Source organism: Trueperella sp. HMSC08B05, assembly GCF_001808405.1.
GTDB lineage: Bacteria > Actinomycetota > Actinomycetes > Actinomycetales > Actinomycetaceae > Trueperella > Trueperella bernardiae.
In genome coordinates, this window is record NZ_KV793230.1 from 1 (window position 1) to 56,604 (window position 56,604).

The 56,604-nt window shown below is 66.5% G+C and carries 53 protein-coding genes and 1 other RNA gene (1 of these 54 only partly in view); 14 read left to right on the forward strand and 40 right to left on the reverse strand.

All coding sequences use genetic code 11. The annotated features are described in order from the left end of the window. Positions 1–3,519: glycosyl hydrolase family 95 catalytic domain-containing protein (locus HMPREF3167_RS00720; protein ID WP_210382954.1), on the reverse strand; the 3,519-nt coding region annotated here is incomplete at its 3' end. Positions 3,520–3,678: 159 nt separating this feature from the next. Then, the gene (locus HMPREF3167_RS00725; protein WP_062613953.1) at positions 3,679–3,978 is read right to left on the reverse strand and encodes a MarR family winged helix-turn-helix transcriptional regulator; all 300 of its coding nucleotides are present in this window, start codon (positions 3,976–3,978) and stop codon (positions 3,679–3,681) included. Here HMPREF3167_RS00725 and HMPREF3167_RS09325 point away from each other — a divergent pair. Together HMPREF3167_RS09325 and HMPREF3167_RS09750 are read left to right on the forward strand one after the other, a co-directional pair. After that, on the forward strand, positions 3,968–4,228 hold the full coding sequence (locus HMPREF3167_RS09325) for an NAD(P)H-dependent oxidoreductase (protein WP_160326883.1): 261 nt from the start codon (positions 3,968–3,970) through the stop codon (positions 4,226–4,228). The two genes, HMPREF3167_RS00725 and HMPREF3167_RS09325, sit on opposite strands and share 11 nt — an antisense overlap. Continuing rightward, the gene (locus tag HMPREF3167_RS09750; protein ID WP_160326882.1) at positions 4,212–4,364 is read left to right on the forward strand and encodes a hypothetical protein; all 153 of its coding nucleotides are present in this window, start codon (positions 4,212–4,214) and stop codon (positions 4,362–4,364) included. Before HMPREF3167_RS09325 ends, HMPREF3167_RS09750 begins: the two co-directional genes overlap by 17 nt. A 158-nt stretch (positions 4,365–4,522) precedes the next feature. Here the strand turns inward: HMPREF3167_RS09750 and HMPREF3167_RS00730 are convergent, their stop codons facing one another. Beyond that, positions 4,523–4,894 (reverse strand): DUF3592 domain-containing protein, encoded by a 372-nt coding sequence (locus tag HMPREF3167_RS00730; RefSeq protein ID WP_062613952.1) that lies wholly within the window; start codon positions 4,892–4,894, stop codon positions 4,523–4,525. 216 nt (positions 4,895–5,110) lie between these two features. Between HMPREF3167_RS00730 and HMPREF3167_RS09565 the strand changes: the two genes are divergently transcribed. Then, positions 5,111–5,308, forward strand: a complete 198-nt coding sequence (locus tag HMPREF3167_RS09565) for a hypothetical protein (RefSeq protein WP_148132132.1) — start codon at positions 5,111–5,113, stop codon at positions 5,306–5,308. 166 nt (positions 5,309–5,474) lie between these two features. Here the strand turns inward: HMPREF3167_RS09565 and ssrA are convergent. Continuing rightward, positions 5,475–5,852, reverse strand: a transfer-messenger RNA (tmRNA) gene (gene ssrA / locus HMPREF3167_RS00735). A gap of 142 nt (positions 5,853–5,994) precedes the next feature. Here ssrA and HMPREF3167_RS00740 point away from each other — a divergent pair. Then, complete coding sequence (locus tag HMPREF3167_RS00740) at positions 5,995–7,068, forward strand: S66 family peptidase (protein WP_070444909.1); 1,074 nt, start codon at positions 5,995–5,997, stop codon at positions 7,066–7,068. Positions 7,069–7,136: 68 nt separating this feature from the next. Here HMPREF3167_RS00740 and HMPREF3167_RS00745 read toward each other — a convergent pair whose 3' ends face one another. The 13 genes from HMPREF3167_RS00745 to HMPREF3167_RS00805 form a co-directional block, all read right to left on the reverse strand. Beyond that, a complete protein-coding gene (locus HMPREF3167_RS00745) occupies positions 7,137–7,898 on the reverse strand; it encodes an HAD-IIA family hydrolase (RefSeq protein ID WP_062613950.1) in 762 nt (253 codons plus the stop codon). Between the two features lie 161 nt (positions 7,899–8,059). Next, the gene (gene smpB / locus HMPREF3167_RS00750) at positions 8,060–8,593 is read right to left on the reverse strand and encodes an SsrA-binding protein SmpB (RefSeq protein WP_062613949.1); all 534 of its coding nucleotides are present in this window, start codon (positions 8,591–8,593) and stop codon (positions 8,060–8,062) included. 61 nt (positions 8,594–8,654) lie between these two features. Then, positions 8,655–10,001, reverse strand: a complete 1,347-nt coding sequence (locus tag HMPREF3167_RS00755) for a murein hydrolase activator EnvC family protein (protein WP_070444912.1) — start codon at positions 9,999–10,001, stop codon at positions 8,655–8,657. A gap of 9 nt (positions 10,002–10,010) precedes the next feature. Continuing rightward, positions 10,011–10,919 carry a permease-like cell division protein FtsX gene (gene ftsX, locus HMPREF3167_RS00760; protein WP_062613947.1) on the reverse strand — a complete coding sequence of 303 codons (909 nt, stop codon included), beginning with the start codon at positions 10,917–10,919 and terminating at the stop codon, positions 10,011–10,013. Then, positions 10,916–11,608 (reverse strand): cell division ATP-binding protein FtsE, encoded by a 693-nt coding sequence (gene ftsE, locus HMPREF3167_RS00765; RefSeq protein ID WP_062613946.1) that lies wholly within the window; start codon positions 11,606–11,608, stop codon positions 10,916–10,918. The genes ftsX and ftsE overlap by 4 nt, the downstream gene beginning before the upstream one ends. A gap of 89 nt (positions 11,609–11,697) precedes the next feature. Next, positions 11,698–12,822 carry a peptide chain release factor 2 gene (gene prfB, locus HMPREF3167_RS00770; RefSeq protein ID WP_062613945.1) on the reverse strand — a complete coding sequence of 375 codons (1,125 nt, stop codon included), beginning with the start codon at positions 12,820–12,822 and terminating at the stop codon, positions 11,698–11,700. Positions 12,823–12,832: 10 nt separating this feature from the next. Beyond that, positions 12,833–13,261 (reverse strand): hypothetical protein, encoded by a 429-nt coding sequence (locus HMPREF3167_RS00775; RefSeq protein ID WP_062613944.1) that lies wholly within the window; start codon positions 13,259–13,261, stop codon positions 12,833–12,835. Further along, complete coding sequence (locus tag HMPREF3167_RS00780; RefSeq protein ID WP_062613943.1) at positions 13,258–13,677, reverse strand: hypothetical protein; 420 nt, start codon at positions 13,675–13,677, stop codon at positions 13,258–13,260. Before HMPREF3167_RS00780 ends, HMPREF3167_RS00775 begins: the two co-directional genes overlap by 4 nt. Then, positions 13,661–14,029, reverse strand: coding sequence for a TadE/TadG family type IV pilus assembly protein (locus HMPREF3167_RS00785; protein ID WP_068538462.1), 369 nt, complete (start codon positions 14,027–14,029; stop codon positions 13,661–13,663). The genes HMPREF3167_RS00780 and HMPREF3167_RS00785 overlap by 17 nt, the downstream gene beginning before the upstream one ends. After that, positions 14,001–14,189: a hypothetical protein gene (locus HMPREF3167_RS00790; RefSeq protein WP_062613941.1), complete on the reverse strand. Its 189-nt coding sequence runs from the start codon at positions 14,187–14,189 to the stop codon at positions 14,001–14,003. The genes HMPREF3167_RS00785 and HMPREF3167_RS00790 overlap by 29 nt, the downstream gene beginning before the upstream one ends. Positions 14,190–14,215: 26 nt before the next feature. Next, positions 14,216–15,073 carry a type II secretion system F family protein gene (locus tag HMPREF3167_RS00795; protein ID WP_068538463.1) on the reverse strand — a complete coding sequence of 286 codons (858 nt, stop codon included), beginning with the start codon at positions 15,071–15,073 and terminating at the stop codon, positions 14,216–14,218. Then, positions 15,066–15,857: a type II secretion system F family protein gene (locus tag HMPREF3167_RS00800; protein ID WP_168160812.1), complete on the reverse strand. Its 792-nt coding sequence runs from the start codon at positions 15,855–15,857 to the stop codon at positions 15,066–15,068. The genes HMPREF3167_RS00795 and HMPREF3167_RS00800 overlap by 8 nt, the downstream gene beginning before the upstream one ends. Positions 15,858–15,865: 8 nt before the next feature. Further along, positions 15,866–17,065, reverse strand: coding sequence for a TadA family conjugal transfer-associated ATPase (locus HMPREF3167_RS00805; RefSeq protein WP_070445021.1), 1,200 nt, complete (start codon positions 17,063–17,065; stop codon positions 15,866–15,868). 222 nt (positions 17,066–17,287) lie between these two features. Here HMPREF3167_RS00805 and HMPREF3167_RS00810 point away from each other — a divergent pair, with 222 nt between their 5' ends. After that, positions 17,288–18,295, forward strand: a complete 1,008-nt coding sequence (locus HMPREF3167_RS00810; RefSeq protein ID WP_062613938.1) for a phosphotransferase — start codon at positions 17,288–17,290, stop codon at positions 18,293–18,295. Here HMPREF3167_RS00810 and HMPREF3167_RS00815 read toward each other — a convergent pair. After that, positions 18,292–21,705 carry a UvrD-helicase domain-containing protein gene (locus HMPREF3167_RS00815; protein ID WP_070444920.1) on the reverse strand — a complete coding sequence of 1,138 codons (3,414 nt, stop codon included), beginning with the start codon at positions 21,703–21,705 and terminating at the stop codon, positions 18,292–18,294. The two genes, HMPREF3167_RS00810 and HMPREF3167_RS00815, sit on opposite strands and share 4 nt — an antisense overlap. Then, positions 21,702–24,776 carry a UrvD/REP family ATP-dependent DNA helicase gene (locus tag HMPREF3167_RS00820; protein ID WP_168160813.1) on the reverse strand — a complete coding sequence of 1,025 codons (3,075 nt, stop codon included), beginning with the start codon at positions 24,774–24,776 and terminating at the stop codon, positions 21,702–21,704. The genes HMPREF3167_RS00815 and HMPREF3167_RS00820 overlap by 4 nt, the downstream gene beginning before the upstream one ends. 121 nt (positions 24,777–24,897) lie before the next feature. On the opposite strand from HMPREF3167_RS00820, the gene HMPREF3167_RS00825 reads away from it, so the two are divergent. Continuing rightward, on the forward strand, positions 24,898–25,119 hold the full coding sequence (locus HMPREF3167_RS00825; RefSeq protein ID WP_062613935.1) for a DUF3107 domain-containing protein: 222 nt from the start codon (positions 24,898–24,900) through the stop codon (positions 25,117–25,119). A gap of 127 nt (positions 25,120–25,246) precedes the next feature. Next, a complete protein-coding gene (locus tag HMPREF3167_RS00830; RefSeq protein ID WP_070445024.1) occupies positions 25,247–26,845 on the forward strand; it encodes a DEAD/DEAH box helicase in 1,599 nt (532 codons plus the stop codon). Between the two features lie 77 nt (positions 26,846–26,922). On the opposite strand, the gene HMPREF3167_RS00835 is transcribed toward HMPREF3167_RS00830, so the two are convergent. Next, entirely contained in the window at positions 26,923–27,543 is a 621-nt protein-coding gene (locus tag HMPREF3167_RS00835) for a MarC family protein (protein ID WP_062613933.1), read from the reverse strand. Beyond that, positions 27,540–28,391, reverse strand: a complete 852-nt coding sequence (locus HMPREF3167_RS00840; protein WP_062613932.1) for a PHP domain-containing protein — start codon at positions 28,389–28,391, stop codon at positions 27,540–27,542. The genes HMPREF3167_RS00835 and HMPREF3167_RS00840 overlap by 4 nt, the downstream gene beginning before the upstream one ends. Before the next feature lie 77 nt (positions 28,392–28,468). On the opposite strand from HMPREF3167_RS00840, the gene HMPREF3167_RS00845 reads away from it, so the two are divergent. The 5 genes from HMPREF3167_RS00845 (at position 28,469) to HMPREF3167_RS00865 (ending at position 33,695) form a co-directional block, all read left to right on the forward strand. Continuing rightward, positions 28,469–29,947 carry an aminopeptidase P family protein gene (locus HMPREF3167_RS00845; protein WP_070444925.1) on the forward strand — a complete coding sequence of 493 codons (1,479 nt, stop codon included), beginning with the start codon at positions 28,469–28,471 and terminating at the stop codon, positions 29,945–29,947. 29 nt (positions 29,948–29,976) lie between these two features. Continuing rightward, entirely contained in the window at positions 29,977–31,284 is a 1,308-nt protein-coding gene (locus HMPREF3167_RS00850; protein ID WP_062613930.1) for a magnesium transporter MgtE N-terminal domain-containing protein, read from the forward strand. After that, positions 31,277–31,840 carry a DUF1003 domain-containing protein gene (locus HMPREF3167_RS00855; protein ID WP_062613929.1) on the forward strand — a complete coding sequence of 188 codons (564 nt, stop codon included), beginning with the start codon at positions 31,277–31,279 and terminating at the stop codon, positions 31,838–31,840. The genes HMPREF3167_RS00850 and HMPREF3167_RS00855 overlap by 8 nt, the downstream gene beginning before the upstream one ends. 9 nt (positions 31,841–31,849) lie before the next feature. Continuing rightward, positions 31,850–32,983: an Mrp/NBP35 family ATP-binding protein gene (locus HMPREF3167_RS00860; protein ID WP_068538470.1), complete on the forward strand. Its 1,134-nt coding sequence runs from the start codon at positions 31,850–31,852 to the stop codon at positions 32,981–32,983. Between the two features lie 91 nt (positions 32,984–33,074). Continuing rightward, complete coding sequence (locus HMPREF3167_RS00865) at positions 33,075–33,695, forward strand: O-methyltransferase (RefSeq protein ID WP_068538471.1); 621 nt, start codon at positions 33,075–33,077, stop codon at positions 33,693–33,695. Here HMPREF3167_RS00865 and HMPREF3167_RS00870 read toward each other — a convergent pair. Continuing rightward, on the reverse strand, positions 33,692–33,862 hold the full coding sequence (locus tag HMPREF3167_RS00870; RefSeq protein WP_068538472.1) for a DUF3117 domain-containing protein: 171 nt from the start codon (positions 33,860–33,862) through the stop codon (positions 33,692–33,694). The genes HMPREF3167_RS00865 and HMPREF3167_RS00870 overlap by 4 nt on opposite strands. 113 nt (positions 33,863–33,975) lie before the next feature. Then, the gene (locus tag HMPREF3167_RS00875) at positions 33,976–34,737 is read right to left on the reverse strand and encodes an LOG family protein (RefSeq protein ID WP_062613959.1); all 762 of its coding nucleotides are present in this window, start codon (positions 34,735–34,737) and stop codon (positions 33,976–33,978) included. A gap of 157 nt (positions 34,738–34,894) precedes the next feature. Between HMPREF3167_RS00875 and HMPREF3167_RS00880 the strand changes: the two genes are divergently transcribed. Together HMPREF3167_RS00880 and HMPREF3167_RS00885 are read left to right on the forward strand one after the other, a co-directional pair. Continuing rightward, on the forward strand, positions 34,895–35,701 hold the full coding sequence (locus HMPREF3167_RS00880; RefSeq protein ID WP_148132362.1) for a purine-nucleoside phosphorylase: 807 nt from the start codon (positions 34,895–34,897) through the stop codon (positions 35,699–35,701). Then, positions 35,701–37,383, forward strand: a complete 1,683-nt coding sequence (locus tag HMPREF3167_RS00885; protein ID WP_062613925.1) for a phospho-sugar mutase — start codon at positions 35,701–35,703, stop codon at positions 37,381–37,383. Before HMPREF3167_RS00880 ends, HMPREF3167_RS00885 begins: the two co-directional genes overlap by 1 nt. Positions 37,384–37,515: 132 nt before the next feature. Here HMPREF3167_RS00885 and deoC read toward each other — a convergent pair whose 3' ends face one another. From deoC to HMPREF3167_RS00970, 17 genes are all read right to left on the reverse strand, one after another. Beyond that, on the reverse strand, positions 37,516–38,169 hold the full coding sequence (gene deoC, locus HMPREF3167_RS00890; RefSeq protein ID WP_068538474.1) for a deoxyribose-phosphate aldolase: 654 nt from the start codon (positions 38,167–38,169) through the stop codon (positions 37,516–37,518). Between the two features lie 2 nt (positions 38,170–38,171). After that, positions 38,172–38,879, reverse strand: a complete 708-nt coding sequence (locus tag HMPREF3167_RS00895; protein WP_070444931.1) for a hypothetical protein — start codon at positions 38,877–38,879, stop codon at positions 38,172–38,174. After that, on the reverse strand, positions 38,876–40,162 hold the full coding sequence (locus HMPREF3167_RS00900) for a thymidine phosphorylase (protein WP_062613922.1): 1,287 nt from the start codon (positions 40,160–40,162) through the stop codon (positions 38,876–38,878). Before HMPREF3167_RS00900 ends, HMPREF3167_RS00895 begins: the two co-directional genes overlap by 4 nt. Before the next feature lies 1 nt (position 40,163). Then, positions 40,164–40,604 carry a cytidine deaminase gene (locus HMPREF3167_RS00905; protein WP_062613921.1) on the reverse strand — a complete coding sequence of 147 codons (441 nt, stop codon included), beginning with the start codon at positions 40,602–40,604 and terminating at the stop codon, positions 40,164–40,166. Next, positions 40,601–41,911, reverse strand: a complete 1,311-nt coding sequence (locus tag HMPREF3167_RS00910; RefSeq protein WP_068538475.1) for an ABC transporter permease — start codon at positions 41,909–41,911, stop codon at positions 40,601–40,603. The genes HMPREF3167_RS00905 and HMPREF3167_RS00910 overlap by 4 nt, the downstream gene beginning before the upstream one ends. Further along, positions 41,908–43,218, reverse strand: coding sequence for an ABC transporter permease (locus HMPREF3167_RS00915; RefSeq protein WP_083281005.1), 1,311 nt, complete (start codon positions 43,216–43,218; stop codon positions 41,908–41,910). The genes HMPREF3167_RS00910 and HMPREF3167_RS00915 overlap by 4 nt, the downstream gene beginning before the upstream one ends. Further along, a complete protein-coding gene (locus tag HMPREF3167_RS00920) occupies positions 43,219–44,760 on the reverse strand; it encodes an ABC transporter ATP-binding protein (protein WP_070444934.1) in 1,542 nt (513 codons plus the stop codon). A 78-nt stretch (positions 44,761–44,838) separates the two neighbouring features. Further along, a complete protein-coding gene (locus HMPREF3167_RS00925; protein WP_062613918.1) occupies positions 44,839–45,921 on the reverse strand; it encodes a BMP family lipoprotein in 1,083 nt (360 codons plus the stop codon). A gap of 174 nt (positions 45,922–46,095) precedes the next feature. Then, a complete protein-coding gene (locus HMPREF3167_RS00930) occupies positions 46,096–47,172 on the reverse strand; it encodes a mannose-1-phosphate guanylyltransferase (RefSeq protein WP_070444937.1) in 1,077 nt (358 codons plus the stop codon). Continuing rightward, entirely contained in the window at positions 47,169–48,434 is a 1,266-nt protein-coding gene (locus HMPREF3167_RS00935) for a YihY/virulence factor BrkB family protein (RefSeq protein WP_062613916.1), read from the reverse strand. Before HMPREF3167_RS00935 ends, HMPREF3167_RS00930 begins: the two co-directional genes overlap by 4 nt. Before the next feature lie 8 nt (positions 48,435–48,442). After that, a complete protein-coding gene (locus HMPREF3167_RS00940; protein WP_062613915.1) occupies positions 48,443–49,276 on the reverse strand; it encodes an exodeoxyribonuclease III in 834 nt (277 codons plus the stop codon). 105 nt (positions 49,277–49,381) lie between these two features. Then, positions 49,382–50,266, reverse strand: a complete 885-nt coding sequence (locus tag HMPREF3167_RS00945) for a tetrahydrofolate dehydrogenase/cyclohydrolase catalytic domain-containing protein (protein ID WP_068538479.1) — start codon at positions 50,264–50,266, stop codon at positions 49,382–49,384. After that, a complete protein-coding gene (glyA, locus tag HMPREF3167_RS00950; protein WP_068538480.1) occupies positions 50,263–51,549 on the reverse strand; it encodes a serine hydroxymethyltransferase in 1,287 nt (428 codons plus the stop codon). Before glyA ends, HMPREF3167_RS00945 begins: the two co-directional genes overlap by 4 nt. A 264-nt stretch (positions 51,550–51,813) precedes the next feature. Beyond that, positions 51,814–52,659 (reverse strand): formyltetrahydrofolate deformylase, encoded by an 846-nt coding sequence (purU, locus tag HMPREF3167_RS00955; protein ID WP_062613912.1) that lies wholly within the window; start codon positions 52,657–52,659, stop codon positions 51,814–51,816. Positions 52,660–52,730: 71 nt separating this feature from the next. Continuing rightward, the gene (locus tag HMPREF3167_RS00960; protein WP_062613911.1) at positions 52,731–53,318 is read right to left on the reverse strand and encodes a biotin transporter BioY; all 588 of its coding nucleotides are present in this window, start codon (positions 53,316–53,318) and stop codon (positions 52,731–52,733) included. Continuing rightward, positions 53,315–53,737 (reverse strand): holo-ACP synthase AcpS, encoded by a 423-nt coding sequence (locus tag HMPREF3167_RS00965; protein ID WP_068538482.1) that lies wholly within the window; start codon positions 53,735–53,737, stop codon positions 53,315–53,317. Before HMPREF3167_RS00965 ends, HMPREF3167_RS00960 begins: the two co-directional genes overlap by 4 nt. After that, positions 53,730–56,604: the 3' portion of a type I polyketide synthase gene (locus tag HMPREF3167_RS00970; RefSeq protein WP_070444947.1), read on the reverse strand. The gene runs 6,155 nt beyond the window's last position; only the last 2,875 of its 9,030 coding nucleotides appear in the window; its start codon lies beyond the right edge, outside the window — the gene reads right to left on this strand; the stop codon is at positions 53,730–53,732. Before HMPREF3167_RS00970 ends, HMPREF3167_RS00965 begins: the two co-directional genes overlap by 8 nt.

Consider the following 56,604-nt stretch of genomic DNA (forward strand, 5'->3'; position numbering starts at 1 on the left):
GTCAGGCCCCGGCTCGGGGTCAGGCCCCGGATCGGTGACGCCCTGCGTAGAGAGCGCGTACATGTGGCCCGCCTCGGTAGGGAAGGAGACGTGGTTGGCGTCGATCTTGGTCAGCGCCAGCCGCTCCCCCGAACCCGAATGCCCGTCAATCACCACGGAGTTGAACTGGTCCGCCCCGTCGAAGAACAGCACGGCATCGCCACCGTTGTTGGAGGTCACCGTCGCGGTTGTCACCTTGCCCCCGGTCCAGGAGAAGTCGAGGTCGAAGTTGCCGCGAGCCTTCAGGCCCGACACGCTACCTTCGGCCCACGCCTTCGGCAGCGCCGGCAGCAGGTGGATGTAGTTGTGGTAGGCCACCCCATCCGCCTCGAAGGTCGAGTTCGACTGAGCGAGCATCTCGTTGATACCCGAAGTGTTGCCGAAGTTACCGTCAATCTGGAACGGCGGGTGCGCGTCGAACAGGTTGGGATACATCGCGCCCTTAAGCTGCTTGGTAATGAGCAGGTAGGCGCGGTCACCATCGCCGGTGCGCGCCCAAGAGTTGATGCGCTGGCCCACGCCCCAGCCGGTCGCGTCGTCGCCGCGCTGGTTGAGCGAGGTCTTCGCCGCGTCCATGAAGGTGGCGTTATCGACCGTGATGAGGTCGCCCGGGAACAGCCCGAGCATGTGGGACAGGTGGCGATGGCCCGCCTGGTAGCCCGCGATCGCGTTGCCGGCCTTGTCCTTGCCGAGGCCGCCCTCGAAGAACCACTCCTTGATCTGCCCGTCGTCGCCCACCTCAATCGGCTTGAGTAGGCTCTGCGCACACGACCACGAGCGGTTGGCGTCCGCCACAAACGCGCCGGAATCGTCCTTGCGCCAGTTGTCCACCGAGCACTGGCCGTCCGCACTCGCCAGGTCAGAGTCGACGCCGAGCACCGCCGCGGACTCCTGGGCGTCCTGCAACAGCTGCCACACCAGCGAGCTTTCGTAGGTGTTGCCATCGGTGCCAAGCGGTCCGTGCTCCGGCGAGTAGGCCACGCCAGTGGTCAGGCGGGCTTCGCCGTCGGCGGCGTCAGTGTTGCCTTTCTTGAGCATGTAGTTGACGTAGAAGTTGGCCTCTTCCTTCAGCAGTGGATAGATGCGCTCGGCGAGGATCGCCTCATCGCCCGTGTACTCGTAGTACTCGTAGACGTTTTGCAGGATCCACGGCACCGCCGCCGGGCTCCAGCCCCAGGAGAACGCCGCACCCGGAGTGGTCCAGCCATAGGCCGTGTTCTCGGTATGGGCCATAAAGCCGGCACCCTCGCCGATCTTTGTTCCGGCCTGCGTCTGAGCGCCCGCGTACACGTGCGCCGTCACGCGGCCCGGTTCCACCAGGCCCTCCACGTAGTCAATGAGCGGCAGGGCTGATTGCTCCAGGCTGGAGGAGTATGTGGGCCAATAGTTCATTTGCAGGTTGACGTTGAGGTGGAAGTCGGCGCCCCAGGGGGTGCGGCCGTGGGCGTTGTCATCGGCTGTGGAGGACCAGATGCCCTGCAGGTTGGAGGGCAACTGGCTGTCCTCGCGCGACGAGGCCACCGTGAGGTAACGCCCGTAGTTGTAGACCAGGGTCTCGAGCGTACGCTGGTCGGCCTCGCTCGCCGTGCCCTGCTTGTAGGCGTTGAGGAGCTCGTCGGTAGGCTTGGCGCCCTCGCCGAAGGTGGCCGCCTGGCCGAGGTTCAGCTTGACCTTCCCGTAGAGCGCCTCGTGGTCAGCGACGTGAGCCGCCCGGACGGCGTCGTAACCCTTGGCGGCGGCCGCGTTCACGACGTCGGCCAGGCGCGTGTCGAGCTGCTGTGCGGTCTCGCCGGTGCGGTACGCGGGGTAGCTCGCCTGGTAGTCGGTGCCGGCAGCCAAGTACAGCGTGACCTCGCTGGCGTTGGCAATGGTCAGCGCGTCGCCTGCATCGGACGCCGCGACCGTGGCACCCTCGCCCTCAACAACGGCCCGGATCTTCGCGTTGTAGAGTAGCCCGTTGTTGCCGAGAGCGCCCGAGGAGGTAAGAGTGTCGCCGTCGATCACGACCTGCGCGCCCGACTTGCTCCAGCCGCTATTGAGCGGGAGGGCCACGTCGAAATTAAGCGCATCCTTGCCCACAGACGTCAAGTGGGCGACCATCACGTCATCAGGGTTGGAGACGAAGTAGTCGCGCATGTAGTCGGTGCCGTCGTAGTGGAAGTGGACGTTTGCCACACCAGTCGTCAGGTCGAGGGAGCGTTGGAAGAGGAAGACCGGGGCGTCCTCGGGGCTGTCCGAGGTGATCGTGAGGTCGCCCCAGTTCTGGAAGGACCCCTGCAGGGCGGCGTCGAATCCGCCGATCAGGCTGTTGGTGTTGGCCACAGTTGCCGCACCGCCGTCGAGCTCACGGTTGAGTTCGCGTAGCGCCGCGCCGTAGCGTCCGCGGCTGACCTCGTTGCCGCCCGTGTAGGTGTGCCCCTCGGCGGGGCCACCCGTCCACAGGGTCTCCTCGTTGAAGGTGATCCTTTCGGTGCCGACCTCGCCCCAGACCGTTCCGCCGACCTTACCGTTGCCGATCGGGAGGGTGGTGCGTTGCCAGCGGTCGTCCTTGCCGCCCGCCCGGAGCGGGTTGCCCGTGCCGACCGAGCCCATCGGGGTTGCCGACGCGGGCTGGCTGTACCACAGGACGTCGTCACCGGCCATCGCCGCCACCTGCTCATCCCAGGCGCGCGGGCCCTCGGGCGCCTGAGGCTCGGGTGCCTCCGGCTCGAACTCCGAAGTGACACTCAGGGTCGGCGCGTCCGCCGCCGTCAGCCCACCCAGCGCGCTGACGCCTTCGGTGGAAGCGAAGCGCATCTCCATGCCCTTCGTCTCCCCCAGCACGAAGGTCAGCTGACGATCGCCGGCCTCATAAGCCGCGCGCACCATCGCCGTGACGTCGATCGTCACCGCCCTGCGCTTGTCCGCCGCGATCGTCATACTGTCCGAGGTGTAGCGGTCGGCTGCGGCGACCGGGAAGTCGGCGGCGAAGGCGACGTCGTCGGTGGTGAGAGTGAAATCCGGGCGGGTTGCCCACGTCGACACGCCGGTGTCGCAACTGGCGGCGCCGTTGGTGCAGGTGTCGGTGTCAACCAGCGCGACGCCGACCTGCGCCTGCTCCGTACCCTGCAGGTTGTTCACGACGTGCCCAATGTACGTCAGCTGGAGCGTCGCCTCCTCCGGTGCCGCGGTGAGAGAGCTCAGGTCGAAGGAGATCATGCCCATCTTCGCGTCGGTGTAGTCCGAGGTGTCGGCGGAGACGAAGCCCTCACCGAACAGGCCGTAGGGCTGGTCGGGACTGGATATTCCCCCGCTGGTCGGGTGCAACGTGCCGATGTAAGGCTTGCCGACGTTCGACTGCGTCTTCTCCGACGCCCACGCTTGCAACGTGGTGTCCGCGCTCGCCGGGAGATCCTTCTGGGAGGTGTCAGCGAGGGCGGGTATGCTCCCAGCACTCAGCGTTAAGGCGAGAACAGCCGCTGCGGCAATACGATTTTTCATACGCATAAGGCGTCCAAAGCTCCTTTGCTTAGATCTTGCCTAGTATGTGTACACGCCCACACTAGTGAAACCGTGTGTTTCCTGCCACCATTTTTCACAGTCTGCCAGGGGTACTGGTCCGTGCTCACACCCCTTCCGTCAGGGCGTTAGGCTCGGATACTACTGCCGTAACACTTCAAGTAGCCGGGTGAGCGCAGTGTCTAGCTTCTCCTGCTCCTCGGCAGTGAATGTGGACGAGAGGACCTGGTGGACGACGTCGTCGACGATCTGACGCGCCTCATCGTGAGCCCGGCGCCCCCGGTCGGTGACTGACAAGACGTTGACGCGCCGGTCGGCGCTACCCGGCACTCGCTCCACGTAACCTTTCGTGACGAGCTTGTCGATGACCTTGCTGATCCCGCCGGTGGTGATGTCGAGCGCGGAGGCAACCCACCGCGCAGGGCATGAGGTGGAAGTCATTGATCTGGCGTCCGAAGAGTTCGATCCGGCGCTTCGTTTCGGTTACCGACAACGCATGCATGAAGAAGCCTGCACTAAGACGCGGCAGGAGCTCCTGCAAAGGTGCGATCAAGCGGCACTCGCATTTCCCGTCTGGTGGGCGGGCGAACCCTCACTGCTCAAAGGCTGGTTCGATCGAGTTCTGACACCAGGCAATGCCTACCGCTATCTTTCGGGAAACTCGTTCACAATGGTTGCTCACCGGGCGTAGCACAACGCTGATCGCCACCAGCCACGCGCCCGCCTGGTATGCGCGCCTCCACCCGGCGAACCCGATCTCCCGCATCGCGCGGCACATCCTCGGCAACTGTGGCATCAAGGTCACGCAGCGCCTCACCTTCGGCTGAATGGACGGCAAGAACGCTACCCCTGACAACCTCCGAAGGTTCATCGCACGGGTGGAGAAGCCCGCCCACGAACTCTAGGAAATCGCCCTCGATGGGCTTGCCCGCACGTTGTTGACGCCTCGGCAGGGTGGCGCGCCTAAATCACCAACCGAATCATCCTAGATCAGGAACGCCAGCACACCTACGACCGCGGCGACGATCAAGAAAACCAGCGCAGCAACACCATAACCGCCGACGCTTGCCGCGGAGACTTTCGTCGGGTTTGCCGGGTTGTAACGTAACGCCACCTCGTCGCCGACTTCGATCTTCGGCCGTCGTCGGAAATCCGCGTTGGCGACGTGTGCCTTGTCGTCGTCGACAATGCGGAAAACAGGCCGCCACACCTTCTGACCGTCGCTAGAGACCTCTTCGATGTTGCGGATCACCGGGAGGACTACCTGCTTCCACCTGCGCGCACGTAGAAAGAGCCCGGCGAAGATCAGGCCGAAGGCAGCGAAAATGACTGCCGATACGATCAATACCCAGAACAAGGCACCCCCTTCGTTGGCCATTTTAGAGGAGGCCGCGGGAGTCGATGGGAGATAATCGCGCCCTGCGACAGGAATTCACCCGAGGTTCGCCTTCGCCGCTTAGCTTGAACGCAACAGAACGCGCGAAGCGATCCACAGCGGGTCGGAACAAGGAAGTGAACTGTAGCGAATGCGGATCCTGACACACGACAACTCAATTCAGCCACCAGGAGAGACATGGGCCTTTTCGGACGACGTAAGAAAAAGCAAGAACAGCAAGAGCCGCAAAAGTCAGCAGCCTATCTTGCACGACAAGCAGAGATTCAGAACCTCATCGCTGCAGAACCCGAAGCGATCGCTGTCGACGGGATTGAGCTGGCAAAGCCGTCCGCGCCATCGACCCGACGCGGTTTTCTGGATTGTACCAAAGATTGATCTAGCCACATCTGCACCCTTGCTGTGTTGGAGAGAGTAACCCTATCTGCACCCTAGGGGGCCAAAAAACACCATACCAGACCAAAAAAGACCACAAAACAAAACGGGCACTTTTCCGCACCACAGCAACGAAAACCCCGCCAGATCAACGATCCGGCGGGGTGCCATGTGGAGATGGGGAGAATTGAACTCCCGTCCGACGATGCAAAACCCAAGACTTCTCCGGGTGCAGTCTGCTTTGCGTTGTTTTCAGCTCCAGCACTCACGCAGACAAGTTGCTGACGAGCATAGTTACCTAGTGTCGGCCAGCACCCGGTAACCCAGTGCCGACCCAGTGGCTTTCAAAAACGACGCCAGAATTCTCACGTGAAAGCACCGTGAGGCTGACGGACTTCCTTAAGTGCGCTCGCGCTTAGGCAGCGAGGGCGAAGTCGGACTTCTGCTTGTTGGCAGTTATTGTTTGCAGAGAGTCGTTAAAGAGATGACTCTGCATCCTCTACCCGCTTCCCTTCGGCAGTCATCGCCGTCGAAACCGATCATCCCCTTATTCAGTTGTCAACCAACTACGCCCGAAGGCGTTCGCCCATTCTACAACGACGCCGACGCCGCGTCTACCCCTGTCCCTCCCGGCTCAACCACCTCGGCTCACACCCCGCCGCACCCAGCCGGACCACTAGACTGTCACCATGACGATTACCACGCCCACCACGATCGAACCCGGCGACAGGGTCGCCCTGCTCTCCCCCGCCTGGGCGGCGCCGGCCTACTTCCCGGACATTCACGCGCAGGCAGTTGCGCGCGTGGAGCGGCTGCTCGACGTCGTCGTCGTGGAGTACCCCACCACGCGGAAAATGGGGGCGACGCCGGAGGAGCGCGCCGCGGACGTCAATGCCGCGTTCGCCGACCCCGACATCCGCGCGATCCTCACCACCGTGGGCGGCAATGACGAGATCCGCGTCATCCGCCACCTCGACCCGGCGCTCGCCCAGGCCGACCCCAAGCCGTTCTTCGGCTACTCGGACAACACGAACATCCTTAACTGGCTATGGTCGCACGGCGTGGGCGGCTATTACGGCGGCGCCACCCAGGTGCACTTCGGGCCAGGCACGCTGGTCGACGCCGAGCACCTCATCACCCTGCGCGCCGCGCTTTTCGGCCGCGGTGACACCGTCCTGCCCACCACCACCGATTCCCAGGACCACGGCTACGACTGGTCCAGCCCCGAGACCCTCATCGAGGATTCCCCGCGCGGCCCGGCCCGCCGGATCGAGTTCATCGGTAGCGACGACGCCGTGCGCGGGCACACGTGGGGCGGGTGCCTGGAGGTCATTGACGAGCTCGGGCTCGCCGGCCGCCTGCCAGAGGTGGACGATCTCGAAGGCGCGATCCTCATCTTCGAAAACTCCGAGCGGGTGACGCCCGCGGATATCGTGGGCGACTGGATCCGCGCACTCGGCGAGCGCGGCTACCTCGAGGCTGCGGCGGGCCTCATGTTCGCCCGGCCCGTGGTCGACGACCGGGACGCGCCCACCACCCCCGACGTGCTGGAGGCGCGCCACGACGCTTACGTCGAATATCTCCTGACACAGGTGGGCCGTTACCGCAAGGACCTGCTCGTGTGCCTCAACGTCCCGTTCGGGCACACGCGCCCGCAGCTCATCGTGCCCTACGGCGGCGAGGTCACACTCGACCCGGCGGCCGAGCAGGTCACAGCCCACTTCCCGCTCGCCGAGCGCTACCGGGTCGGCGGGGCAAGCTAGGCGGCGCCTGCGCCCGCCGTCGCCCCGGCGCTGCCTGGAGCAGTGCCCATCACCCGGCTCGGCGCGCCCTAAATGTAGTCGATGACATCCTTGATCGACGCGTGAACGTGGTTGGGACGATAGGGGAACTTGATGATGTCCTCCCGCTTGGTGGAGCCGGTGAGCACAAGGTGCGTGCACAGCCCCGTCTCCACGCCCGCCTGAATGTCGGTGTCCATCCGGTCGCCCACGATCGACGTCTCCTCTGAGTGCGCCCCGATCTTGTTCAGGCCGTTGCGCAGCATGATCGGGTTCGGTTTGCCCACGAAGAACGCGCTGCGCCCGGTTGCCTTCTCGATCATCGCGGCAACGGCGCCGGTGGCGGGCAGGTCGCCGTCGGCGGAGGGGCCCGTGGGGTCGGGGTTCGTGGCGATGAAGCGCACGCCCCTTTGGATGAGCCGGATCGCGGTGGTGATCATCTCGAACGAGTACGTGCGGGTCTCCCCCAGCACTACGAACTCCGGGTCCACCGACGTCATGACGAAGCCCTCTTCGTACAGCGCCGTGGTCAGCCCCGCCTCGCCCACCACGAACGCGCGCCGATTATCGGTCTGATTCGCCAGGAACTTCGCGGTGGCCAGGGCCGAGGTCCAGATCCGTTCCGGGGGCACCTGCAGGCCCGACGTCGCCAACCGCGCCGACAGGTCACGCGGGGTGAAAATCGAATTGTTCGTCAAGATCAGGTGCGGGATGTCCCGCTCCTCGAGCCGGTTCAGGAACTCTTTCGCGCCGTCCAGCGCGATCCCCTCATGAACAAGGACGCCGTCCATATCAATCAGCCATGCACTCATGCCCTAAGACAATCATGGATCACCGGCCGCCGACTACCGCAAAGCCAACCTGCACGTTTGTGCCACGCCTTGCCGAAAGGTGACCCAACGACGTCGTTCGCGGGCGTGCGCCATCAGCGCCAGTTCCTCGGGCACTCACGACGCCGTTCCCGGGCTCACGCCTAACGCGCCCGCTTGCGCGCCTCCGACACGGCCCGCTCGGCCTCACGCTGATCTTGCTTGCGGCGCAGCGTCTCACGCTTGTCCCACTCCTGCTTACCGCGGGCGAGGCCGATCTCCACCTTCGCGCGGCCACGGATGAAGTACAGCTCGAGCGGCACCACCGTGGTGCCCTTTTCCTTGACCTTAACGGCGAGCGCACGCAGCTCGTCCTTGTGCAGGAGGAGCTTGCGCTTCTGGGTGGGCGCATGGTTGGTCCAACCGCCCGTCGACCACGCGGGGATATTTGCCCCGACCAGCCAGGCCTCGCCGCGCCGATCGAAGTCGATCCACGCTTCCATGAGGGAGGCTCGCCCGGCGCGCAACGCCTTGACCTCCGTGCCCGCGAGCACAAGCCCGGCTTCGTAGGTCTTGTCAATGAAATAGTCGTGGTGGGCCTTCTTGTTGCGCGCCACCACCTGCTTCGCGTCCGCGGCCTCCTTCGCCTTTTGGGCAGGGGTCAGCTTGCCGCTGTCCTTCTTCCAGGCCTTTGGCATCGCTCATCCCTCCCTTGACGTGACCATATAGCTTAACGCCGAGAAACGGGCGTTCGCAAGATTAGGCCCAGCGGCGGGTAAAGGATGCGAAGTTCATCGGGTCAACAACCGTACCGTTCTTCCACACCTCGAAGTGAACGTGGCACGCGGTGACCAGGCCGGTCTGACCCGTCCACCCGATCACGTCGCCCTGGTTCACGCTCTGCCCCACCCGGACGTTGAACGCCGAGAGGTGGTTGGTGACCGTCACGTAGGAGTTGCCTCCCACCACGCCGTGGTTGATGTAGATCTGGTTGCCGTGCGTGCCGTTACCGGCAGCCGGGATGACAGCCGAGACGACGCCGTCGGCGGGCGCGGTCTGTGCCTCGCCACACCGGGAACGCAGGTCCACGCCGTTGTGCATCCACGTGCCACCGAACGGGTAGACGCGCATGCCGAACGGCGAGGTGACGTAGACGGGGGCGGGAACCGGTGGCTTGATCCAGCTACCCGAAGTCTGTCCGGAGTTATTCGGGGCGGACGGCGCCTGCTGCGAGGAACCGTTCCCCTGAGCCTGGGCCTGCGCCTTGGCGCGCTCTTCTTCAAGCTTACGCTTATTCTCCGCGTCGATCTGCGCGATGCGCTGGGCGGTCTGCTCGCTCTGGGTCTCGAGCGTGGCGAGCGAGGCCTGGTAGTTGGACTTCTTCTCCTCATAGTCAGCCGACTGAGCCACCAGGCTCGACTCCAGGTCCACGAGCTCGGCCTTGCGCGCATCAGCTTCGACCTTCTTCGAGGTCTGCGTATCAACCAGCTCCTCGGACTTGGCCTTCAGCTCCTCGATCTGGTCCTCCACCGCGTTCTGGCGGGACTCACGATTCTTTTCCTGCGCGGCCTTCTGCTGGAACTGCGCGAGCGACGCCGTCTGGGAGCGGCTCACGGCTGACTGCGCGCGGTACGCATTGGCGAAATCCTCGGCGGTGGCAGAGCCGACGAGCATCTCCATCGTGGAGGGCATCGTGTCGCCACGATAGGTAGCGCGGGCTAGCTCCCCCAGCGACTTGCGCGTGGCCTCCGCGTTCGCCTCGTTTTCCTTGATCTGGTCCTTGATCTGCGCAAGCTCCCCCTGGGCGGCATCCAGTAGCGCGGAGTTCGCTTCCAGCTCGCGCACGGCGGCGGCGAGCTCGGCCTCGGCGGTTTGCACGGCCTCCTCCGCGGCCGGGATCTTCCCGCGGGTCTCCTCCAGCTTGAGGTAGGCCTCCTGAAGGTTGACGTCGATGCCCTCCAGCTCGGACTGCAGGCGCTCCTTTTCGGCCTTCTGCTCCTGCTGCTGGTCCACCAGGTCGCTGCGCTCGTCGCCGAACGCGGGCACGACCAGCAGGGCTGACGCGGTCAGCGCGGCGGCGGCCACAGCTGAGGCGAGTTTACGCATGTTTCCTCCCTAGACCCGAGTGTAGCGGCGCAGAGCCAAGAACGAGGCGAAACCGGAGACCACGATCGCGCCGAGGATGAGCCACGGGGCGATGAGTAGCACATCGTGGCCCGTGATGATCCGTAGCCACGAGCCGGCGAACCAATCCTGAATGAAGTACTCCACTGCCGCCCACAGCGCCGCCACCGCGGCAAGCGAGCCCACGAGCGAGGCCAGCATGCCCTCGAGCACGAAGGGCGCCTGGATGAAACTGTTCGAGGCGCCAACGAATCGCATAATCTCGGTTTCGTTGCGGCGGAACATGGCCGACAGGCGGATAGTGGACGGGATGAGAAGCAACGCGGTGACGATCATGACGCCCGCTAGCGAACCGGCAATGAGTGTGAAACGGTTGAGCATCTTGAACAGCGGCTCGAGCTGCTCGCGCTGGTCGATGACGGCGTCGACACCGGGGCGCCCCTCGAGAGACTCGCGGACGACGTCGTACTCCTGCGGATCGACGAGCTTGACACGGAAGGACGCCTGCATCTGCTCGGGGTCAACCGTGTCCACCCACACACTGTCCTTGAGGTACTCGCGGAAGTTCTTGTAGGCCTCTTCCTTCGTCTCGAAGTAGACCTCGTCCACGTAGTCGGCCATCTCGGGCGAATGAAGGAAATCGTTAATCGCGTCGATCTGGTCCTGCGTGACCTCGCCGCCCGCGCACTGGGCCGTGTTCTGGTCCGGAGCACACAGGAAGGCCGAGACCTCCACCCGGTCATACCAGGCGGTCTTCGCGGACTCGATCTGATCCTGCAGCAGCACGGCCGAGCCGACGAAGAGGAGGGACACGAAGGTCACAAGCGTCACCGACGCCGACAGGGCGAAGTTCGCGCGCAGCCCCTTGAAAACCTGAGAAAAGATAAACCGTAGCCTCATGCCTGGCTCCCCCCGTAAACGCCGCGATCCTGATCGCGCACAACCTCGCCGTCAACCAACTCGATCACGCGCTTGCGCAACTGGTTAACGATCGCCTGATCGTGGGTGGCCATGACCACCGTGGTGCCCTGGCGGTTAATGCGGTCAAGGAGGCGCATGATGCCCAGCGCCGTCTTGTGGTCAAGGTTGCCGGTCGGCTCGTCGGCCAGCAGGAGCTCGGGGCGGTTGACCATCGCGCGCGCAATCGCCACGCGCTGCTTCTCTCCACCCGACAACTCGTGCATGCGCCGCTTCTCCTTGCCATCCAGGCCCACCAGCTCCAAAACCTGCGGGACCTCCTTAAGGATGGCGTGGCGCGGTTTGCCGATCACCTGCATCGCGAGCGCCACGTTGTCGAACACGTTCTTATCCTTTAGCAGGCGAAAGTCCTGGAAGACCGTGCCGATCTGGCGGCGCAGGAACGGCACCCGCCGTGAGGACACTCCCGACAGGTCCTTGCCGAGCACGTGAACTTTGCCCTCCGTGGGGCGCTCCTCGGCCAGGATAAGAGCCAGCATCGTCGACTTTCCCGAGCCCGAGGCACCGACCAGGAAGACGAACTCGCCGCGGTCGATGTTGAGGCTAACGGAGTCGAGCGCGGGAGCCGCGCCTCGCTGATAAACCTTCGTGACGTTTTCAAATGTGATCATAAATGGCGCCAAATCCTTGCAGTCATGGTCGTCACTAGCTTAGGAGCCGGGCTTTTGCGACCCGGGAAGGCGCGCCGACGTGGCGAGGATTACTCCGCCTCCCCCGCCTGGCGCCAGCGGATCCCGGCGTCGATAAAGCCGTCGAGGTCGCCGTCGAACACCGCGTCTGTGTTGCCCACCTCGTGGCCCGTGCGCAGGTCCTTGACCATCTGGTACGGGTGCAGCACGTAGGAGCGCATTTGGTCACCCCAGGAGGCCTTGACGTCGCCCGCCAGCTCCTTCTTCTTCGCTTGCTCCTCCTCGTGGCGCCTTTGTAGCAGCTTGGACTGGAGCACGCGCAAGGCCGCGGCGCGGTTTTGGATCTGCGACTTTTCGTCCTGCATCGAGACCGTGATACCGGTGGGAATGTGGGTCATGCGCACGGCTGAATCCGTGGTGTTCACGGACTGCCCGCCCGGGCCCGAGGAGCGGAACACGTCCACCCTGAGCTCCGATTCCGGGATCTCGATCGAATCGGTGGTCTCGATGAGCGGGATGACCTCCACCGCCGCGAACGAGGTCTGGCGCCTGCCCTGGTTGTCGAACGGCGAAATGCGCACCAGCCGGTGCGTTCCCGCCTCCACCGACAGCGTGCCGTAGGCGTAGGGGGCGTTGACCTCGAACGTGGTGGACTTGATCCCCGCCTCTTCGGCATACGAGGTGTCCATCACCTTCGACTTGTAGCCGTGACGCTCGGCCCAGCGCAGGTACATGCGCTGCAGCATCTGGGCGAAGTCCGCCGCGTCCACGCCGCCCGCACCGGAGCGGATGGTGATGACCGCGTCGCGATCGTCATACTCCCCGCTCAGCAACGTCTTGATCTCCATGTCCGACAGGTCCTTGGAGATCTTCGCGATCTCGGCCTCAAGCTCAGCGTAGAGCTCCTTGCCCGATTCGAGGTCCGACTCGGATTCCTCCACCGCCATCTCGTACAGGGTCTCCGCGTCCACGACCCGCTCCCCCATCTTCTCCACGCGCTCCAGGCGCGACTGGGCGTGCGAGAGTTTGGAAGTAACAGCCTGCGCGGCGTCGGGATCGTCCCACAGGTCGGGCGCCGTGGACTTCTCCGTCAGCTCCGCGATCGTGTTCTTGAGCGCGGGCACGTCGCTGACCGCCTCAATCTGGTCAAAAGTCCGGCGCAGTCTGTCGAGTTCTTGCTGATAATCAATGGCCACGGCGCCAAGTCTACGGCATTTGCCGCAGCCGAGCCGTGGAGGTGACCGTGAGTTCGACTTCGTCCACGGCGCTCGCAAACTGCGGCATGAACGGGATCCGCGCCCGCCCGGTCAGCTCCACAACGACGGCGTCGTCCGCCACCCGCGTTCGAAATCTCACCTCGCGCCCGTCCACGGTCAGCGCGCCGGACGCCGGCGGGGCGGGCGTGAGGCTGAGGGCGGGGCCCGAATAGTAGGTGGCATCCGAGATGTCCTGGGCGAGCTCGAGGGCGAGGGAGTCGGCGGCATTGAGCATGTCGCGGCGCACACCGTAGACGTGGATGACCGAGGCCAGGATGAGGATGAGCGAGATGACAACCACCCACACGCCCAGGCCGAGCACGATGAGGTTGCCGTCTTCGGCGCGCTCGCGGGGCTGGCAGAGTTTGCGGGACGTCATGGCCGTACCACCCGGTACTGGTCAACCACCATCGCCTGCTCGCCCGTGAGCGTGATCGCGCCGACGATGGGCACGGTGACCGTGGCCGAGGCCCGGGCCGTGACGGTGGCGCCGGGGCTGAGGCACGGGCTCGCGCTGCAGGCGAAGTTGAGGTCGAGTTGCTCGTCCATCCCCCGGTCCGTCCAGGCCTTACTCGCAGCTTCCCGCCCGCGTGCCTCTCCCGAGTACACCGATTCGGCCCGCACGTAGGCGCGCGCAGACTGGCGGGCGGCATCCTCGAGGGCGAGCTGGACGGTCGTCGTCGTGGCAAGGCCCGTGAGAAGCGCGAGGGCGGGCACCACGATGACCACCATGACGCCCACGAACTCGACGATGGCGTTGCCGTCCTCGCCGCGGGGCTTATTCGCGCGCCACATGGGCCCTCACCTCGATCACGTGCTCTCCCAGGAAGCCGGCCCCGGGCACCGGCGCCGTCACCACCACCTCGATCCCGTCCGGCATCGCGGTGGCGGCGATGCCGCCGGCGTAGGCGGGACTGAGCGCTCCGGTGATGAGGTCGCGGGTGCGGGCTTCGGCCACCTCGGTCGAGTTCGCCGCGGCCCCCACGCGCGCACCTTCCATCGCCGCGTCGGTGGCGATGGCGTGGACGTACCAGCCAAGGCCCGCTGCGATGATGGTGTAGACCACCATGAGGAGCAGCCCCACGGAGGCCACGAAGCCGACCGTGGCGTTGCCCGCCTCAGATGTTGAGGACGCGCTCGATCGCATTGTTAAACAGGTCGGTCAGCGCCGGGCCGGCCACCGCCCAGATGAGGACCACGAGGGCTGCCGTCATGAGGGTGATCATCACCCAGCCAGGCACGTCACCCGCCTCCTCGCGGCGGTCGCTGGGCCACACTGCCTGGCGAACAAAGTGTCGAATCTTCATAGGGCGCTCCTTATGTTGTTGCGGACTTAGGTGAAACTCAGGGCGTAGAGGGCAGGGAAGACGGTGAAGACCACCGTGAGTGGCATGATGATGAACACCACCGGGATCATCATCGCGATCTCGGCCTTGCCTCCGGCCTCGAGCAGCTCGCGCCGGGCGGCGTCGCGGGCGTCGCGCGCCTGGGAGTGGAGGGAGCCAGCCAGGCCGCTGCCCTGCTCGAGGGAGGAGACGATCGCCTCCGCGAACCGGGCAACGTTGCGGTTGGCGGACCTGTTGCCCATGTCGGTCAGCGCCGCCGGCAGGGACTGGCCGGCGTGGACCTCACTCATCGTGCGCCGCAGCTCATCGACCATCTCGCCCGTGCCAATGAGACACACGCGCTCGATCGCCACCCGGATGGATTCGCCCGAGGCAACTGCGAGCGCGAGGATCTCCACCACGTCGGGCAGCTGGGCGGTGTAGGCGCGGCTGCGCTGGTCGACCTGGCGGCTCAGCGCCCAGTCCGCCCCGAGCACGCCGGCGGCCGTGAAGCAGGCGACTCCGACGATCGCGGCGGCCAGCGGGACGCCGCGGACCACGAGCGCGAAAGCGAGCAGGCACCCGGCTGCGAAACCTACCGATGCCCACTGGAACTGACGCACCCGGAAGTCCCCCACGGTCATAGCGCCGAGCATGTTGACGCGGCGCTCGACCGAGGAGGTGGTTGACCCGACGGCGTCGAGGAAGCTCGCAACGATGGCGGCGCGGCGCCGGGAGGGGCGCCGGGTGCGGGTGGCGACGTAGGGAAGGACCCGGTCGGCCAGCTGGGTGGGGCGGTACAAGACCGCGATTCCCACGAGGAGGACGCCGGCCACCAGGGCCGAACCCGCGAACGCGCTAAGCATGGCTCACCCCCGCGAAGATCCGTTCCTCCTCGGGCAGGCGGCCGAGCCTGAGCATGAGCCAGTAGGCAAGCACGGTGGCCACGAAGCCGGCCACGAGGATGAAAACGCCCACGGGCGTGGTGAACGCGTCGATCGCGCCGGGGCGGGTGGAAAAGAGAAGAAGCATGATCCAGGGCGCAACGGCGGCCAGCCGCGCCCCGTTGACCGTCCACGACTGGCGGGCTAGAAGCTCTCCACGGGCGCGGTTCTCCTCGCGCACGAGCGAGGCCAGGCTGGCCAGGGCGGCGGACAGGTCGCGCCCGCCAAGATCGTGTGCGAGGCGCAGCGACTCGAGGATCCGGTCCGTCATCGGGTCCGCCAGCACCTCCTTCAGCTCGTCGAGGGCCGGGTCGAGGCGACCGTCCGCGCGCAGGTGCTGGGCAAATTGGGTAAACGGAGGGCGCATGATCTCCGGCCCGCGCACGGCCAGCATCGCGAGCGATTCACCCACGGGCAGGCCCACGCGCACGCTCGCCACGATGTCGTCGATCACCTCTGGCCAGACCTCCCGAAGCTCTTCACGACGCCGGCGCTCGCGCGCTCCCCGCCACACGCCGGGCACGGCCGCACACATCACCGCGATCGGAATCGAGATGACGAGCGAGCTCGAGACCGCCGAGGCGAGCAGGAAGCTCCCCACTCCGGCCGCGAGCGCGGGCCACAGCGCCGGCCACAGGCCCGCCGGCACGGTGAGGGGGCGCGGCTGGCGGAAAGCGCTGGCGGCGAGGAAGACACCAAGGCCCATGACCATTCCTATAACGAAGCCCATCGTCCACCTCCTAGCAGCTGGCGCAGGTCGTAGCCGTGCTCGTCGAAGATCTCCGGGCGGGCCACGTATCCCGCGCCGCGTTCGAGCCCGAGGCCGCGGTCCACGAACAGGTCGCTCGTCTCGATCACGCTGCCTTCCGTGCGCCCGGTCAGGCCCACGATCTCGCGCACGCGGCGCTTGCCATCCCGGTCGCGGTGCAGGTGGACGAGGAGGTCGATCGTGTGGGCAACCGTGGGGATGACGAAGTCCGACGTGACGTTTTCACCCGCCAGCAGGGGCAGGACGCTAAGTTTGGCCACGGCGTCGCGCGCCGAGTTGGCGTGGATTGTGCAGGCGCCGGGGATGCCGGAGTTGAGGGCGATGAGCATGTCGAAGGCCTCGGCCTGGCGCACCTCGCCAATAACGATCCGGTCGGGCCTCATGCGCAAGGATTCGCGTACGAGCCGCCGCAGCGTGATCTCGCCCCGGTCTTCGATGTTAGCCGGGCGGGTCTGTAGGGCCACCACGTCGCGGTGGGCGAGGTTGAGCTCGAAGACCTCCTCCGCCGTGATGACGCGCTGGTGGGCAGGGATAGCGCCGAGCAGGGCGCGCAGGAACGTGGTCTTGCCCGCCTGCGTTGCTCCCGAGACGATGACGTTCATCCCGCAGTCAATCGCCGCATCCAGGAACTCCGCCGCCTGAACCGTCAGCGTCCCAAGCTCTGCCAGGTCGCGCAACCTGCGCGGGCGCACGATGTACTTGCGGATGTTGACCGCCCAGTGCTTGCGCGTGATGTCTGGAATCGCCACGTGGAGGCGCTCGCCGGTGTGGAGGGCGGCGTCGACGAACGGTTGGGACAAGTCGAGCCGGCGCCCCGAGGCGCGCAGCATCCTCTCTACGAGGTCCTTGACCTGGCGCTCCTCGAGCAAGATCGTGGACAGCTGGCTCACCCCGTCGCGTGCAAAGAAGACACGGCCCGGTTCGTTGATCCAGATCTCCTCGATCGTCGGGTCATCAATGAGGGATTGGAGCGGGCCGAATCCACCGATATCGTCGCGCAGCTGGCGGCGCACCTCCACCACGTCGGCCACCGGTTCCACCACACCCGCGACCGTCAGCTCCTCGTATTCGGCGAGCGCGTCATCAATCAGGGCCTCAAGCTCTGCCGGCTGGAGCTGCGGATCAATACGCGAGGCGCGCACCATCTCGCGCACGCGCGCATCGAGCCATGCGTTCCCGGCTCCCCACTTTGTCTTCACAACGCCACGCTACGATGCCGCCGCGCGTCGTGAATATCTTTCCCACAGCTGTGGATAACTTGCGCACGGGATTTCGCGACTGTGATATACGGGCGCCTGTGGGGCCAGACAGTTCCGTCAGGGCGTGTACGCCACGCGCGTTGCGCTAAAAATCGTTACCGTGGAGGGGTGAATAAGACCCCCTTCAAGCTCGCAGCGTTGGCCGTGGCCGCTATCGACGGCCTCGACGCGGTCGGCGTGCGCGGCCCGTACACGCGCACCTCCGACTTCCAATTCGGCGGCGTCATCGACTCGCGCGGCCGGCGCTGGATCGTCAAGCACCCCCTCCACCCCATGGCAGGCGCCATGATTGAGGCGGAGGCCGCCATCGCTCCCGCCCTGCTCGAGGCGCTCCGCCAGGGTCTTCTCCCCTTCGACGTTGTCCGCCCCGCGGGCTTCGCCCAGGTCAAGGACGGGCACGCCGTCGTCTACGTCGCACCCATGGGCCGCGAGCGCGACTTCGACGAGCTCGATACCGACGCCGCCCACGAACTCGGCCGCGCGCTCGCCGCCATCCACCTCCTCCCCCGCGAGACAGTCGAATCGGCGGGCCTGCCCTCCTACGACGCGCAGACTACGCGGCGCCGTCTCCTGTCCGACCTTCACGACGCCGACGCCGCCTCGCCCCTCCCGCCCGTGCTTCGCCGCCGGTGGGAGAACGCGCTCGAAGCCACCGACCTGTGGGACTTCGAGCCGCGGGTAGTGCACGGGGACGTGGGCCCGGACCAGTTCATGTGGTCCGACTGCTCAATCTCCTGCGTGCTCGGATTTGGCTCGGCACACGTGGGCGACCCGGCGCTCGACTTCTCCACCCTCGTCTCGGGCCTGGACGAGGAGCTGTTCGAGGCGGTGCTCACCTCCTACGAGAACGCGATCGGCCAGCCCGTCGACGAGCACTTCTTCAACCGCGCCGTGCTCCTGTCCGAGCTGGCACTCGCACGCTGGATGCTCTTCGGCTCGCGCAGCGGCCAACACCAGATCGTAGACGAGGCCCGCACCATGATGGACGAGCTCGCCGCCGAGGTAGAGGCCGACCCCGAGCTGGCCACCGGGCCCACCTGGGCCGTCAGTCGCGCCACCGAGGTGGAGGCAGAGGCGGCCGACGGCGCCGGCTTCACTACCAGCTCCTTTGACTAGCCCCTCCTCTCCGACCGTTCTGCCGGGGGCAGGTGGGTGCGGAGGTAGTCCGCGATCTGCTCCTCGCTCATGTTGCCGGCGTGAAGCTCACGCCGCTCCGGGTCATCATCGCCGAGGTAGTAGAAGCACGCCGCGATATCCTCCATCGCGGTTCCCGTGGCGCGCGACCACGCCAGGCGGTAGAGCCCGAGCTGGAACTGGCGGGAGGCGACCTGCTGGGCGCTGGGCCTGCGGCCCGTCTTCCAATCGACGATCGTGACCGGGGGCAGGCCGGGCACGCCCGAGGTGTCAAGCACCGCGTCTATCACGCAGCGCACCGGGTAGTCCCCCACCCGCACGTCGATCCCCTCCTCGATCGCGAGCGCCGGACACGAGGCGTAGCGCGAGCCCCCGAAGCGCGCGATCAGCTCGGCGATCCGCTCATCGTCCAGGGGCACGACGTCGATCGGCATCTCGTCCGGGTCGGCCACTGCGTCGATGTCCATCGTAGAGGCGGCGTCGAAAGAGTGGGCGATGGCCGCGTGGACGAGCACGCCGGTGCGTGCTGCGCGTGAGGGGCGGCGTGGGATCGGTCGGTACTGCTCGTCCAGGAAGGCGTCCTGGTCCTGGGCGAGCGCCACGACGTCGGACGCCGTGAGGTAGTCGCGCGCGAGCCCCCGAGCTTGCGGTGGCGCCTCCCGCTCCGCCATGATCACCTCCGCTTCCCTCCTCCACTGCTCGACCACGGCGCGATCGGCAGTGACGACGGGAACGGGCCCACGTTCGAGGCGACGATCGACGTCCGCCGGCCACACCTTGGCGTCCGGAACCACGCTTATCTGGGTCGCTGCCAACGCAATGAATTCGAGATCAACCCCAGTCAGCACCGGATCGTTGTCCGGATCTGCCTCGGTGAACGGCTCGACATCCGTGATGAACGTGTTTTGGGGCATCTGCGCCTCGGCCGCGTCCTCATGGCCAACACTCCGTGCGAGCTTCTTCAGGGCCGCCTCCGCCTGCTCCGGGCCGGTGAGATCATACGAGGACAGGATGAGCAGGCTGCGTGGGCGGGTGACTGCCACGTAGGCGAGACGGCGGCTCTCAGCCACATGGTGTTGGGTAAAGGCCGTTTGGCGGTAGGCGTGGACCTCCTCAAGGAGGCCCACCTTGTTCAGCGGCGTGACCACGCCGCTCTTGCCCACGATGTCAGCGATGGACAGATCGGGCAGGTGTTCGCGATCCTGGCGCAGAGCGTAGGGCAACCCGTCGCGCGATTCTTGCCAGAGCTTTTCGCTCGTCTTTTCGTCGAAGCCATCCACCTTCATGTCCGGAATGCCAACGAGGTCCCACTCGAGCCCCTTTGCGGCGTGGACGGTGAGCAGTTGGACGACGCCCGACTCTGGCTCGATCTCCCATTCGCCGAAAACGGGGACGTCCCCACCCGATTCGTCCTCGCCCAAGCGCTCGTGGGCCTCGACCATGTCCACCCACTCGACGAAGCTCTCCAGACGCGAACCGGGAATGCTCTTCGCGTAATCCGCACCCAAGCCAATGAAGCTGGCGAGTGCGGCGGTCACCGGGGCGCCGCCCGTCCTGCGGGCCTTGGCATGGGCGCGCAGATCGAGCAGGTCGATTGCGGCGGAAATCGCCTCCGGGATGGCCAAGTGCCTGCTGTTCCGCGCCCGCTCGAGCAGGCGAGCAAGGTGAACGAGGCGGCGGTGGCCCTCCTCGCTCATTCCGGCCACTGGGCCATCCGGTAACGCCGCCAAAGCCTCCACCAGGTTGGTCGGGACGTCAAGCCCGTCACCCACCTGCTCGCTCAACTCTTGGCGAGTGGTTCGGGCAAGGCGGCCCGCGAGCGCCGAAAGCGCCGCGATGTCCCTCGCACCGATCGCGAAGTAGGTCAGAAGTGGGACGAGGAGATCGTTGCGCGCCGGGTTCACGCTCAGGCCCAGAACGCACCGCACGAGGCGGATCTCCTGCCTTTCGATCAGCATCTGGCCGCCCACCATCTCATAGGGCACGCCGGCTTCTTCCAGCGCCGCGATCGCGTGATCCATGTAGGACCGGGCCCGGCACAGGATCGCCGCGGTGGGAGCCCGTCCAGGATCTCGGCCTTCCCCGATCGCCCTTGCCGCCTCGGCTTGAGCCTGGTCGAAGGCCTCCTTGAAGTAGTCGACCATATCCCTGTAAGAGTCATAGCGGAAGGCGCGATGCACGTGGACCACCCGGCCATCTTGCGATTTTGCATGCGGCTGGAGTGTTTTGACAGTGAGCTTCGCGTAGCTGAGCTTGCCCTCGGTCAGGGCGTTGGCCACGTCGAGGATCCTGCGCCCGTTGCGGAAGGCCGTGGACAGGGTGAGGTTCCGTGCCACACCGAACCTGTCCATGAAGTCGGACAGCGCTGCCGAGGACGCGCCGCGCCAGGAGTAGATGGCCTGATTCGGGTCTCCCACAGCACACACCGACCACGAGTCCGTGAACGCCGCCTCGATGAACTCCGCCTGGCTCGCAGACGTGTCCTGATATTCGTCAAGCAAGACGAGCTTGTAGCGCTTGCTGAGCTCCTGGCGGACCTCGGGGACGGAGGACAGGATCTTGCGGGCGCGAACGATTTGATCGGCAAACTCGATGAGGGAGTTGTCCCTCTTATACGCCACGTACTCCTCGATGAGGTAGCTGAGAGCCACGCGATAGTTCATCCCGGCGATCATCCCCGTGAGCTTGCTCTGTTCGGCGCGCGAGGCCTCCGTGCCCGTCCCGCGCTTGGCGGTGACGCCGTGGAGCTGGTAGACAGCGCTCAGCTCGCGCTCGAGGTAGGCGCGGAACTCGCCTGCATCGACTTCGTTGCCCACCATCTCATCGACGAGGTGCAGAGCACGACTAATGATGGTCGAGACCGCCGATGCCCGAAGGACCGCGTATCGTGGGTCGTCTATGTCGATGCCGTTGACGATACGTCCCATGATCTGGAAGCGCTCCGCGTCCGTGATGAGCCGGGCGCGCGGGTCCTCCCCGATGAGCATGGAATACGCCGAGGCGATCTCAGAGGCGAAGGAGTTATATGTGGCGATGGTCGGCCGCGCCAGGGCGCGATGAATCGCGTCCGACCGATCGTCCTCACCAGATTCTTCCTGAGGTTCAACGAGGCCGGGCAGGAGCCCCTTCGCCGCCGCCTCGCGCAACTGGCTCTCGACTCGTTCGGCGAGCTCACCTGCCGCCTTCGTGGTAAAGGTGAGCCCCAGCACCTCGTCCGGGCGCACGTTCCCGTTGACCACGTGCCAGGCGATCCGCTGCGACATCGTGGCTGTCTTGCCCGATCCGGCCCCCGCGATGACGGCGATGGCGCGGTCCTCGCTCCGGATCACGGCCTCCTGCTCGGCGGTGGGGGCAAACGCGAGCGTCTTGGCGAAGTCTTCGTAAGGGATCATGAGAAAATCCTTCCTGGCCCCATGGCCGGACACGAGGAAACGTAACGGCAGTTCCGGCAATGTGAGCCGGGTAGAGCGGCATAGTCGGGGCCGCGTTGGGCGAGGTCCGCTTGCCGAATCATCTCGGCTACCTGGTCAAGGTCCTCGGCCTCAAGCGGACCCTGCTCGCGTACCACTACTTTGCCCTCGCCTGTCCCTACATAGACGAGCCGCGCCCCCTCAGACGTGGCGTAGCCCTTGATGCCGTGGGCGTTCAGGAGCCACTGGTAGAGCAGCAACTGCGGGTTGCTGCCGGTCTCTTTCACAGTGATCGGCTGCTTGCCAGTCTTGAAATCAACCACCCCCACCCCAAAGCCGACAGCCTCGAGTCGATCGATGCGCGCGCTGACATTGATCGTGTGGTCTTTTCCGTCGAGGCTGGCGCACGCCTCCTGCTCCAGGAGGACGTACGGTGCGCTGTTTTCGAGATAATCGCCAAGGTTACGCGCCATGGCGTTCACGCGGTCGCGGAGCAGAACCCCCTCGAGCCCGTCCGGAAACTCGATCGCGGAGATCCTCTCCTCACACGCCTGTTCGATCGCCTCGCGCGGCCCGGCTGGGAAATCCTCGGCGAGCCCATGAATGAGAGTCCCGATCTCGGCAGAGATTCCCGACTCCTCCGACGTGGCATTCGAACGATCGAGGAAGGCCGACAGCGGGCATTTCAATAGGCCCTCCACGCGTGACGGCGACAGCGCCGAATCCCCCGCGATCACCGGCTCCTCAGTGGAGAGTGCCAGCTCATCGACCCATGTCGACCGGTCGGCACCGCGCACGCCCGCCGCCGCGAGCTCCTCGAGTAGAACGGTGGCTTCCCGTTCAAGATGCCCATCCCCGCTCCGCAAGGCCTGGCGCAACTTGCCCACGAGGCCCGCCTCATCGAGCGTTGCCGGGCTTGCCTTCCCGCGCTCAAGCTCCGGAAACAGCCAGGTCAAGAACCGGGATGGCCGCGCCTCGTCGTTTTCCTGGGCGGTGATCAGCACCTCGCGCCGCGCGCGACTGACCGCCTGGGCGAGCATGCGCAGCTCATCATCAATCACCTCGCTGACCAGCTGGCTCGGCTCGATGTCCTGCCCTGCCATCGCGGAGCCGACCACGATGTTGACCAGCTTGGGCACCTTTGTCAGCGGGTTGCGCAGGCGCGTGTTGGGCCACGCGCCGTCATTGACGCCCACGATCGCCACGACATCCCATTCGCGTCCCACCGTGGCCGACGGCGACACGAGCGCGACCTCGTCAGCACCCCCGCCCATGCGCGCGATCGAGTCTTCGGGCAGGTCCTGGTTCTCGAGCAGCTCAAGGAGCGCGTGGATAGTGGCGTTTGTGACGTCCCGATCCGCCTGGCGCTGGGCGATGCGGAACAGGGAGATGACCGAGTCAAGATCCTGATCAGCGATGTCGCCCGCTGGGCCTCCCGCCCTCGCCTGCTCGCGCCAGGATTCGGCGACACCGACCCCGTCCCACGCCGCCCAGAGCACCTCTTCTCCAAGGCCACCGGCGGCTGCGGCCTGCCGGATGGAGGACAGTACCTCCGTAACGCGTGCGAACTCCGGGATCTTGGCTGACACCTCTCCGCCCGCCACGATGTCCTGCCAAAGCTCGGCTTTCGTGCGCCGCCCTTTGGCCGCCAGCTCCCAGCCGCGCATCTCCCTCATGAGGGCCCGCAGGCGCAGCGGATCGATGCCGAAGAGCAGGCCGGTGAGCATCGCCTCGATCCGTTCGCCCTCCACCGGGCCATCAGAGAGCGCAATCTCCAGTAGCTCGATGATCGATGCCACTGCCCGCTGTTCCCGCAGCGGCTGATCATTGACGATGGTCTGAACCGGCACACCGTAGTGGAGGAGCGTGCGGCGGATGCTGCCGTGCGACGACGTCGACCTGCTGATCACCGCCATATTCGCGTACGGCACCTGCTCCTCAAGGTGGCGCCGGCGAAGCTCCGTGGCCACGAAGGCAAGCTCCTCATCGCCGTGAGGGAAGGTGAGGGCCCGGACGGTGGACCCATCCTCCGCGGCATTGGCGTGCCGGCGATGGCCACTCACTCCCGCCGTGTGGATGCCGCTGATCACCTTATCCAGGAGAACGCGAACCTGACCATCGCACCGATAGCCGGTGCCGAGGACCATCTGCGACGCGCCGATTCCCCCGCCCGCCGCCGGCTTGCACAGCAGCGCCGGGAGGTGGGCAATGCCCCCGCGGAAACCCTGGACGGCCACGTCCGGATCGCCGAACGTCACCACCGACGTACCGTCCTCCTGCAGAGCAAGGAGGAGCGTGCGCAGGGCGAGGGTGGCGTTCTGCACGTCATCCACAATCGCCCAGTCCCAGCGCGGCTTGGCGATGTCGAGGCCGCCTTGCCCTCTGGGGGTTGCCGCCTCCCAGCCGCGCAGCATCGCGGCGGCCTGGGTGATGACCCGCGCGTGGTCCACCAGGTCAGGGTTGGCGTGCCCCAGCGCGGACTGGGTGGCGAGTGCCAGGTCATAATCCTTGATCACCGTGGCACCGGCCTCCCAAATCGGCTCATCATAACGCCGGGCGAGGTCCACCAGATCGGCAGGTGACAGCTCCAGCTCCGCGGCGCGCGTGAGCAGATCGCGGAACTCAGCGCGGTAGGCCGGCAGCTGCGCCACCTCCTCGTCTATCCCGGCCTCCCCCAGCTCAAGGGCAAGCTCGAAGCGCTCCTTAATGAGCGAATCCTGCGCCGGGCCCGAGATCAGTTCGGGTTCGCGCCGCCCCATGAACTGGGCGTACGTGGAGACGATCCCGAACGCGAACGCCGTGAGCGACTGCACCTGCAGCGTCCCCGGCAGGTAGCCCAGCTCCACCGAGATCCTGTTGCGCAGATCGGAGGCCGCCCGCCGATCTGGCGAAAGCAGCGCCACGCGCGCCCCCGGATCCTCCCGCATGATCCGCGCCGCCAGCTCCACCACGAGCGCGCTCTTCCCCGTGCCGGGCGCACCGATCACCGACGCCGTGCACGGCGCCCGCAATTCCAGCACCGCGGCCTGGTTCTCATCCCATGTCTTGTTCATGCTCACGAGCTTAACGACCACCTCCGACAATTTTTTCGGCCACAGCCGAATTGCGCCGCACGAAATCTTCCCGCCCACCCCGGCAGGGTACGATACTGCCAGATCAAGCCTTGGAGGAATCATGGAAATCAGCATTGGCATCCGCAACGTCGCCCGCGAACTGAGCCTCGACGTCGACCTGACCGCACACGAGGTCTCCGAGCGCGTGGAGCAGGCGCTCGCCGCCGGGGCCGTCCTCTCGTTTACGGATAAGGAGGGCAACGTCGTCGTCGTTCCCACCGACGCCCTCGGTTACGTGCAGTGCAAGGAGGCGGAAGCCCGCCGCGTCGGCTTCGGCTTTTAATGTGTAGCGCGCCACCCCTCACCGGGCGGGCGCGCCCCACGCGGTAGAATCAATCTTGGTTGACCGGTCGTCACGTTTGTTCAAAAGAATTTTCACGATCGGCTGCCCGGGCGCACACGGCGCCCCCATGTCGAAAGTGAATACTGTGCATTCTGGAATTGTGAATACCTCCGGGGCATCCGTGCGCCCGGCGAACGAACCAAAAGCTGACATCCAGGCCTCCGGCTCTGAGCTCGAGCTAGAGACGAAGAGCTTTGCCGACTTCGGCGTCTCGGATGACATCGTCGAGGCCCTGGCCGAGAAGGGCATTACGCACCCCTTCCCCATTCAGGCGCTGACCCTCCCGGTGGCGCTCAAGGGCTCGGACATCATCGGCCAGGCCAAGACAGGCACGGGCAAGACCCTCGGCTTCGGCATCCCGATGGTGGAGAAGGTCATCGGCCCGGACGAGGAAGGCTGGGAGAAACTGCGCGCGCCCGGCAAGCCGCAGGGCCTCGTCGTCGTCCCTACGCGCGAGCTGGCCAAGCAGGTGGCGGGCGACCTTCGCGACATCGCCGCGAAGCGCTCCGTGCGCGTGGTTGAGGTCTACGGCGGCAAGGCCTACGAGCCGCAGGTCAAGGAACTCGCCCGCGGCGCGGAGATCGTGGTGGGCACCCCCGGGCGCATCATCGACCTGGGCAAGCACCGCACGCTCGATCTTTCCCACGCTCATACCGTGGTGCTCGACGAAGCCGACGAGATGCTCGACCTGGGCTTCCTCGAGGACGTCGAGGCGATCCTTTCCTCCACCCCGCCGAACCGCCACACGATGCTGTTCTCGGCTACCATGCCCGGCCCGGTCATCACGATGGCCCGCCGCTACATGTCCAAGCCCACCCATATTCGGGCGCAGAATCCCGACGACGACTCGGCCACCGTCAAGCAGGTCAAGCAGGTCGTCTACCGCTGCCACGCGCTGAACAAGAGCGAGGTTCTGGCCCGCATCCTTCAGGCCCGCGGGCGTGGCCTGACCATCATCTTCACGCGGACCAAGCGCGCCGCCGCGCGCCTTGCCGACGAGCTCGAGTCGCGCGGCTTTGCCACCGGCGCCCTCCACGGCGACCTCGGCCAGGGCGCCCGCGAGCAGGCGATGCGTGCCTTCCGCAACGGCAAGATCGACGTGCTGGTTGCCACCGATGTCGCGGCGCGCGGTATCGACGTCGACGACGTCACCCACGTCATTAACTACCAGTGCCCGGAGGACGAGAAGACCTACCTGCACCGGATTGGCCGCACGGGCCGCGCCGGGCAGGCCGGTACGGCCGTGACCTTCGTGGATTGGGAGGACACCCCGCGCTGGTCGGTCATCAACAAGATCTTGAACCTCGGCTACCCCGAGCCTGTGGAGACGTACCACACGTCCGACCACCTCTACACCGACCTCGACATCGACCCCGAGGTCACCGGCCGCCTGCCGCGCTCCCAGCGCACGCGCGCCGGCCTGGACGCCGAGGAGATCGAGGACCTGGGCGAGACCGGCCGGGGCCCGCGCGGTCGCGGGCGTGGCGGCCGCGGTAATAAGGGCCGCGGGGGCCGTGGTAGGGGTGAGGCCGGCCGCTCGGGCCGCAAGCGCACCCGCACCCGTGTCTCCTCCGGGGCGTCCGAGTCCTCCGAGCAGCCTCGCACGGATAAGCCGCGTACCGATAAGCCGCGCCGGCGTCGGGTGCGTAAGGCGCCCGAGGCCTAAGCACAAGCTTCGCGCATAAGGCGCGTAAAAGGAAGGTGTCCCCGCTTTCTTGCAGGGACACCTTCCTTTTACGCGCGTTAGCTGGTCAGTGGCCGAATGACGCCGAGCACGCCAGCGATGATGAGCTGGGTGGCGATCGCGGCCAGCAGCATGCCCGAGAGCCTGGTGAGTAGCATGACGCCGGCCTCGCCGAGCAGGCGCATAATCGCCCCGGCGAAGTGCATCGAGATCCAAGAAATCAGTAGCACCGTCACGGCCGCTCCAATCACGGTGGCTTGAGCCCACGGATCGCCGGCCGAATCGCGCATGAGCAGCATGAACGCCACGATCGAACCCGGGCCCGCCAGTAGCGGGGTGCCGAGCGGCACCATGGCCACCGCGATCGTGCCGCCGGCCGAGCCCGGGTCCTCCTCCTTGCCCGTCAGCAGCTGGAGCGCCACGAGAAGGAGGAGCAGGCCGCCCGAGATCTGCAGGGCCTCGGGCGAGATGCCCATGTAGCCGAAGAGGAAGAAGCCGAAGAAGCCGAACAGGAGCAACAGGGCGAGGGCGATGAAGTTCGCCTGGAATGCCACTTTCTTCCGCCCCGCCTTGTTCAGGGTGCGCGTGAGCGCCATGAACACGGGTACGTTGCCAGGCGGGTCAATAATCACCAGCAGCGTGGCGAAGGCGGACGCGAACAGCGCCCCATCAAAATTCACGGGCGTATAACCTCCAGGAAAGCGCCCTCTTCCAGGGCGGCGAGCGTGTCCGAATCCGTGGTGTGCTCACCCAAGCGGTTCGGTTTTCCTGCTCCATGGTAATCGCTGGAGCCAAACTGGAAAAGCTCGAGTGATCGCGCTCGCTGGCGCAGCTCCTCCCGCCGCTCGAGGGGGTTATCCCGGTGATCGACCTCGACGCCGAAAAGTCCGGCCTCCGCCATCTCGTCCAGGGCCTCGAGCGGCACGGTCTTGCCGCGCGTGGCGGCCATCGGGTGGGCGAAGACGGCCCGGCCGCCGGCGGCGTTGATCCACGAAATGACGTCGAAGACGTCCGGCGAGTAGTTCGGCACGTAATACTTCCCGCGCGGGTGCAGGAGCTGCGCGAACGCCTCCTCGCGGCTCGCCACCACCCCGGCTGCGATGAGTGCGTCGGCAATGTGGGGTCTTCCGACAACGGCGCCCTCGCCGGCCACGTCCGCCACCGCGTCCCACGTCAGGTTGAAGTCCTGGGCGAGGCGGTCGACAATCTGCCGGGCCCGATCCGCCCGTCTTTCCTGCAGCTGCTGGCGGTGTGCTGAGAGCTTAGGGGCCGAGGGGTCAAAGAGGTAGGCGAGCATGTGGACGCTGACCCGCCCGCCGTCGTCGTGAAACTGGGAGGTGACCTCCATGCCACGCACCAGGCTGACGCCGGTTCTCGCAACGGCACGGCCGGCTTCGTCCCAGCCAGAGATCGTGTCGTGGTCGGTGAGGCCCACGCAGGTCAGGCCGGCGTCGCGGGCGGAATTCATGAGCTCGGTGGGGCTCTGCGTGCCGTCTGAGCGCGCGGAATGGGTGTGCAAGTCGATCATGGCTCCACGCTAAATTTCCTTCACGCTAAGAGCAACCCCGGTTCAAGTTTGTCGGATGCACGTGGGATACTAGAAATATGAGTGAACAGACCAACGAAGAAAAGGCACACAACCGCACGCAGCGCCCCCAGAGCCAGGCGTTTCGCGAGTTCATCGGCCAGGATTGGGGCGCGCGGCCCGCCGGTCCGGCCCGCATGGAGGTCGCTGATTACACCCCGTCGCGCCACAAGCGGCTCTCGGAGCTATTTCCGGGCGAGCGACTCGTGTTCCCGGCGGGCGATCTGAAGGTCCGCTCGAATGACACGGACTACCGCTTCCGCGCCCACTCGGCGTTTTCTCACCTCACCGGCCTGGGCGGGGAGGACGAGCCGGGTGCGGTGCTCGTGCTCAACCCGGTGGAGGGCGGCCATGAGGCGGTCCTCTACTTCCACCCGCGCGCCCCGCGCTCCTCGGAGGAGTTCTACGCCGATTCCCGCCATGGCGAGTTCTGGGTGGGGCCGCGGCTGAGCGCGCAGGAGATGTCCACGGCCACGGGGTTGAAGGTGGCCCATATTGATGAGATGAAGGACGCGATCTCGAAGGACCTGGGCGCGGTACAGATCCGCGTGGTCCCGCAGTCCGATCCGGCGGTGGAGGCCCTCGTGGCCGAGTTGCGCCAGCAAAACGGGTTGACCGAGGGCGCGGAGCAGGCGGACGCGCGCCTGGCCGAGGCCGCCTCGGAGATCCGCCTGACGAAGGACGCCTACGAGGTGGCGGAGATCCGCAAGGCCATCGATGTCACCAAATCCGGCTTTGAGGAGATGATCCGCGCAATGCCGCGCGCGATCGATCACTGGCGCGGCGAGCGCGTGATCGAGGGCGCCTTCCAAGCCAAGGCCCGCGAGGAGGGCAACGGCCTGGGATACGACACGATCGCCGCGGCCGGTAATCACGCCAACACACTGCACTGGATCACGAATGACGGGCGCTTGCGCGACGGGGAGCTCATCCTTATCGACGCCGGCGCGGAGGTCGATTCGCTCTACACGGCCGACATCACGCGCACCCTGCCCATCGACGGAAAGTTCACTGAGGCCCAGCGTGAGGTGTACGACGCCGTGCTGGAGGCCTGCGAGCGCGCGCTTGAGGTGGCCCAAGACAAGGTGCAGTTCAAGGACATCCACGCGGCCGCCATGGAGGTTATCGCCAAGCACCTGGAGCGGTGGGGGATGTTGCCGGTGTCGGCGGAGGAGTCCCTCTCCCCCGAGGCCCAGTATCACCGCCGGTGGATGCCGCACGGCACGTCCCACCACCTGGGGCTCGACGTGCATGACTGCGCGCAGGCCAAGCGCGAGCTCTACCAGGATTCTTACCTGGAGCCGGGGATGATCTTCACGATCGAACCGGGCCTGTACTTCCGTGAGGATGACCTCAAGGTCCCCGAACGATTCCGCGGGATCGGTGTGCGGATTGAGGACGACATCCTGGTCACGGAGGAGGGGGCGATCCGCCTCTCGGAGGACATCCCGCGCACGGCCGACGCGGTGGAGGCGTGGATGGCCCACCTCCAGCAGTAAGCAGCCCGCACCGTCGGGAAAGGACACAGATGTCAGGAAGCAGAACACGAGTTTTTATTGGACGCTTAGCAGGCACACCCGTCTACGACCCGATCGGTGACCGGGTGGGCAAGGTACACGACGTGGTCGTGGTTTTCCGCCTGCGCGGCCAGCCGTCTGCGGTGGGGCTGGTGGTGGACGTAACCGGCAAGCGGCGCGTCTTCATGCCGCTCACGCGCGTGACGGCGATCGCCAATGGCCAGGTCATCACCACCGGCCTGCTCAACATCCGGCGCTTTGAGAAGCGCCCGTCGGAGACCATGGTGCTCGGCGAGATTCTGGACCGCGAGGTCCAGTTCAACGACGGCTCAGGGCGGGCCGTCGTGGAGGACGTGGCAATCGAGCAGGAGGGGAACCGCGAATGGCGGCTCACCTCATTGTACGTGCGGATGGCGCGCGGCGGGCCGGAGGCCGGAAACACGAAGATCGTGCCCGTCACGTCGGTCACGGGCCTGCGCACGCGCGTGGCCAACCAGGCCGCCACGGCGCTACTGGCCCAGATCAACGAGCTGAAGGCCCCCGATATTGCCGACCTCCTGTCCGACCTCCCGGATGATCGCATCATCGCGGTCTCGCGCCACATGCACGATGACCTGCTGGCGGACGTGCTGGAGGAGATGTCGGACGCGGACCGGGTGACGGTCATGAGTGCGCTTGAGGTGGAGCGCGCGGCCAACGTCTTGGAGGAGATGGAGCCGGACGACGCAGCCGACCTCATCAACGAGCTCCCGCCCGCGCAGGCGGAGATCCTCCTGTCGAAGATGGAGCCCGACGAGGCCCAGGACGTGCGCCGCCTCATGTCCTACGGGGAGCGCACGGCCGGTGGCCTCATGACCACCGAGCCGATGATTCTCTCCCCCGACGCCCCGATCTCTATGCTGCTCGCCGCGGCCCGCCGGGAGGACCTGGCCCCGGCGATCGCCAGCATGTGCTTCATCGTGCGCCCGCCCACAGAGACCCCCACGGGCCAGTATCTGGGCGTGGTCCACCTCCAGCGCGCGCTGCGCGAGCCGCCGTCGGAGATGGTCGGCTCGATCATTGACCAGGTGGAGTCGCTCTCCCCCGACGACGGGATCGGCACCATCACCCGCCTGCTCGCCACCTACAACCTCACGATCTTGCCGGTGGTAGACAACGGGTTGCTGGTGGGCGCGGTCTCGGTCGACGACGTGCTGGACCACCTCATGCCCGAGGATTGGCGCGATGCGGACGAGGAGCAGATCGATACCCATATCGACGAACGCCATGTCGATGATCTGCTAGAAGACCCCACCGATGAGGAGGGCCGCGATGCCTGAGAGTTTCGATCAGCCACTCGGTAAGCGGCGGCGCAGGTGGCGCGCCTCCGTCGATTCGGAGGCCACCGGGGTCATTGCCGAGCGGATCGCCCGCTTCACTGGCACCCCGAAGTTCATCATCTGGCTCACCCTGTTCGTGGGGCTGTGGCTGGTGTGGAACAGCTTCGCGCCCGATCACCTGCGCTTCGATTCGGCAGCGCTCGGCTTCACGGCGCTCACCCTCATGCTGTCCCTGCAGGCCTCCTACGCCTCCCCGCTCATCCTGCTCGCCCAGAACCGGCAGGATGATCGCGATCGGGTGAGCGCCGAACAGGACCGCCAGCACGCAATGCGCACGCTCGCCGACACCGAGTTCCTCCTGCGCGAGATCGCCTCGCTGCGGATGTCGATGCAGGACCTCGCCACCCGCGATTTCGTGCGCTCCGAGATGCGTGACCAGTTCGAATTGCGCGAACGGCTCCTCGAGCGAGAAGAGGAGGTCGCGGAGAAAGACGCGAAGATCGTCGAGCTCGAAGCGAGGCTTGCCCAGCTCGAAACTGGCGAAGGTCAAGGATAGGATAAACGCATGAGTTTACCGAGCATTGAAGACATTAAGGCCGAGCTCGCCAAGGTCATTGACCCGGAGATTCGGCGCCCGATCACCGATCTGGGGATGGTGCGCTCCGTGGAGATCGACGAGGCCGGCAACGTGGTCGTCGGGATCGATCTGACCACGGCGGGGTGCCCGCTGCGGGACACGATCACAGCCGACACCCAGAACGTCGTGGGCGCGATGCCAGGCGTGGCATCCGTGACCGTGAGCATGGGCGTGATGAATGATGAGCAACGCGCCGAGCTGAAGAAGACCCTGCGCGGGGGCGAACCCGAGCGGGTCATCCCCTTCGCCCAGCCAGATAACCTCACGCGCGTGTACGCGATCACCTCCGGCAAGGGCGGCGTGGGCAAGTCCTCCATGACCGTCAACCTCGCCTCGGCGATGGCGAAGGAGGGCCTGAAGGTGGGCGTGGTCGACGCCGATATCTACGGCTTCTCGATCCCTCAAATGATGGGTGTGACCCACCCGCCGCAGGTGGTGGACAACATGATCATCCCACCGGTGGTGCACGACGTGAAGACGATCTCAATCGGCAACTTCATGTCGGAGAACGGCCCGGTGGTGTGGCGCGGCCCGATGCTACACCGCGCGCTCGAGCAGTTCTTCGCGGACGTGTACTGGGGTGACTTGGACGTCCTCCTCATCGACCTGCCGCCGGGGACCGGCGACATCGCACTGTCGGTGTCCTCGCTCATCCCCAAGTCCGAGATCGTGCTGGTCACCACCCCGCAAGTGGCGGCGGCCGACGTGGCGGAGCGCGCGGGCCTCATGGCCAAGCAGACCGACCAGCGGGTGGTGGGCATCATCGAGAACATGTCCTACCTGGCGATGCCGGACGGCTCGCGCATGGAGATCTTCGGCGCGGGCGGCGGCGACGCCGTATCCGCCCAGCTCTCGCGCAATCTCGGCTACAACGTGCCGCTGCTGGCGCAAGTTCCGCTCGAGCAGGACCTGCGCGAGGGTGGCGACGCCGGCACCCCGTTCGCGATCCAGCCGGGCCAGTCGCCTGCGCAGGAGGTGATCCGGGCGGTGGCGAAGACCCTCGCCCATCGTGCCCGCGGGCTGGCCGGCCGCCCGCTCGGGGTCAAGCCAATCGACAACTAAGGTAAGTGACAGCGAAGAGTGTGCGTGGCCGGCATCGCCCCGGCCACGTTCGCGTTAAGATGCTGGTAAAGAGCAACAGAAAGGGGCGGTAGTGGATAAGGCCCAGTCGTGGACGTACGCCGAGCACATCGTCGCGGAATCGGACGTGGTGCGGGTGGCGCGTGAGCACGCCGCGGATCTGGGGGTGGAGGCGCTCTCGGCCGCCACCGGACATTTCCTCACCTGCCTCGCCGCGATGGGCGTGAAAACCATTGCGGAGATCGGCACGGGCACGGGCGTGTCGGCGCTCTACCTGTTGGCCGCCTCCACGGACTCGGTGCTGACCTCCATTGATACCGACGCCGAAGCGCAGGGATACGCGCGGGAGAACCTGGCCGCGGCCCACATTCGCCCCGGCCGCTTCCGGCTCATCAACGGCCGCAGTTCCGACATGCTCCCCCGGCTCGCCTCACGCTCCTATGACCTGGTGCTCGTGGACGGCGATCCGCTCGAAGCCGCGGGCGACGTGTCTGAGGCCCTGCGGATGCTGCGCCCGGGCGGCACGCTCGTGCTCTCCCACGCCCTGAACGACGATCGGGTAGCGGATCCGGCCCGCCGCGACGAGGCGACGGTGGCCCTGCGCAACCTTGGCCGGGAATTGATTGAGGCTGAAGACCTGGTCTCCAGCCTCATTCCCCTCGGGGACGGTGTGTTAGTGAGCGTCAAGCGCTAAAGCTCAAGGACCTTACCCAGGACCTCGTGGAGGGACTTGACCTCCTCGTCGCTCAGTTCGAGCACGAGGCGCCCTCCGCCTTCCAGAGGCATCCTCAAAGTCGTTCCGTGGAGGTCACGCTCCGCCTCGAGCGGCCCGTCTCCCGTTCTCGGTTTCATGGCTGCCATGGTTACTCCTTCCGGGGCACGTTTGCGCCCGATACTCATATTCTACGTTAATACGTGGACCGCGTCAGGTGTTCACTTGCGGCCCCGCCCCAGGTCGGTGGCGCGCGCCGGGCTTACTTCCCGTTCGAACGCTTCTCCTCCGCGAGCCGGTGGACGCCCTCGAGGACGGCCGCGACGGCGTCGTCGGCCGTGTCGACCACCTGGAAGAGCTTCTCGTGACCCTCGGAGATGTAGCCGTCGGCTAGCAGACGGCCCTCGATCCAGTCCACGAGCCCCGTCCAGTACTCGCTGCCCACGAGCACCACAGGGAAGCAGGAGACCTTGTTGGTTTGGACGAGGGTGAGGGCCTCGAACAGTTCGTCCATCGTGCCGTACCCGCCGGGCATGACGATGAAACCCAAGGAATACTTGACGAACATCATCTTACGGACGAAGAAGTAGCGGAAGTCGATGCCGACGTCGACATACTGGTTCATCCCCTGTTCGAAAGGCAGCTCGATGCCGAGGCCCACGGAGACCCCGCCGGCTTCGTGTGCGCCCTTGTTGCCGGCCTCCATGATGCCGGGGCCGCCGCCTGTGATGATGCCGTAGCCGTGGGAGACGAGCTCGCGCGCGATCTGTTCGGCGAGCTGGTAATACTTGTCGTCTTCCGGGGTACGGGCGGAACCAAAGATGGAGATCGCCGGGCCGAGGTCGGCCAGCGCGCCGAAGCCTTCTACGAACTCGGCCTGGATTCGCATGATCCGCCAGGGCTCGGAGTGGATGAAGGAGGGGTCCTGGAATGGGCGCAAGAGCCTGGCATCCGTGGTGGTGTTCGGAATGTGCTTGCCCCGCAACATCACGGGGCCCTTACGGTAACGCTTCTTTTTTGCCATATGGCAAGCGTACAGGTCGCAGATGAACAGCTGGTGCATGCCCGCCCGGATCGACGACGACGCCGCCCGCCCGTTATGGCACGCATCACCACCGCAACACACATATAATGCCATGGGCACAGGTCACAGGCCGTGCTACTCCTGTAAAATATCGGCCATGGATTACATGGATTTGGCCCGCGAAGCGGCGGCAAAGATCGCCGACGTGACGGGCGTCGATAAGCATGACATCGCGCTGACTCTCGGCTCTGGCTGGGGCGGGGCGGCCGACCTCATCGGTGAGGTCGTGGCTGAGATCCCGGCCGAGGAGATCCCCGGCTTTTCTAAGTCGGCGGTGGCCGGCCACGGAGGCAAACTCACCTCGATCCGCCTCAATGATGGCAAGCACGCCCTGGTGCTCGGGGCCCGCACCCACTTCTACGAGGGCAAGGGCGTGCGCGCCGTCGCTCACGGCGTGCGCACTGCGGCGGCCGCCGGAGCGAAGGTCTGCATCCTCACCAATGGATGCGGCTCCACCCGTGAGGAGACCGGCCCGGGTAGCGCCGTCCTCATCTCCGATCACATCAACCTGACCGCTACCTCCCCGCTTGAGGGCGCCACCTTCGTGGACCTCACGGACCTGTACTCGTCCCGCCTGCGCGGGATGGCTCACGACATCGATCCGGACCTGGCAGAGGGCGTCTACGTCCAGTTCCCAGGCCCGCACTACGAAACCCCGGCGGAGGTCCGCATGGCGGCCACGCTCGGCGGCGACCTCGTGGGCATGTCCACCGCACTCGAGGCGATCGCAGCACGTGAGATGGGGATGGAGATCCTCGGCATCTCGCTCGTGACGAATCTGGCCGCCGGTGTGGCGAGCGTCAAGCTTGACCACGCCGAAGTGCTCGAGGCTGGCAAGGCTGCCGGCCCGCGCATTTCCCAGCTTCTCGCGGACATCATTGAACGAATTGCGAAGGAGATGTGATGACCTCACAGCTTTTTGACGACGTCGCGGCGTGGATTGCCGCCGACCCCTCGGCTTCCGACCGAGCCGAGCTCGAGGCGCTTCTTGCGGCGGCTAAGGCCGGCGACGCCGATGCCACGGCCGATCTTGAAGACCGTTTTTCTGGCACGCTCCAGTTCGGCACCGCCGGCCTGCGCGGCGTCATGGAGGCCGGGCCGAACCGAATGAACGCGGCGGTTGTGCGCCGGGCCGCCGCCGGCCTGGTCGCGTGGCTGAAGGAGACGGTGGCCGACGACTTCGTGGTTGTCATCGGCTACGATGCCCGCTACCACTCGGATGAGTTCGCGCGCGACACGGCCGCGATCGTCACTGCCGCAGGCGGCACCGCCCACCTCATGCCCTTCCAGCTGCCCACCCCATTGCTAGCGTACGCCGTGCGCAAGTACGGGGCCGACGCCGGCGTGATGGTCACCGCCTCGCACAACCCGCCCAAGGACAACGGCTACAAGGTCTACCTCGGCGGGCGCGCGGCCAGTGCGGACGGCAACGGCGTGCAGATCATCCCGCCGGTCGATAGCGAGATCGCGGCTAAGATCGCGGCCGCCCCCGCGGCGAACGAGGTCCCGATGGCGGAGGGCTGGAATGTCATCCCCGCCTCGATCGTGGACGACTACGTGGCCGACACCCTCGCCCAGGTGGCAGACGGCCCGCGCGATCTGAAGATCGTCTACACCGCCATGCACGGCGTGGGCAAGAGCCTGGTCCACCCGCTGCTCGAGGCAGCGGGCTTCACCGATGTCGTCGACGTCCCCTCGCAGATCGAGCCCGACCCGGACTTCCCCACCGTCGCCTTCCCCAACCCGGAGGAGGCCGGCGCGCTGGATGAGGCGATCAAGGTGGCGCAGGAGGTGGGCGCCGACATCATCATCGCCTCCGATCCCGACGCCGACCGCTGCTCGGCCGCCATCCCCACCCCGTCTGGCTGGCGTCAGCTGTCAGGCGACGAGATCGGCTCGGTCCTGGGCGAGCAAGTGGGCGCAGCCGCGGCAGCGGCCGGTACGAAGGGCTCGCTTGCCTCGTCGATCGTGTCCTCCCAGCTGCTGTCCCAGATCGCCGCACACCACGGGTTGGACTACCACTCGACCCTGACGGGCTTTAAGTGGATCGCGCGTGCCAAGGACATCCTCTTCGGCTACGAGGAGGCCATCGGGTTCTGCTCCTACCCGGAGCTGGTGAAGGACAAGGACGGCGTCTCGACCGCACTCGTGCTCGCCATCACGGCGGCGAAGATGAAGGCCGAGGACAAGTCCATCCAGGACGTGCTCGATGCCCTGGCGATCCGCCACGGCCTGTACCTCACCGCCCCGGTGACGGTGCGCGTGGATGACCTGTCGATCATCCCGGCCACGATGGCGAAGGTGCGCAACGAGCCGCCCACCGAGCTGCTCGGCCTGCCCGTGGCCTCCATCGAGGACCTGTCCGAGGGCAACGCCGACCTCCCGCCCACGGACGCGTTGCGCATCCGCACCTCCGAGGGCGACCGCGTGATTGTACGCCCATCAGGCACCGAGCCAAAGGTCAAGTGCTACCTCGAAGTGATCGTGCCCGTGGCCGATGCCGACTCGCTCCCGCAGGCGCGTGAGGCGGCCAAGGAGCGCATGGAGCGCTTCAAGGCAGATGTGGCGCAGATGCTCACACTCTAAGCACCTGCGTACACGCGAAGGCCCCCGAAAAATCGGGGGCCTTCGCGTTTCACCAGCTGGCGGCGTCTCCGTGGACCGCACGTGCGGGAGGCAGTCACGCGGCTCGCGTCAACGCCTCCGATTCCGTAGATACTAGTTGGCGAATCCTTCGATGACGGCGCGCGAGGAGGACAGGCCGAGGCGGCTGGCGCCGGCCTCGATCATCGCCTTGGCGGTCTCGGCGTCGCGGATGCCGCCGGAGGCCTTGACCCCGAGGTCCTCACCCACGGTCTCGCGCATGAGCTTGACGGCGTGGGCGGAGGCGCCACCTGCCGGGTGGAATCCAGTGGAGGTCTTGACATAGTCAGCGCCGGCCTCGGCCGCACACTTGCAGGCCTCGACGATCTCCTCGTCCGTCAGCACGGCGGACTCGATGATGACCTTGAGCAGGGCGTACGGGATCGCGTCGCGGACCACGGCGATGTCGTAGCCGAGCGCGTCCCAGTCGTGCTCCTTGGCGTAGCCGAGGTTGATGACCATGTCCACCTCGTCGGCACCGGCGGCAACCGCGCGGGCGGCCTCGGCGGCCTTGATCTCGGAGGCCACGGCGCCCGAGGGGAAGCCGACCACAACGCACAGCTTGACGTCGCCCAGCTCGATGCTGGCCGGCAGCGGGAGCATCGACGGGGAGACGCACACCGAGAAGGTGCCGAGCTCCTTGGCCTCCTCGACCAGCTTGGCCACGTCCTCGATGGTGGCCTCCGGCTTGAGCAGGGTGTGGTCGATCATCTTTGAAACTTCAGTCATGTTTACTCCTTCATAGGTTGCGGGAGCACTGCCCACACAAGCCGTGTCCAGTGCCCAAAGGCGGGCAGCGGCGTTGACCGCTGCGCCATGGAAAAGATGGGGACGCGATACACGGATCCCGACCCCGGGTCGTAGATGGATAGTTCAGGTGAGTCATCGGCGGCCGGCAGTGCCAGCACGACGTGCCGGGGCACGGCGCGTGCCACGCCCTCGGCGAGGTCTCCCCCGGTGAAGAGGGGCACGGGCAGGCCGACGCCGGCAGCGTGCCACGCCCATTGCAGGATCGCGCGCCCGCGTTCGGTGTCCGTATCCACGGGCGTGCTGACGTAGGTGACGTCATAGCCCGCCTGCCGGGCGATCGCCGTCATCTCCCTGGCCACCGCCCACGGCGGCGAGCCGAAGGCGGCCGGCCAGGTGAGCGGGCCGAGCGCCCGGTGGCGCAACTGGGCGTAGATCTCAGCTTCGGCACGCTCCGGCCCCTCGCGCTCCACACGCTCGCGCAGGAGCGGGTCGAAGAGCATACCGGCGGCCAGCACCACCATGGCGCCACAGGTCTGACCCGTGGACTGGGCCAGCCGGCGGCCCCCGTATGGCTCGCCCGCCGCGTCGTCGGCGAACCAGTCCTCGGCCACGAAATCATCGGGCCAGGAGAACTGGATCGGGGTCACGACCGGGCGGGCGAGCCGCGCGAGAATAGTGGACAGGTTCACTTGGCGATGCGATCCAGCACGACCGACTCGCGCGGCCTGTACTCTCCGCCGATCACGACGCCGCCCTCGAGCGCCTCAAGCGCACGCGGGATACGGCCATCTTCGTCGGTGAGGAAGGTCATGAGCTTCTCGCCCTTCTTCACCGTGTCGCCCGGCTTCTTGTACAGCTCGATGCCCGCAGCCAGCTGGACCGGCTCCTCCTTGAAGGCACGGCCGGCACCCAAGCGCCACGAGGCCACGCCCACAGCGAGCGCGTCGAGCTCGGTGAGCACACCATCCTCATCGGCCAACACGTCGTGAGAGTGCTTGGCCACCGGGAGCGGGGCGTCCGGATCACCGTCCTGGGCACGGATCATCTCGCGCCACTTGTCCATGGCACGCCCGTCCTTGAGCGCCTCTTCGATGTCCGCGTCGGGCTGGCCGGCTGCGGTGAGCATCTCGCGCGCGAGCGCCAGGGTGAGCTCGACGACGTCGGCCGGTCCCCCGCCCGCGAGCACCTCCACCGACTCGGCGATCTCGGGGGCGTTGCCCACCTTGAGGCCGAGCGGGGTGGACATGTCGGTGAGCAGGGCGGTGGTGGTGACGCCGGCGTCGGTACCGAGGTCGACCATCGTGCGGGCCAACTCCTGGGCCATCGACAGGTCCTTCATGAAGGCGCCCGAGCCGACCTTGACGTCGAGGACGAGCGAGTCGGTGCCCTCGGCGATCTTCTTCGACATGATCGAGGAGGCGATGAGCGGGATGCAGTCCACGGTAGCCGTCACGTCACGAAGCGCGTACAGCTTCTTGTCCGCCGGCGCCAGGCCGGAGCCCGCCGCGCAGATCACCGCGCCGCAGCCGGCGAGCTGGGTCATGACCTCGTCGTTGCTGAGCGCCGCGCGCCAGCCGGGGATGGCCTCGAGCTTGTCGAGCGTGCCGCCCGTGTGGCCCAGCCCGCGGCCTGAGAGCTGTGGGACGGCCACGCCGTAGACAGCCACGAGCGGGGCTAGCGGCAGGGTGATCTTATCCCCCACGCCGCCCGTGGAGTGCTTGTCCGCGGTGGGCTTGCCCAACGAGGCGAAGTCCATCCGCTCACCCGAGTTGATCATTGCCTGGGTCCACTGGGCGATCTCCTCCCGGTCCATCCCGTTGAGGAAGATCGCCATCGCGAGCGCGGCCATCTGCTCATCGCCCACCACGCCACGGGTGTAGGCGTCAATCGTCCAATTGATTTCGGGAAGCGTCAACTTGTTCTTGTTGCGCTTGGCCCGGATGATGTCAACGACATCAAACTGTTCCGTCATATCAGTCCTTAAAAACCGTCTTCGCCATGTCAACGCTGTCTTCGCTGCCGTACGCGGTGAGGTCACGCGGCCCGAAGGCCTCCGGGAGCACGTACGTCATCGGCTGGGGTCCCGTCTTGGGCATGTACACCAGCAGCTCCGGCCCTCCAAATTCGTACAGCAACTGACGGCAACGGCCGCAGGGAACCGCGGTTTCGCCGTCGCCCTTCACACACCACACCGCCGCGAGCTGACCCCCGCCCGAGCGGACGAGCGCGGAAACCATGCCGTTCTCCGCACACGTGCCCAGGCCGTAGGAGGCGTTCTCCACGTTGCAACCGGAGACATAGCGGCCATCGGTGGTCACGCCCGCCGCCCCCACCGGGTAACCCGAGTACGGCGCGTAGGCGCTATGCATTGCTTCAATCGCCAGTTCTTTTAAGGCGTTCCAGTCAATATTCATGATTTCATGTAGGGGATATTCTCGGCCGCCGGCGGCTTGGACTTACCCACGAAGCCGGCCACGGCAATGATGGTCACAATGTAAGGGATCATGTTGAGCAGGTTGGACGGGATACCGCTGTGTAGCGAGGGCACGAGTTGGGCAACCGCGCGGGCGAAGCCGAACATGACGGCCGCGCCCATGGCACCCACCGGGTGCCACTTACCGAGGATCATGGCCGCGAGGGCGATGTATCCATTACCTGCGGAAATGTTGTCCGTGAACGCCAGGCCCGTTCCGATGGTGAACGAGGCGCCACCGAAGCCGGCCATCGCCGATCCGAGGATCGTGTTGCGCGTGCGGGTGCGGTTGACGTTGATGCCCACCGTGTCCGCGGCCCTCGGATGCTCGCCACAGGCGCGCAGGCGTAGGCCCCAGCGGGAACGGAAGATGAAGATCGCCAGGAAGATCACCGCGGCGTACATGACGTAGACGATGATGGTCTGGTTGAACAGCATCGGGCCGATCACCGGGATCTCGGACAGGCCCGGGATCTTGATCGCACTCAGCGAGTAGCGGTTCGTGTTGAACAGCTGCTGGTCCTGGGTCATGATCGTGTCGTAGAAGAACGCGGTCAGACCGAGCGCCAGCACATTGAGCACCACGCCCACGATGATCTGGTCCACGCCGTAGCGCACCGCGAACAGCGCGAGCAGGGCGCCGAGCAGCGCGCCGGCCACCGGGGCGAAGAGCAGGCCGATGTATGCGTTCTTGAAGAACGACGCCGCCATCACGCCCGCAAACGCACCCGCCAGGAGCTGGCCCTCAATGTTAATGTTAACCACGCCCACGCGCTCACAGATCACGCCGGACATCGCGCCGAAGATGAGCGGGGTGGAGATCGCCACCGTCGCACCCAGGGTGGAGGTCAGCGTGACCGCGCCCGCCGAACCGGCGCCCGCGAAGATGAGGAAGGACAGGATGGTCACGGTGCCCACCAGGAGCATCGTCACCAGGTCCAGGGTGCGGCCCATCTTGCCGTACTTGCCACGCGAGAGCGTGGACAGGATCGACCAGACGGTGCCGGCGAGTGCGATGATGGCAAACACCCACAGGAACAGCGGGGCGTCAATCGTGGCATCGTCCATCGTGTAGGACTGGCTACGGTGCCCCAGGCGCAGGATCGTCTCACCCTTGGCGTTCAGTGCGAAGAAGACCAACAGGAGAGTCGCCAACGCGTACGTGATCGGAAGCTTCCACGACAGGCGAGTCTTTACTTCCTCATTCTCCGCCACCTGCGGAGCCTCGTTGCGAACGTCAACGCTCATTGCTGGCCTCCCTTGTTCAGCTCGTCGGTCGCTTCCGCGGTGTCCTCTGCCATGCTGATCCGGCTCTCGTCCCGCACGGGCTTGACGCTCTCAGTGACGACGCCGGCCGCCACCAGGTCATTCGCGTTCTCTTCGGTCACGTCGATGCCGCGCTCGGTCAGCGTGATGTATTGGCGCAGCGTGACGGTGTTCGTGCGCGGCAGGCGGAAGATCCAGCGCACGAGCGCCGGGGCCGCGATGAGGAGAACGATGATGGACTGCAAGATGAGGATCATGTCAACCGGCACGCCCCTGGTCTGCATGATGTAACCGCCAGCCTTGAAGGCGCCGAACAGCAGGCCCGCGAAGAACGTGCCGAGCGGCTTGTTGCGGCCAAGGAGTGCCACCGTGATCGCGTCGAAGCCGACCGTACCGGCCACGTTCGACGAGACGTACCCGATGGTGCCGAGCGCCTCGTTCGCGCCGGCGAGCCCGAGGAAAGAGCCGGAGACGACCATCGTCAGCGTGGTCACCTTGCCCACCGAGATGCCCGCGGTACGGGCAGCGTTCGGGTTGGCGCCCACCGCGCGGACCTCGAAACCGAAGGTCGAACGCTCGAGCACCCACCAAAACAGGATCGTGGCCAGGATGGCGATGATGATACCCGCGTGGAGCTTGAACGGCGCGGGCAGCAACGGGCTGAGCGCGGCCGAATCGGCCACGGTCGGCGTCTTCGGGAAAGACGAGCCGGGCACCTGCCAGGCCGGCTGCAAAAGGATGTAGCCAAGGGCAAGGGTGGCGATCGAGTTGAGCATGATCGTCACGATCACCTCGTTCGCGCCCGTGCGCGCCTTGAGCACGCCCGCGATTCCCGCGTACAGCGCGCCGGCCACGATGCCCACCAGCAGGGCGAGCAGGGTGTGGATGACCGGCGGGAAGGACATGTTGAAGCCCACCCACGCCGCGCCGAGCGCGCCGAAGATCAGCTGGCCGGCGCCGCCAATGTTGAACAAGCCGGCGCGGAAGCCGAAAGCCAAGCCCAGGCCGCCGATGATGAGCGGGATGGCATAGAAGAAGGAGTCGGTAATCGGCTTGATCTGGCGAACGAAGGTCGAACCCTGCGGGTCGAAGATCGCGCCGCGGAACATCGCATAGTAGGCCTCAAGCACGTTCGAGCCGGTGAGCGCAATAAGAATGCCACCGATGACGAACGCGATGAGCACCGCGAGCACCGACACGAGCCAGCCGGAGCGCACGCACCTGTAGACCAAGCCCTTGATGTAGGTGCCCACGCCCGCCTTGCGCGGGGAGGTCGTATTCTGAGCCATTTAGAGCTCCTCCTTCGGGGTCTGCGACATCGCCAGGGCCTCCTCCTGGGGCACGCCGGCCATCATGAGGCCGAGCGCGTCACGCGAGGTGTCAGCGGGGACGGTGCCGATCACGCGGCCGCGGTACATGACGACGATCCTGTCAGCGAGCGCCACCACCTCATCCAGTTCGGAGGACACGAGGAGCACCGGGGTGCCCGCGTCGCGCACCTCCACGATGCGCTTGTGGATGAACTCGATCGAGCCGACGTCCACGCCGCGGGTGGGCTGGTTCGCGATCAGCAGCTCAAGGTCACGCGAGAGCTCACGGGCCACGACCACCTTCTGCTGGTTACCGCCCGACAGGGTGGAGATTGGGTCGTAGACCGAGGTCAAGCGGATGTCGTACTCCTCCTGCTTGTCCAGCGAATTCTTGTGAATGACCTTGGGGCGAAGCACGCCGCCAGCCGAGAACGGCTTGTCACGGTACTGGTCGAGCACCAGATTCTCGGCGATCGAGAAGCTGGCAATCACGCCGTCCTTGGAGCGATCCTCGGGGATCTGGCCGATGCCGTCTTCGATGGTCTGACGCACGCCGTGTGCGGTGATATCGGTGCCGTTGAGCAAAATCGTGCCGCCCGCAGGCTCCTGCAGGCCGACGATGGTCTCCGCAAGCTCGGTCTGGCCGTTGCCCTGCACACCTGCGATGGCCACGACCTCACCCTTGTTCACCTCGAAGCTCACGCCGTCGAGCACCCTGGTGCCGGCGGAGTCGAACGCGGTGAGGTTGTCAACCACCAGGCCCGGGCCGGCCAGTTTGGCCGGCTCCTTCTCCACCTGCATCATGACCGGGCGACCCACCATGAGGGTGGCCAGCTCGGCCTCGGTGGAGGTCGGGTCTGCCGCCCCCACCACCTTGCCACGACGGATGACCGTGATGTCGTCCGCAACGGCGCGGACCTCACGAAGCTTATGGGTAATAAAGACGATCGAGGTACCGGCGTCCGCGAGCTGGCGCATGATCGCCATCAGCTCGTCCGTCTCCTGCGGGGTGAGCACAGCAGTGGGCTCATCGAGGATGAGGACGCGGGCGTCACGCGAGAGCGCCTTAACAATCTCCACGCGCTGCTGCGCGCCAACAGGGAGATCCTCAATCTTGGCATCCGGGTCAAGGTCAAAGCCGAAGCGGGCGGAGACGTCCTTGACGAGCTTGCGCGCCTTGGCGATATCAATGAGGCCCGCGGCCTTCGTGGGCTCGTATCCCAACGCGATCGACTCGGCGACCGTGAAGACGGGGATGAGCATGAAGTGCTGGTGGACCATGCCGATGCCGGCGGCAACCGCGTCGCCGGGACCGCTGAACTTCTGGGGCTTATCATCCAGAAGAATTTCGCCCTCGTTCGGCTCGTAGAGGCCGTAGAGAACATTCATCAACGTTGATTTACCTGCGCCATTCTCACCGAGAAGCGCATGGATGTGGCCTGGTTCGACCACAAGGTCAATGTGGTCGTTCGCCACGAGGGTCCCAAACCGCTTGGTGATCCCTCTCAGTTCGAGTTTCACGTGTCTGCCTTCCTGTGACAGTAAACGGGGAGGCCCGGCCCTGGACGGGCCGGGCCTCCCCAGGTTGCTTAGACAGGACTAGTTGCTCTTCGGAGAGGCGTCAGACTCAACCTTGAGCTCGCCAGACTTGATCTGCTCCTCGAGCTTGATGATCGCATCCTTCAGCTCGGCCGGAACCTTGTCCTCGAAGTTGTGGTACGGAGCGATGGACACGCCACCGTTCTCGAGGGTACCCACGTACGGATCGGACGAGAACGTGCCCTCCGAGCCAGCCTTGATCGTATCCTCGACGGAGGCCGCGATCTCCTTCATGACCGAGGTCAGCATGAGGTCGGCGTAGTCGGGAGCGGTATTGAACCAGTCGGAGTCAACACCGATGAACATGACGTCGCCAGCCTCTTGGGCGGCAGCGGCGGCACCGAGGCCGACCGGGCCGGCAACCGGCATGATGACGTCAGCGCCCTGGTCGATGAACTGCTGGGCCTGCTGCTTGCCGAGAGTCTGGTCATCGAAGGAGTTGGTGAACGCACCGGCCTGCGAAGCCTTGTCCCAGCCGAGAAGCTTGACGGAGGTGCCCATGTCCTCGTTGTACTTGGCCACGCCGTCGGCGAAGCCGTCCATGAAGATGGTGACCGACGGGATCTGCAGGCCGCCGAAGGTGGCGACCGTGCCGGTCTTGGTCATGCCAGCTGCCAGGTAACCGGCGAGGTAGGCGGCCTCGGCGGTGTTGAAGACGAGCGGGCGGCCGTTCTCAACCGTGACGGTGGCGTCGCCGTCGGTGAAGAAGGAGTCGACCAGGCCGAACTCGATGTCCGGGTTGTTCGCAGCGGCATCCTGGAGCGGCTGCTCGAGCAGGAAGCCAACGCCGATGATCATGTTGCAGCCGTCAGCGACCATGGCCTCGACATTCGGCGCGAAATCCGCGTCCGAGGACGACTCGGCCGTCTTGACCTGGATACCGAGCGACTCCTTGCTCTGCATGAGGCCGTTGTATGCGGATTCGTTGAACGAGCGGTCATCCCAACCGCCGGCGTCCGAGACGAGGCAGGCCTTAAAGTTGGACTTGCCCCCTTCCGAACCGTTGTCCCCGCCGCCAGAGCAGGCGCTGAGTGCAAGAGCAGTTGAGGCCAAGACGGCCGCAAACTTCTTGAAATTCCTCACGGATAACTCCTTCGTAACCTTCGTGTGCTACTTTCACTACCCCTGTGCAGTGATCACATCAACTTTAGCGCGCGTGTGCGCGGTTGTCGCACAGTGACGAATCTGTAATCTTTTCGCAATAATCCCGTTTAACAGTTATTAGCTATCTGTGCACTAATGTATGTTCCCGGGATTTTACCGAATTTCGTCCATACCCACGGCAGAAATCTGCTCTACGATAGCTTTCACTTCTTGCGAACACGCAATATTAGTGACGAGAATCGCATTTTCCGACTCGACAATCACCGCATTTTCTAAACCGAGTACGGCAATTGGCTTCGAATGCGTGTACACGAGCGCGCCCGGGGAGTCGATCGCGATCACCGGCTGCGCTCTCCCGCCTGGGGACACGTGCGCGCTCCCGTCCAGTAGCTCTCGCAGCGAGGCGTAGTCGCCGACGTCGGACCAGCCCATCTCCACCGGCACGACGGCGACCCCGCCCATCTCGGCCAGCGGCTCGGCGATCGCGTGGTCGATGGCGATCTTCTTCAGCTCCGGCCAGTGTTCGGCGAGCACGTCCGGCCCCGCCGCCGTGTCGTAGGCCGCCGCGATCGCCATGATCCCCGCGTACAACCCCGGCTGGAAGCGCTCGAGCGCGCCGAGCAGCACCGAGGTCTTGACCACGAACATCCCCGCGTTCCACCGGTACTGATCGGTGGCGAGATACTTGGCGGCCGTGGCGGCGTCGGGCTTTTCCACGAAGCGCTGCACGTGGCGCGCCGTCCCCTCTTCCGCAAGCACCTCCCCCTCGTAGATGTAGCCAAAGCCGGTGGCCGGGTGGTCGGGAGTGATGCCGATGGTGGTGAGGTACCCCATCTCGGCGGCTCGCTCGGCCTCCGCGAGCGCCGCATGGAACGCCGGTACGTCGGCAATGAGGTGATCGGCAGCGAACGATCCGATCACGACGTCCCCCGCACGCTTGGCGATGACGGCCGCGGCGAGCGCGATGGCGGCCATGGAATCGCGCGGTGAGGGCTCGGCGATGATCGCGTCCTCCCCCAACTCGGGCAGCTGGGCGGCCACCGCGTCGCGGTGCGCCACGCCTGTCACCACCGTCACGGTCTCCGACACGGGCGCGAGCCGGTCATAGGTCTGCTGGATGAGCGTGCGCCCGGCCCCCGTGAGGTCGGTGAGGAACTTCGGGTAGTTGCGCCGCGAGAGCGGCCACAGGCGCGTGCCGGCACCGCCGGCGGGAACGATGGCGTGGATCATTGCTCATCCTCAATCACGACGTCGCCCCTCTTGACGGCGGCGTTCTTCGAATTGGTGGTGTAGTGAGTGGAGGCGTAGAAGGCGTCCCACGCCCCATCCTTATAATCCTGGCGGGCCTTGGCGAGCGCGGCCTCGGCCTCGCGCATGCCCTGTTCGGCGGCCTCGATCCGCTTCCGGGCGCGCCGTTCGCGCAGGCCCTTCCACTCCGGGGTCTGCTCGGCGGTGGGCTCGGGCGGGTCGGGGGCGATGATGCCCGAGCGCGGGTCATGCACCCAGCTCTTCGTGTCGGGTACGGATTCCGTGACGTAGTTCGGGGTCTCCTCCAGGTGCTCCACCTGGGAGGGCGTGGGCTTGCCGGGGGCGGGCGGGTTGGCCGCCACGCACGCCGCAACGAGCAGGAGCCGACCGAGGAAGTTGATCCACAGAAGCAGCGTGGCGATCGCGGCGAAACCGGCGAGCAGCGCGTTGTTCGACGCCGAACCCACCACGGCCGTGCCTGCGGTTCTCAGCACGGCTGATCCGATCGCGGCCGTCACCCCGCCGAGTGCCAGGTCACGCAGCGGGGTCTTGACCCCGGACATGACGCGGATGAGGTACATGACCACGGCGGCGTCGATGACGAAGGCCGCCGCGTAGGTGCCGGCCGTGATGAGGGAGTTGCCCGCGCCGCCCGAGATGCCGAGGAAGTCGAAGACCCTCTCCCCAAAGAGCTGGGTGACCGAGACGAGCAGCGTGGTGGACAGCACCCCAAGTCCGAGCACCAGGAATCCCGACAGGTCGAGCAGCTTGGCGGCCACGGCATTGCGGGGGACCATGATGATGCCGAACATCGACTGGATCGTCATGCGCAACCCGCCCATGAGCGAGATCGACGACCATAACAACACGAGCAGCGCAACGAGGGAGGCCAGGTTGAATGGATCCTCCACGATCAGGTCATTCGGATCGAGCAGGCCGCCCGCGTTCGCCTCGGTCTTGAGGATGCCGGGCAGAGCCGTGTCGATCGTGGCGAAGAGGTTTTCGCGCAGCTGATCATTGCCGCCCAGAGTATAGGAGAAGACGGTCAGCCCGATGGTGAGCGCTCCGGCCAGCGCGAACAGCGCCGAGTAGGCGATGCCGCCGGAGAGCTGGGCGCCGCGAGCCACCCCGTAGCGCTGGAAGGCCCGTACGATCCGCAGGTTCATCACCCACTCAACGAGCCGGATGGCCTTGCGCACCGCCACCGGCGGAGGGCTTTTCTTTTCTCGGATCTGCGCGCTCATGTCTCTCCTTAGTCCTGGTAGTCAACGACGAGCGGCGCGTGATCCGACCAGCGCATATCGTACTGGCTGGCCCGATCCACCCGGGCATCGACGGCGAGCGCCGCCAGGTCCGGGGTGGTCATCTGGTAGTCGATGCGCCACCCGGCGTCGTTATCGAAGGCCTTGCCGCGCTGGGACCACCACGTGTATGGGCCCTGCGCCTCGCCCACCAGCGCCCGCTGCGTGTCCACATAGTCGGCGAACCAGCGGTCGAGGTAGGCGATCTCGGAATCGAGCACGCCGGCGGTCTTGTTGTGGTTGGGCTTCCAGTTCTTGATGTCGAGCGGGGTGTGGACGATGTTGAAGTCCCCCGCCACGAGCACGTGCGGGAGGTCGGCCGGGCGCTCGGCCCGTAGCGCGGCCAAGCGCAACGTCACCCTGTCAAGGTGAGAATACTTGGCCGCCATCTTCTCCGCGTTATCCGCCACCCCCGAATGCAGGTAGGCCGAGACGAAGGTGGTGCCCAGCTCCGGCACGTCCACCTCGATCCAGCGCCCAGTATCCACGGCCGGCTCCGCGAGCGCGCCCGCATCGTCCGGTTCCAAACCCGCTTGCAGGCCGCGGCGCACGGCGCCCAGCTCATACTCGGTCTTCACCGCCACCGCCACGCCGGCGCGCCCCTTGAGGGCGGAGGCCTGCTCCACCACGTGGTAGCGATCGCCGATCAGGCCAGCGACCAGCTCCTCGGGCGCGCGCACCTCCTGGAGCAAGATGACGTCCGCGTCCGCGGCCTCGATCCACTCCCCCATGCCCTTGCGGGCGGCTGCACGGATTCCATTGACGTTGACTGTGGCGACAAGCATGCGACCTCCTCGCTCCAAGCATACGGGCTGGCTCCGACATTCGCAGGGGCGGCCGGTGCCGCTACGCCCGTGGCTAACGACGCCGGCGCCCCCGGTTACGTCCGTTTAGACCCGCCCGGCCGCGGCATTCTCCCCGGCCTCGACCACGTTGAGCAGGAGAGTGGCGCGGGTCATCGGCCCCACCCCGCCCGGGTTGGGCGAGAAGTAGCCGGCCACCTCTCGAACCGCCGGGTCGACGTCGCCGATGATCTTGTTCTTGCCCGTTGCAGGATCGAGCCTTCGGGTGACGCCCACGTCGAACACGGCGGATCCGGGCTTGACCATGTCGGGCGTGATGAGTCCGGCCACGCCGGCGGCGGCCACCACGACGTCGGCCTCCCGGGTGTGCCGGGCGAGGTCGCGGGTGCCGACGTGGCAGGCGATGACCGTAGAGCCGACCTTCTCGTGGGTGAGCAGGAGGGAGAGCGGGCGGCCGGCAGTTTGGCCTTGACCCACCACGCACACCACCGCGCCGGCCCACTCGACGCCGTGGCGCTGGCCGAGCTCCACAATGCCGCGCGGAGTGCAGGCGATCGGGGTGGGCAGCTCGCCGCGCGAGGTGGAGGCGAGCCGGCCGACGTTGAGCGGGCTCAGCCCGTCCACGTCCTTCGCCGGCGCCATCGCCTCCACGATCCGCTCCGTGTCGCACTGCGGGGGCAGCGGGAGCTGGACGATGAAGCCGGTGACGGCCGAGGCCTGGTTGAAGTGCTCGACGGCGGCGAGCACGTCCTCGGTGTTGGCCTCCCGTGGTAGCTCGATGCGCAGCGACTGGATGCCGACTTCGGCGCAGTCGCGGTGCTTGGCGTCCACGTAGATCTTCGACCCCGGGTCATCCCCTACGAGGATCGTGCCCAGCCCGAGCACAACTCCGCGCTCGCGCAGGGCGGCCGTGCGCGCGGCGACCTCTTCCTTGATCGAGGCCGCCGTGGCCTTTCCGTCCATGAGGATCATGCGAACTGGTCCAGCCCTTCGTACAGCGGGAAGTCGGCGGCGAGCTTGGCAGTGCGGGCGCGTAGGGCCGCCACGTCCGCATCCTTGCCGTCGCGCAGGGCGGTGGCGATGACGTCAGCGACCTCGCGGAACTCATCCGCGCCAAAGCCGCGGGTGGCAAGCGCCGGGGTGCCGATGCGCAGGCCGGAGGTGACAGCGGCCGGGCGCGGGTCGAACGGCACGGTGTTGCGGTTGACCGTGATGCCGACCTCGTGGAGCAGGTCCTCCCCCTCCTGGCCGTTGAGCTCGGCGTCGCGCAGGTCCACCAGCACGAGGTGGACGTCGGTGCCACCGGAGACCACCGCGATACCCTTCTCGGCCACGTCGGGCTGGGCGAGGCGCTCGGCCAGGATCTTCGCGCCCTCGAGCGTGCGGCGCTGACGGTCTTTGAACTCGGCCGTGGCCGCGATCTTCAGCGCGATCGCCTTGGCCGCCACCACATGCATGAGCGGGCCGCCCTGCTGGCCGGGGAAGACGGCCGAGTTGAGCTTACGGCCGAAGGTCTCCGCGTCACGGGAGAGAATCATGCCGGAGCGGGGCCCGCCGATGGTCTTGTGGATCGTGGTGGTGACGACGTCGGCATAGGGCACCGGGTTCGGGTGCAGGCCGGCGGCCACAAGGCCCGCGAAGTGCGCCATGTCCACCCACAGGTAGGCGCCGACCTCGTCGGCGATGTCGCGGAAGGCCTGGAAGTCGAGGTGGCGCGGGTAGGCCGACCAACCGGCGATGATGAGCTTCGGCTTGTGCTCGAGGGCCTTGGCCCGCACGTCGTCCATGTCGATGAGATACGTGTCGGGCGAGACGCCGTAGGCGACCACGTTGTAGTTCTTGCCCGAGAAGTTGATCTTCATCCCGTGGGTGAGGTGGCCGCCGTGGGAGAGCTCGAGGCCCATGATCGTCTCCCCTGGCTTGAGCAGGGCGTGGTAGATGGCGGCATTCGCCTGGGCGCCCGAGTGCGGCTGGACGTTGGCGTACTCGGCGCCGAACACGGCCTTGGCTCGCTCGATCGCGAGCGATTCGGCCACGTCCACGAACTCGCACCCACCGTAGTAGCGCTTGCCAGGGTAGCCCTCGGCGTACTTGTTGGTCAGCACCGAGCCCTGCGCTTGGAGCACGGCGCGGGGCACGAAGTTTTCGGAGGCGATCATCTCGAGCTGTTCGCGCTGGCGGTTCAGCTCATCATCAAGAACCTTCGCGATGTCCGGGTCGAGGTCGCGCAGCGACTGGTTGAAAAGGTCGGTCATCAGAATCTCCCCATATCTGGCCCGTAGGCCCTATGCGACCACGTGCCCAGGCGAACGACCCGCGGTCAATTCTGTGCCGCTCCCCGGTGGTGACCACCTACGCCAGTCGCGACCCGCCCAGTCTACCCCAGCCCTTCTTCTTGCCGACCGGGCGGTACGAGCTGTGAGACTTACCGTCTTAGAGCGCGAACGACGCCCGAGCCGTGGGCCCGCGTCCCCGGCGCGGCGGGCGATGGTGCGCGGCCGGCGTCGCCCACCAGACGTTTAGGAGAAGATAACGGTGCGGTTGCCGTTCATGAGGATGCGATGCTCGGCGTGCCACTTGACCGCCCGGGAAAGCACCTGGCGCTCGACCTCAGCGCCCTTGGCGCGAAGCTCGCGCTCGTCGTCGTCGTGAGCCACGCGCACCACGTCCTGCTCGATGATCGGGCCCTCGTCCAGGTCGGAGGTGACGTAGTGGGCGGTGGCGCCGATGAGCTTGACCCCGCGCGAGAAGGCCTGCTGGTAGGGGCGGGCCCCCTTGAAGGAGGGAAGGAAGGAGTGGTGGATGTTGATGACGTTGCCGGCCAGGCGCTCGCACAGCTCCGAGGACAGGATCTGCATGTAGCGGGCGAGCACCACCAGTTCCACGCCCTCGTCCTCGATGAGCTGGAGTAGCTCGGCCTCGGCCTCCGCCTTCGTCTCGGCGCTGATCGGGATGTGGATGAAACGCTTGTTGTAGAAGTCGGCCAGCGGCTGGAGAGTGGTGTGGTTACCCACCACGCCCACGATGTCGATGGGCAGGAGCCCTTCGCGGTTTTTCGACAGGAGGTCGGACAGGCAGTGAGCGTCCTTCGTGACCATGACCAGGGTGCGCAGGGGCGCGTCAGCCTCCGACAGCTGGTAGGTCATCTGGTGGTTGGCCGCGAGCTGGGCGAACGCCGCCTCAATCGTGGCCTTTCCGCCGGGCACGCGCGCCCGGATGCGGACGAAGAAGTATCCCGACTCGGGGTCATTGAACTGCTGGGATTCCATGATGTTGCCGCCCACGGAGGCGAGCAACCCGGTGATGGCGTAGGTGATGCCCGGCTTGTCGGGGCACTTTACGGTCAGGATGAGGTCCTCAGTCATTGCAACAGGATAGGACAAAGCGGGCGCGGGGGCGCAATCCGGCCGAAGCTCGGACGGCCCCCGCGCTGCTCTTAGCGGCGCAGGGCCGTGGCGCCGGTGGCCACCGCGGCGGCAGCCACGAGCTTCAGGATGTCGCCGGGAATGAACGGTGTCATGCCAGCGGCGAGCACCTGGGCTGACCAGGGCGCGCCCATGCCCGTGAAGGCCGAGAGCCAGATGAGGCCTGGGATGTACGGCATGGCGAGCGCCACGGCGAAGACCGCCAGGGCGCGCAGACCGGCCAGGGGCTGGCGCGACTGCATCCAGCCCACGAAGGCGGCCGACACGATGAAACCGAGCAGGTAGCCGGTGGACGGGGAGATGCCCGCCGTTCCGGCGGAGAGGATCGGCAGGCCGGCCACGCCCATCGCGCCGTAGATGCTGACGGCCGCGAGGCTGCGCCCGCCGCCGAGGGCCCAGCCCACGAGCACCACTGCGAGAGTCTGCATGGTGACCGGCACGGGCTTGAACGGGATGGCGAGCTGGGCGGCGATCGCGAGCACGACCACTCCGGCGCCGATGGCCAGGGCGTTGCGGGCAATTCCCGCCTTGGTTGTGCGCGCGCCGGCGGAGGCAGCGGGGGCGGAGCTGGCGGGGACGGTTGATGAGTTCTGAGTCATGAGTATTCCTTATTTTTGGTTGATATCTGGCAGACGGCGATGGCGTAGTCGCCGTCGTGGGACAGGGACAGGAGGATGTCGGTATCCCCGAAGGCCTCCTTGATGGCGCTGGTGAGGGCAATGTAGGGGCGGTGGTAGGGGTCGGAGAGGACCTGGATCTCGGTGAGGTTGACGTCCTGTTCCGCGATCAGGGGCGGACGGCCGACGAGCGTCGAGGACCAGGCCTTGATGAAGGCCTCCTTGCCGGCCCAGCGGGCGGCGAGGTGGTGGGCGACGTCGGCGCCGGTAGCCGCCGCCCGCCGCCGGGCTCCGCGCATCTCGGCCCCGGAGAAGACCTGGGCCATGTGCGTGCCCGGCGCGGCGAGCTGCTCGGCAAACGTGGGGATGTGGACCAGGTCCACCCCCAGCCCGCTAGGCATAGAGCCCATCCTCGCCAAGGCGGGCCGCCGGGTCGAGGAGCATCGCTGCCTCTACCTCGTGCGGGTCGTAGCCGGGACGCTCCGCGCCGAAGCGACGCGAGGCGATCGGCTCGAACAGGGCCCGATTGCCCACCATGCCCTGCTCGAGGTGGCGGGCGCCGGCCTTGAGGCGAGCCTCCGCCTGAGCGCGCCACGCATCGGCGGCCTGGCAACCGTGCGCCCGCCGAATCGCAGCCTCGAAGGCGCCCGGGTGAAGGATCGCCAGGAGAGAGGACACGTGGCCAAATCCGAGCGAGGTAGCCATCGCCGCCTTGATCTGGCCCCGCTTGCCGAGGTCGAGTGGCTCGCGGAGCCACACGAGGAAGGGGTCCTCAGCAAAGACCGGGTCGAGGTTATCTAGCGAACGATTGCCCGGCACCACGCCGGTGGCGAGCACCTCGGTCAGGCCCGCGATCTGGAAGAGTGCCGCGCCACCCTTCGAGTGCCCGGTCAGCGTCTTTTGTGAGATGACGTGCAGCGGATTGCCCGCGCTGCGCCCGAGCGCCCGGGCGAGGCGAACGTGGAGCTCGGCCTCGTTGGGATCGTTGGCGTTCGTGGAGGTGTCGTGCTTGGACAGCACTGCGACGTCGTCCACGCTCGCCCCGAGTGCCTCGAGCTGGCGGGCCAGGCGGGAATCCCGTCCGCCGAGTCCGGCCGCGAGCGCGCCGAGCCCGGGAGCGGGGATGGAGGTGTGGGCTCCGTCGGCGAAGGTCTGGACGTAGCCGACCACGCCGTAGACGGGCAGGCCCATCTCGAGGGCGAGGTCGCCGCGGGCGATGAGCACGGTGCCGCCGCCCATGGCTTCCACGAAGCCGCCGCGGCGCAGGTCGCCGGCGCGGGAGAAGAAGCGGTCGGCGATCCCCTGGGCCTCGAGCGAGGCGGAGTCCGCGGTGGCGTTCATGAAGCCGAAGCCCTCGAGGGACTCCACCGACAGGTCATCCACCGCGCCGGTGACCACGAACTTCGCCTTGCCGGCTGCGATCTTGTCCACGCCATCCTCGAGTGAGACAGCGGCCGAGGCGCACGCCGCCACCGGCTGGACCATGGCGCCGTAGCCGCCCACGTAGGTCTGCATGGTGTGTGCGGCAACCACGTTCGGCAGGGTCTCTTGCAGGATGTCCTGCGGGATATCCTCCCCGCGGAAGCGCTCCACGAACAGCTTGCGCATCGAGCTCATTCCGCCAAAACCGGTGCCCTGAGTGGAGCCGACCTCGGTGGGGTGAATGTGGGCCAGCAGCTCGGCCGGGGTGAAGCCGGCGGAGATGAAGGCGTCGACCGTGGTCAGCAGGTTCCACACCGCCATCTTGTCCACCGATTCCACCATCGACTGCGGGATGCCCCAGCGGGTGGGGTCGAAGTCAGTGGGCAGCTGGCCGGCCACGAAGCGGGACAGGGTGGTCTTGCGCGGTACGAGCGCGGTGGCGCCCTTGATGCGGGTCACCGACCACTCCGACTCTCCCGGTTGCGGGGCTGCGACCTGCGTGAACTGCGGGTCGGCCGCCTCGTAGGCGCGTGCCTCGGCCTCGGTGGCCACCGTGAAGGTGACGGGCTTGTCGAGGAAGACGGTCACCATGTCCACCGTGCCGCCGGCCTGAATCGGGCCGTCGTCGGTGAGGCGGCGGATGCCGGAGCGGGCCACCACCTCGTCCCGGTAGCGCTCGAAGATCTCCTCCTCGGGCACCAGGTTGTCTTCGGCATCGTACCAGCCGGCCTTCGGCGATTCGTGCCAGGTGAGCAGACCGGTCATCCACGCCAGTTCGAGCACGCCCGCAGCGGTGAGGTCCACGTCGCCGTCGGCCCTGATGCCGAGCTCGGCGGCGTGGCGGGTGCGGGCCGAGCCCCACGGGCCCACCTCGCCTACCCCCACGATGACGATCGTGTCCTCGGGGCGGGCGGTGCCACTGCCCCACACATCGGCGTACTCGGGCAGGCCCATCACCTGCGGGCGCGGCAGTGCCGAAATGGTGCCGCCCTGGCGCTCGGAGCTAGTCGCGGCCGCGGGCGCGGCCTCGATCTGGCGGGTGAGCTCGGCGAGGTTGATGTTCGACAGACCGCCGGTGAGGTCGGCGTCGATCGGAGCGCTCGCCGCGCGCTCCCGCGCGTCGTCGGTGGCAAGGGCGATCAGCTCGCCCGCGATCTCGGAGGTGGACCACGTGCGCACGCCGCGCTCCTCCACGGCCGCGACCAGCGGGTCGTTGCCGCCCATGAGGCCGGTGCCGCGCACCCACCCGATGCGGGCATGGGCCAGGCTCACGCGCTGCGCCCACGGCTCCACGTGCCACTTGTTCACCACGGCGTCGAAGGCTGCCTTGACCTCGCCGTAGGCGCCGTCGCCGCCGAAGGTTCCGCGGTTGGGCGAGCCGGGCAACACGGCGTGGAGGCGGTGGCCCACCACGGTGTCCGCGCCGATGGCGGCGAGCCCGGTGAGCAAGCGCTCCACGCCCCACAGCATGAGGCGGGTCTGGATCTCAGCCGCGCCCCCGGCGTCGCTCATCATGCCGAACACGCGCGGCGCGGCGAACGGGAAGAGGAGGTCGGGGATCATCGCGGACTTCTTCTCCACGGTCGCCCCACCCACGGTCTCGCGCACGGGGTTTCCGATCCAGTCCACGAGCGCGTCGATGTCGCGGTAGGAGGCGAGGTTGGCGGGCACGAGCCACAGGGCCGCGTCCCCGCGCGCGTTCTCGCGGTAGATCTTGCGCCCGGCGAGTAGGCGCGCCTGGTCCACGCGGGAGGCGGTGGCGATGACGGTCGCGCCGCCGGCGAGCAGGCGTGCCACGACGCCGCCGCCGATAGACTCCGGCGTCATGCCCGTGACCACCGCGACC

Coding starts and splice junctions, on each gene's coding strand:
- HMPREF3167_RS00725 (WP_062613953.1), bottom strand. CDS start 3,978: ATGACTTCCACCTCATGCCCTGCGCGGTGGGTTGCCTCCGCGCTCGAC.
- HMPREF3167_RS09565 (WP_148132132.1), top strand. CDS start 5,111: ATGGGCCTTTTCGGACGACGTAAGAAAAAGCAAGAACAGCAAGAGCCG.
- HMPREF3167_RS00740 (WP_070444909.1), top strand. CDS start 5,995: ATGACGATTACCACGCCCACCACGATCGAACCCGGCGACAGGGTCGCC.
- HMPREF3167_RS00745 (WP_062613950.1), bottom strand. CDS start 7,898: ATGAGTGCATGGCTGATTGATATGGACGGCGTCCTTGTTCATGAGGGG.
- smpB (WP_062613949.1), bottom strand. CDS start 8,593: ATGCCAAAGGCCTGGAAGAAGGACAGCGGCAAGCTGACCCCTGCCCAA.
- HMPREF3167_RS00755 (WP_070444912.1), bottom strand. CDS start 10,001: ATGCGTAAACTCGCCTCAGCTGTGGCCGCCGCCGCGCTGACCGCGTCA.
- ftsX (WP_062613947.1), bottom strand. CDS start 10,919: ATGAGGCTACGGTTTATCTTTTCTCAGGTTTTCAAGGGGCTGCGCGCG.
- ftsE (WP_062613946.1), bottom strand. CDS start 11,608: ATGATCACATTTGAAAACGTCACGAAGGTTTATCAGCGAGGCGCGGCT.
- HMPREF3167_RS00775 (WP_062613944.1), bottom strand. CDS start 13,261: ATGACGTCCCGCAAACTCTGCCAGCCCCGCGAGCGCGCCGAAGACGGC.
- HMPREF3167_RS00780 (WP_062613943.1), bottom strand. CDS start 13,677: ATGTGGCGCGCGAATAAGCCCCGCGGCGAGGACGGCAACGCCATCGTC.
- HMPREF3167_RS00785 (WP_068538462.1), bottom strand. CDS start 14,029: ATGCGATCGAGCGCGTCCTCAACATCTGAGGCGGGCAACGCCACGGTC.
- HMPREF3167_RS00790 (WP_062613941.1), bottom strand. CDS start 14,189: ATGAAGATTCGACACTTTGTTCGCCAGGCAGTGTGGCCCAGCGACCGC.
- HMPREF3167_RS00795 (WP_068538463.1), bottom strand. CDS start 15,073: ATGCTTAGCGCGTTCGCGGGTTCGGCCCTGGTGGCCGGCGTCCTCCTC.
- HMPREF3167_RS00800 (WP_168160812.1), bottom strand. CDS start 15,857: ATGGGCCTTGGTGTCTTCCTCGCCGCCAGCGCTTTCCGCCAGCCGCGC.
- HMPREF3167_RS00805 (WP_070445021.1), bottom strand. CDS start 17,065: ATGGTGCGCGCCTCGCGTATTGATCCGCAGCTCCAGCCGGCAGAGCTT.
- HMPREF3167_RS00815 (WP_070444920.1), bottom strand. CDS start 21,705: ATGATCCCTTACGAAGACTTCGCCAAGACGCTCGCGTTTGCCCCCACC.
- HMPREF3167_RS00820 (WP_168160813.1), bottom strand. CDS start 24,776: ATGAACAAGACATGGGATGAGAACCAGGCCGCGGTGCTGGAATTGCGG.
- HMPREF3167_RS00825 (WP_062613935.1), top strand. CDS start 24,898: ATGGAAATCAGCATTGGCATCCGCAACGTCGCCCGCGAACTGAGCCTC.
- HMPREF3167_RS00830 (WP_070445024.1), top strand. CDS start 25,247: ATGTCGAAAGTGAATACTGTGCATTCTGGAATTGTGAATACCTCCGGG.
- HMPREF3167_RS00840 (WP_062613932.1), bottom strand. CDS start 28,391: ATGATCGACTTGCACACCCATTCCGCGCGCTCAGACGGCACGCAGAGC.
- HMPREF3167_RS00845 (WP_070444925.1), top strand. CDS start 28,469: ATGAGTGAACAGACCAACGAAGAAAAGGCACACAACCGCACGCAGCGC.
- HMPREF3167_RS00850 (WP_062613930.1), top strand. CDS start 29,977: ATGTCAGGAAGCAGAACACGAGTTTTTATTGGACGCTTAGCAGGCACA.
- HMPREF3167_RS00855 (WP_062613929.1), top strand. CDS start 31,277: ATGCCTGAGAGTTTCGATCAGCCACTCGGTAAGCGGCGGCGCAGGTGG.
- HMPREF3167_RS00860 (WP_068538470.1), top strand. CDS start 31,850: ATGAGTTTACCGAGCATTGAAGACATTAAGGCCGAGCTCGCCAAGGTC.
- HMPREF3167_RS00870 (WP_068538472.1), bottom strand. CDS start 33,862: ATGGCAGCCATGAAACCGAGAACGGGAGACGGGCCGCTCGAGGCGGAG.
- HMPREF3167_RS00875 (WP_062613959.1), bottom strand. CDS start 34,737: ATGGCAAAAAAGAAGCGTTACCGTAAGGGCCCCGTGATGTTGCGGGGC.
- HMPREF3167_RS00880 (WP_148132362.1), top strand. CDS start 34,895: ATGGATTACATGGATTTGGCCCGCGAAGCGGCGGCAAAGATCGCCGAC.
- HMPREF3167_RS00885 (WP_062613925.1), top strand. CDS start 35,701: ATGACCTCACAGCTTTTTGACGACGTCGCGGCGTGGATTGCCGCCGAC.
- deoC (WP_068538474.1), bottom strand. CDS start 38,169: ATGACTGAAGTTTCAAAGATGATCGACCACACCCTGCTCAAGCCGGAG.
- HMPREF3167_RS00900 (WP_062613922.1), bottom strand. CDS start 40,162: ATGACGGAACAGTTTGATGTCGTTGACATCATCCGGGCCAAGCGCAAC.
- HMPREF3167_RS00905 (WP_062613921.1), bottom strand. CDS start 40,604: ATGAATATTGACTGGAACGCCTTAAAAGAACTGGCGATTGAAGCAATG.
- HMPREF3167_RS00910 (WP_068538475.1), bottom strand. CDS start 41,911: ATGAGCGTTGACGTTCGCAACGAGGCTCCGCAGGTGGCGGAGAATGAG.
- HMPREF3167_RS00915 (WP_083281005.1), bottom strand. CDS start 43,218: ATGGCTCAGAATACGACCTCCCCGCGCAAGGCGGGCGTGGGCACCTAC.
- HMPREF3167_RS00930 (WP_070444937.1), bottom strand. CDS start 47,172: ATGATCCACGCCATCGTTCCCGCCGGCGGTGCCGGCACGCGCCTGTGG.
- HMPREF3167_RS00935 (WP_062613916.1), bottom strand. CDS start 48,434: ATGAGCGCGCAGATCCGAGAAAAGAAAAGCCCTCCGCCGGTGGCGGTG.
- HMPREF3167_RS00940 (WP_062613915.1), bottom strand. CDS start 49,276: ATGCTTGTCGCCACAGTCAACGTCAATGGAATCCGTGCAGCCGCCCGC.
- HMPREF3167_RS00945 (WP_068538479.1), bottom strand. CDS start 50,266: ATGATCCTCATGGACGGAAAGGCCACGGCGGCCTCGATCAAGGAAGAG.
- glyA (WP_068538480.1), bottom strand. CDS start 51,549: ATGACCGACCTTTTCAACCAGTCGCTGCGCGACCTCGACCCGGACATC.
- purU (WP_062613912.1), bottom strand. CDS start 52,659: ATGACTGAGGACCTCATCCTGACCGTAAAGTGCCCCGACAAGCCGGGC.
- HMPREF3167_RS00960 (WP_062613911.1), bottom strand. CDS start 53,318: ATGACTCAGAACTCATCAACCGTCCCCGCCAGCTCCGCCCCCGCTGCC.
- HMPREF3167_RS00965 (WP_068538482.1), bottom strand. CDS start 53,737: ATGCCTAGCGGGCTGGGGGTGGACCTGGTCCACATCCCCACGTTTGCC.